Source organism: Gilliamella sp. BG2 (assembly GCF_046635645.1).
In the GTDB taxonomy this organism is placed as follows: Bacteria; Pseudomonadota; Gammaproteobacteria; order Enterobacterales; family Orbaceae; genus Gilliamella; species Gilliamella bombi.
Map to the genome: position 1 here is coordinate 57,672 of NZ_JBIDFF010000004.1, position 57,671 is coordinate 115,342.

At 34.8% G+C, this 57,671-nt stretch carries 48 protein-coding genes and 10 tRNA genes (2 of these 58 cut by a window edge); 42 read left to right on the forward strand and 16 right to left on the reverse strand.

The annotated features are described in order from the left end of the window. The 15 genes from proQ to recB all read left to right on the forward strand — a co-directional run. On the forward strand, positions 1-23 hold the 3' end of the coding sequence (gene proQ, locus ACGH6Q_RS02810) for an RNA chaperone ProQ (protein ID WP_065589543.1). 526 nt of this gene lie to the left of the window's left edge; 23 of the gene's 549 nt are visible here — the last part of the coding sequence; the start codon falls outside the window, past its left edge; it ends in the stop codon at positions 21-23. Between the two features lie 9 nt (positions 24-32). Further along, the gene (prc, locus tag ACGH6Q_RS02815) at positions 33-2,117 is read left to right on the forward strand and encodes a carboxy terminal-processing peptidase (RefSeq protein ID WP_085164444.1); all 2,085 of its coding nucleotides are present in this window, start codon (positions 33-35) and stop codon (positions 2,115-2,117) included. Positions 2,118-2,131: 14 nt separating this feature from the next. After that, complete coding sequence (locus tag ACGH6Q_RS02820; protein ID WP_141672672.1) at positions 2,132-2,221, forward strand: YnhF family membrane protein; 90 nt, start codon at positions 2,132-2,134, stop codon at positions 2,219-2,221. 68 nt (positions 2,222-2,289) lie between these two features. Further along, positions 2,290-2,377 (forward strand) — tRNA-Ser (locus ACGH6Q_RS02825). Positions 2,378-2,518: 141 nt separating this feature from the next. Beyond that, positions 2,519-3,412 carry a 50S ribosomal protein L3 N(5)-glutamine methyltransferase gene (gene prmB, locus ACGH6Q_RS02830; protein ID WP_411591749.1) on the forward strand — a complete coding sequence of 298 codons (894 nt, stop codon included), beginning with the start codon at positions 2,519-2,521 and terminating at the stop codon, positions 3,410-3,412. Positions 3,413-3,442: 30 nt separating this feature from the next. Further along, a complete protein-coding gene (gene aroC / locus ACGH6Q_RS02835) occupies positions 3,443-4,516 on the forward strand; it encodes a chorismate synthase (RefSeq protein ID WP_065589546.1) in 1,074 nt (357 codons plus the stop codon). Beyond that, on the forward strand, positions 4,513-5,265 hold the full coding sequence (locus ACGH6Q_RS02840; protein WP_411591751.1) for a TSUP family transporter: 753 nt from the start codon (positions 4,513-4,515) through the stop codon (positions 5,263-5,265). Before aroC ends, ACGH6Q_RS02840 begins: the two co-directional genes overlap by 4 nt. 242 nt (positions 5,266-5,507) lie before the next feature. Continuing rightward, positions 5,508-6,431, forward strand: a complete 924-nt coding sequence (locus ACGH6Q_RS02845) for a LysR family transcriptional regulator (protein ID WP_411591753.1) — start codon at positions 5,508-5,510, stop codon at positions 6,429-6,431. Positions 6,432-6,580: 149 nt separating this feature from the next. Beyond that, positions 6,581-6,850 (forward strand): 30S ribosomal protein S15, encoded by a 270-nt coding sequence (gene rpsO / locus ACGH6Q_RS02850; protein WP_034909676.1) that lies wholly within the window; start codon positions 6,581-6,583, stop codon positions 6,848-6,850. A gap of 307 nt (positions 6,851-7,157) precedes the next feature. Then, positions 7,158-9,272 (forward strand): polyribonucleotide nucleotidyltransferase, encoded by a 2,115-nt coding sequence (gene pnp / locus ACGH6Q_RS02855; RefSeq protein WP_411591755.1) that lies wholly within the window; start codon positions 7,158-7,160, stop codon positions 9,270-9,272. A 25-nt stretch (positions 9,273-9,297) separates the two neighbouring features. Beyond that, a complete protein-coding gene (gene nlpI, locus ACGH6Q_RS02860) occupies positions 9,298-10,158 on the forward strand; it encodes a lipoprotein NlpI (protein WP_411591757.1) in 861 nt (286 codons plus the stop codon). Positions 10,159-10,504: 346 nt separating this feature from the next. After that, the gene (locus ACGH6Q_RS02865; protein WP_411591759.1) at positions 10,505-12,271 is read left to right on the forward strand and encodes a DEAD/DEAH family ATP-dependent RNA helicase; all 1,767 of its coding nucleotides are present in this window, start codon (positions 10,505-10,507) and stop codon (positions 12,269-12,271) included. A gap of 181 nt (positions 12,272-12,452) precedes the next feature. Beyond that, entirely contained in the window at positions 12,453-12,749 is a 297-nt protein-coding gene (locus ACGH6Q_RS02870) for a YfcZ/YiiS family protein (RefSeq protein ID WP_034909671.1), read from the forward strand. A 10-nt stretch (positions 12,750-12,759) separates the two neighbouring features. After that, positions 12,760-13,218, forward strand: coding sequence for a phosphohistidine phosphatase SixA (gene sixA / locus ACGH6Q_RS02875; protein WP_065589551.1), 459 nt, complete (start codon positions 12,760-12,762; stop codon positions 13,216-13,218). Then, positions 13,197-16,673 (forward strand): exodeoxyribonuclease V subunit beta, encoded by a 3,477-nt coding sequence (gene recB / locus ACGH6Q_RS02880; RefSeq protein WP_411591762.1) that lies wholly within the window; start codon positions 13,197-13,199, stop codon positions 16,671-16,673. Before sixA ends, recB begins: the two co-directional genes overlap by 22 nt. 86 nt (positions 16,674-16,759) lie before the next feature. On the opposite strand, the gene ACGH6Q_RS02885 is transcribed toward recB, so the two are convergent. Next, positions 16,760-17,233: a hypothetical protein gene (locus ACGH6Q_RS02885; protein WP_296317607.1), complete on the reverse strand. Its 474-nt coding sequence runs from the start codon at positions 17,231-17,233 to the stop codon at positions 16,760-16,762. A 196-nt stretch (positions 17,234-17,429) separates the two neighbouring features. On the opposite strand from ACGH6Q_RS02885, the gene ACGH6Q_RS02890 reads away from it, so the two are divergent. After that, complete coding sequence (locus ACGH6Q_RS02890) at positions 17,430-19,148, forward strand: carbohydrate porin (RefSeq protein ID WP_411591764.1); 1,719 nt, start codon at positions 17,430-17,432, stop codon at positions 19,146-19,148. 101 nt (positions 19,149-19,249) lie between these two features. On the opposite strand, the gene ACGH6Q_RS02895 is transcribed toward ACGH6Q_RS02890, so the two are convergent. Both ACGH6Q_RS02895 and ACGH6Q_RS02900 read right to left on the reverse strand, forming a co-directional pair. Then, on the reverse strand, positions 19,250-20,257 hold the full coding sequence (locus tag ACGH6Q_RS02895) for a substrate-binding domain-containing protein (protein WP_411591765.1): 1,008 nt from the start codon (positions 20,255-20,257) through the stop codon (positions 19,250-19,252). Positions 20,258-20,592: 335 nt separating this feature from the next. Further along, positions 20,593-22,710, reverse strand: coding sequence for an alpha-galactosidase (locus tag ACGH6Q_RS02900; RefSeq protein ID WP_411591768.1), 2,118 nt, complete (start codon positions 22,708-22,710; stop codon positions 20,593-20,595). A 231-nt stretch (positions 22,711-22,941) separates the two neighbouring features. Here ACGH6Q_RS02900 and ACGH6Q_RS02905 point away from each other — a divergent pair, with 231 nt between their 5' ends. From ACGH6Q_RS02905 to ACGH6Q_RS02935, 7 genes are all read left to right on the forward strand, one after another. Continuing rightward, complete coding sequence (locus ACGH6Q_RS02905; RefSeq protein ID WP_296300754.1) at positions 22,942-23,556, forward strand: TIGR04211 family SH3 domain-containing protein; 615 nt, start codon at positions 22,942-22,944, stop codon at positions 23,554-23,556. Further along, entirely contained in the window at positions 23,557-24,654 is a 1,098-nt protein-coding gene (locus ACGH6Q_RS02910; RefSeq protein ID WP_411591769.1) for a multifunctional CCA addition/repair protein, read from the forward strand. Between the two features lie 116 nt (positions 24,655-24,770). Beyond that, positions 24,771-24,847 (forward strand) — tRNA-Met (locus tag ACGH6Q_RS02915). 37 nt (positions 24,848-24,884) lie between these two features. Beyond that, positions 24,885-24,969: transfer RNA gene (locus ACGH6Q_RS02920), tRNA-Leu, on the forward strand. A 25-nt stretch (positions 24,970-24,994) separates the two neighbouring features. Further along, positions 24,995-25,069, forward strand: a tRNA-Gln gene (locus tag ACGH6Q_RS02925). A gap of 77 nt (positions 25,070-25,146) precedes the next feature. Beyond that, positions 25,147-25,228: transfer RNA gene (locus ACGH6Q_RS02930), tRNA-Leu, on the forward strand. Positions 25,229-25,254: 26 nt separating this feature from the next. After that, positions 25,255-25,329: transfer RNA gene (locus ACGH6Q_RS02935), tRNA-Gln, on the forward strand. Between the two features lie 473 nt (positions 25,330-25,802). On the opposite strand, the gene cydC is transcribed toward ACGH6Q_RS02935, so the two are convergent. The 3 genes from cydC to trxB are packed head-to-tail and all read right to left on the reverse strand — an operon-like array spanning position 25,803 to position 30,112. Beyond that, positions 25,803-27,434: a heme ABC transporter ATP-binding protein/permease CydC gene (cydC, locus tag ACGH6Q_RS02940; protein WP_411591771.1), complete on the reverse strand. Its 1,632-nt coding sequence runs from the start codon at positions 27,432-27,434 to the stop codon at positions 25,803-25,805. Further along, on the reverse strand, positions 27,428-29,143 hold the full coding sequence (gene cydD / locus ACGH6Q_RS02945; RefSeq protein WP_411591774.1) for a heme ABC transporter permease/ATP-binding protein CydD: 1,716 nt from the start codon (positions 29,141-29,143) through the stop codon (positions 27,428-27,430). Before cydD ends, cydC begins: the two co-directional genes overlap by 7 nt. Positions 29,144-29,158: 15 nt before the next feature. Continuing rightward, a complete protein-coding gene (gene trxB / locus ACGH6Q_RS02950) occupies positions 29,159-30,112 on the reverse strand; it encodes a thioredoxin-disulfide reductase (RefSeq protein ID WP_085164663.1) in 954 nt (317 codons plus the stop codon). Between the two features lie 363 nt (positions 30,113-30,475). Here trxB and ACGH6Q_RS02955 point away from each other — a divergent pair, with 363 nt between their 5' ends. Beyond that, on the forward strand, positions 30,476-30,661 hold the full coding sequence (locus tag ACGH6Q_RS02955) for a hypothetical protein (RefSeq protein ID WP_034909658.1): 186 nt from the start codon (positions 30,476-30,478) through the stop codon (positions 30,659-30,661). A 64-nt stretch (positions 30,662-30,725) separates the two neighbouring features. Here the strand turns inward: ACGH6Q_RS02955 and ACGH6Q_RS02960 are convergent, their stop codons facing one another. Both ACGH6Q_RS02960 and ACGH6Q_RS02965 read right to left on the reverse strand, forming a co-directional pair. Further along, positions 30,726-31,397, reverse strand: a complete 672-nt coding sequence (locus tag ACGH6Q_RS02960) for an NAD(P)H-dependent oxidoreductase (RefSeq protein WP_296300758.1) — start codon at positions 31,395-31,397, stop codon at positions 30,726-30,728. Between the two features lie 8 nt (positions 31,398-31,405). Continuing rightward, positions 31,406-32,668: an AmpG family muropeptide MFS transporter gene (locus ACGH6Q_RS02965; RefSeq protein WP_411591778.1), complete on the reverse strand. Its 1,263-nt coding sequence runs from the start codon at positions 32,666-32,668 to the stop codon at positions 31,406-31,408. A 282-nt stretch (positions 32,669-32,950) separates the two neighbouring features. On the opposite strand from ACGH6Q_RS02965, the gene ACGH6Q_RS02970 reads away from it, so the two are divergent. The 5 genes from ACGH6Q_RS02970 to ACGH6Q_RS02990 all read left to right on the forward strand — a co-directional run bounded on the left by ACGH6Q_RS02970 (position 32,951) and on the right by ACGH6Q_RS02990 (position 38,235). Then, positions 32,951-33,940, forward strand: a complete 990-nt coding sequence (locus ACGH6Q_RS02970) for a 2-hydroxyacid dehydrogenase (RefSeq protein ID WP_065589583.1) — start codon at positions 32,951-32,953, stop codon at positions 33,938-33,940. A gap of 55 nt (positions 33,941-33,995) precedes the next feature. Continuing rightward, positions 33,996-35,069: a lytic murein transglycosylase B gene (gene mltB, locus ACGH6Q_RS02975; RefSeq protein ID WP_065589563.1), complete on the forward strand. Its 1,074-nt coding sequence runs from the start codon at positions 33,996-33,998 to the stop codon at positions 35,067-35,069. Positions 35,070-35,644: 575 nt separating this feature from the next. Further along, the gene (locus ACGH6Q_RS02980) at positions 35,645-36,064 is read left to right on the forward strand and encodes an OsmC family protein (RefSeq protein ID WP_411591781.1); all 420 of its coding nucleotides are present in this window, start codon (positions 35,645-35,647) and stop codon (positions 36,062-36,064) included. Positions 36,065-36,175: 111 nt separating this feature from the next. Then, positions 36,176-37,525 (forward strand): APC family permease, encoded by a 1,350-nt coding sequence (locus ACGH6Q_RS02985; RefSeq protein ID WP_411591784.1) that lies wholly within the window; start codon positions 36,176-36,178, stop codon positions 37,523-37,525. Between the two features lie 83 nt (positions 37,526-37,608). Beyond that, entirely contained in the window at positions 37,609-38,235 is a 627-nt protein-coding gene (locus tag ACGH6Q_RS02990; RefSeq protein ID WP_411591786.1) for a LysE/ArgO family amino acid transporter, read from the forward strand. 162 nt (positions 38,236-38,397) lie between these two features. On the opposite strand, the gene ACGH6Q_RS02995 is transcribed toward ACGH6Q_RS02990, so the two are convergent. The 5 genes from ACGH6Q_RS02995 to ACGH6Q_RS03015 form a co-directional block, all read right to left on the reverse strand. Continuing rightward, entirely contained in the window at positions 38,398-39,351 is a 954-nt protein-coding gene (locus ACGH6Q_RS02995) for a tetratricopeptide repeat protein (RefSeq protein WP_411591788.1), read from the reverse strand. A gap of 160 nt (positions 39,352-39,511) precedes the next feature. Next, positions 39,512-40,117 (reverse strand): tetratricopeptide repeat protein, encoded by a 606-nt coding sequence (locus ACGH6Q_RS03000; protein ID WP_411591790.1) that lies wholly within the window; start codon positions 40,115-40,117, stop codon positions 39,512-39,514. Between the two features lie 273 nt (positions 40,118-40,390). Then, a tRNA-Lys gene (locus ACGH6Q_RS03005) sits at positions 40,391-40,466 on the reverse strand. 10 nt (positions 40,467-40,476) lie between these two features. Next, positions 40,477-40,552 (reverse strand) — tRNA-Val (locus ACGH6Q_RS03010). A 35-nt stretch (positions 40,553-40,587) separates the two neighbouring features. Continuing rightward, a tRNA-Val gene (locus ACGH6Q_RS03015) sits at positions 40,588-40,663 on the reverse strand. Between the two features lie 203 nt (positions 40,664-40,866). On the opposite strand from ACGH6Q_RS03015, the gene ACGH6Q_RS03020 reads away from it, so the two are divergent. From ACGH6Q_RS03020 to tusA, 6 genes are all read left to right on the forward strand, one after another. Continuing rightward, positions 40,867-41,817, forward strand: coding sequence for a PilN domain-containing protein (locus ACGH6Q_RS03020; RefSeq protein WP_411591792.1), 951 nt, complete (start codon positions 40,867-40,869; stop codon positions 41,815-41,817). After that, on the forward strand, positions 41,807-42,274 hold the full coding sequence (locus tag ACGH6Q_RS03025; protein ID WP_174799472.1) for a hypothetical protein: 468 nt from the start codon (positions 41,807-41,809) through the stop codon (positions 42,272-42,274). The genes ACGH6Q_RS03020 and ACGH6Q_RS03025 overlap by 11 nt, the downstream gene beginning before the upstream one ends. A gap of 1 nt (position 42,275) precedes the next feature. Beyond that, positions 42,276-42,647, forward strand: coding sequence for a hypothetical protein (locus tag ACGH6Q_RS03030; RefSeq protein WP_411591795.1), 372 nt, complete (start codon positions 42,276-42,278; stop codon positions 42,645-42,647). A 133-nt stretch (positions 42,648-42,780) separates the two neighbouring features. After that, positions 42,781-43,977 (forward strand): secretin N-terminal domain-containing protein, encoded by a 1,197-nt coding sequence (locus tag ACGH6Q_RS03035; protein ID WP_411591798.1) that lies wholly within the window; start codon positions 42,781-42,783, stop codon positions 43,975-43,977. Between the two features lie 108 nt (positions 43,978-44,085). Beyond that, complete coding sequence (locus ACGH6Q_RS03040) at positions 44,086-44,892, forward strand: Cof-type HAD-IIB family hydrolase (RefSeq protein WP_065589572.1); 807 nt, start codon at positions 44,086-44,088, stop codon at positions 44,890-44,892. 9 nt (positions 44,893-44,901) lie between these two features. Continuing rightward, positions 44,902-45,138: a sulfurtransferase TusA gene (gene tusA, locus ACGH6Q_RS03045; protein WP_065589573.1), complete on the forward strand. Its 237-nt coding sequence runs from the start codon at positions 44,902-44,904 to the stop codon at positions 45,136-45,138. 47 nt (positions 45,139-45,185) lie between these two features. On the opposite strand, the gene ACGH6Q_RS03050 is transcribed toward tusA, so the two are convergent. Continuing rightward, positions 45,186-45,590 carry a protein YgfX gene (locus ACGH6Q_RS03050; RefSeq protein WP_366940510.1) on the reverse strand — a complete coding sequence of 135 codons (405 nt, stop codon included), beginning with the start codon at positions 45,588-45,590 and terminating at the stop codon, positions 45,186-45,188. 248 nt (positions 45,591-45,838) lie between these two features. On the opposite strand from ACGH6Q_RS03050, the gene ACGH6Q_RS03055 reads away from it, so the two are divergent. The 7 genes from ACGH6Q_RS03055 to rlmB all read left to right on the forward strand — a co-directional run bounded on the left by ACGH6Q_RS03055 (position 45,839) and on the right by rlmB (position 54,913). Continuing rightward, positions 45,839-48,379: a penicillin-binding protein 1A gene (locus ACGH6Q_RS03055; RefSeq protein ID WP_411591800.1), complete on the forward strand. Its 2,541-nt coding sequence runs from the start codon at positions 45,839-45,841 to the stop codon at positions 48,377-48,379. A 13-nt stretch (positions 48,380-48,392) separates the two neighbouring features. Then, entirely contained in the window at positions 48,393-48,956 is a 564-nt protein-coding gene (gene rsmD, locus ACGH6Q_RS03060) for a 16S rRNA (guanine(966)-N(2))-methyltransferase RsmD (protein WP_085164687.1), read from the forward strand. Further along, the gene (locus ACGH6Q_RS03065; protein ID WP_034915035.1) at positions 48,956-49,213 is read left to right on the forward strand and encodes a DUF1145 domain-containing protein; all 258 of its coding nucleotides are present in this window, start codon (positions 48,956-48,958) and stop codon (positions 49,211-49,213) included. Before rsmD ends, ACGH6Q_RS03065 begins: the two co-directional genes overlap by 1 nt. A gap of 72 nt (positions 49,214-49,285) precedes the next feature. Further along, positions 49,286-49,361 (forward strand) — tRNA-Gly (locus ACGH6Q_RS03070). Between the two features lie 953 nt (positions 49,362-50,314). Beyond that, positions 50,315-51,235, forward strand: a complete 921-nt coding sequence (locus ACGH6Q_RS03075; RefSeq protein ID WP_411591803.1) for a hypothetical protein — start codon at positions 50,315-50,317, stop codon at positions 51,233-51,235. Positions 51,236-51,664: 429 nt separating this feature from the next. Next, a complete protein-coding gene (rnr, locus tag ACGH6Q_RS03080) occupies positions 51,665-54,124 on the forward strand; it encodes a ribonuclease R (RefSeq protein ID WP_411591806.1) in 2,460 nt (819 codons plus the stop codon). A 27-nt stretch (positions 54,125-54,151) separates the two neighbouring features. Then, positions 54,152-54,913 carry a 23S rRNA (guanosine(2251)-2'-O)-methyltransferase RlmB gene (rlmB, locus tag ACGH6Q_RS03085; RefSeq protein WP_411591808.1) on the forward strand — a complete coding sequence of 254 codons (762 nt, stop codon included), beginning with the start codon at positions 54,152-54,154 and terminating at the stop codon, positions 54,911-54,913. Positions 54,914-55,863: 950 nt separating this feature from the next. Here the strand turns inward: rlmB and ACGH6Q_RS03090 are convergent. Both ACGH6Q_RS03090 and ACGH6Q_RS03095 read right to left on the reverse strand, forming a co-directional pair. Next, the gene (locus ACGH6Q_RS03090; protein ID WP_411591810.1) at positions 55,864-57,324 is read right to left on the reverse strand and encodes a catalase; all 1,461 of its coding nucleotides are present in this window, start codon (positions 57,322-57,324) and stop codon (positions 55,864-55,866) included. Between the two features lie 294 nt (positions 57,325-57,618). Next, on the reverse strand, positions 57,619-57,671 hold the final stretch of the coding sequence (locus ACGH6Q_RS03095; protein WP_411591813.1) for a 5-formyltetrahydrofolate cyclo-ligase. Its footprint extends 493 nt past the window's final position; the window shows 53 of its 546 coding nt (coding positions 494-546); its start codon lies beyond the right edge, outside the window — the gene reads right to left on this strand; its stop codon occupies positions 57,619-57,621.

Here is a 57,671-nt window from a genome sequence, read left to right on the forward strand (position 1 = left end):
CTGAACATATTATCAATAAGTAGAGAGTTTGAATGAATAAATTACTCAATGGTATTATTACACTTAGCCTTATTTTGGGTATTTTTAGCCAAAATGTTCAGGCAAAACCGCAAGCTAATGAACAAATACCAGTTCTAAAGCAAGATGATATCCACCAAGTTGTTGCTAAGCGTGTAACGAATTTTTTTACTCAATCACATTATCGTAATTTTTCCTTGGATGGTGCTTTTTCAGCTCAGATTTTTGATCGCTATTTCAAATTATTGGATGGTAGTAAATCCATTTTTATTCAAAGTGATGTTGATGGTTTTCGAAATAGACAAGAGTCTTTAGGTCAAGAATTAATCGATGGTAATTTAAAGACGGCTTATGATATTTACAATCTTTTTTTGAAAAAACGTTATGACCGTTATCAATATGCTCTTGAAGTTTTACAACGGCCTATGGATTTTTCTGCCAATGATGAAATTGATTTTAATCGTGAAGAAATTGCTTGGCCGACTTCAGAAAACGAACTTAATGTTTATTGGGATAAGCGTGTTAAATATGATGAATTGAGTTTATCCTTATCGGGAAAAAATGAAAAAGAGATCCGTAAAGTTTTAAGTAAACGTTACAATCGCGTTTTAAAAACGATAATGCAATCAAATAATGAAGATGCCTTTCAAGTATTTATGAATGCATTTGCCAGAGAAATTGATCCTCACACTAGTTATTTGGCACCACGTAAAAAACGAGATTTTGATTCCGAAATGAGTTTATCATTTGAAGGTATCGGTGCAACATTGAGCCAGCAAGATGACTATACGGTGATTATGTCTTTTGTAACAGGCGGACCTGCTGAAAAGAGTAAGTTACTTACCATCGGGGATAGGATTATTGGAGTAGGTCAAAGTAATTCAGCGATTGAAGATGTTATTGGGTGGCGCTTGGATGATATTGTCGATAAAATTCGTGGACCTAAAGGTACTGTTGTAAGATTGGAAATTTTACCTGCTGGTAATAATAGTAAGGCAAAAGTAATTGAGCTCACTCGTGATAAGATTCATTTTGAAGATAGAGAAGCGAAATTAAATATTATCGATAATCCACGTGGTAAAGTTGGCGTTATTGAAATACCAAGTTTCTATATGGGATTAACGGAAAAAGTTGAAGGACTCTTATCAAAAGCAAATAAAGAAAATTTGCAAGGTTTAGTTATTGATTTACGTGATAATGGCGGTGGTTCGTTAACCGAAGTTATCAATTTAACTGGCTTATTCATTGATACTGGACCAGTTGTTCAAGTACGTGATAATTTACAAAAAGTCATCACTTACAATGATAAGAATAAAGGTATCGAATACACCGGGCCACTTGTTGTTATGATTAATCGTTATAGTGCATCAGCATCAGAAATATTTTCTGCGGCTATGCAAGATTATGGGCGAGCATTAATAGTTGGTGAAACCACTTATGGTAAGGGAACCGTCCAAACTTCTCGTAACATCTCTTATCCAGTTGATGCAAGACTACATCCAAGTTGGCCTGAACTTGGCGGGGCTCAATATACTATTCAGAAGTTTTATCGTATCAATGGTGGTAGCACACAATTAAAAGGCGTTGAGCCAGATATTGAAATGAATAAAGTTAAGTATGTTGATGAAACGGGAGAACGTTTTTTAGATAACGCACTACCGTGGGATAAAATACCATCAGCTGATTATTTGACTCTTGCCAATATTAAGCCATTGTTGCCTGATTTAGAATCACAACATTTAGCCAGAATTTCACATAATCCTGAATTTATGTATATTGATGAAGATATCAAACGATTTAATGATAAAAAAGATCGTCAATATATTGTTTCACTTAATAAGAAAAAACGAGAAGTAGAACAAAAAAATAATGAGGAACGTGATTTAAAAAGAACTAATGCACGTTTAAATAAGGTAGGTTTACCATCAATTACTAAATTAGATGATTTACCAAAAAATTATAAAAAACCTGATCCTTACTTAGATGAATCTATCGAGATACTTCTTGATTTTGCACCTAAGTATCCCAAAATCAAAGGCAATAACCCTATTAAAGAGGTTATTACGTTTGATTTACCAATCGAGAAAGCTAATAAATAATTGGAGATAACATAATGGATTCAAATTTAAAATATGCTTTAATCACAACTATTGCTGTGTTAGCTGTTTTGGCAACATTTGGTTTTATTGTTTGTATGAATTAAAAAGCTTGATTAATTAGTTGGTGATCATTATAGTATGCAACCTGCTTTTGAAAAGCGGGTTCTAATGAGGTGAGGTGTCCGAGTGGTTGAAGGAGCACGCCTGGAAAGTGTGTATACGGCAACGTATCAAGGGTTCGAATCCCTTCCTCACCGCCATATTGAGTCATTAAAAGATGGAATCATTAGTTCATAACGCTATAAAACTAGCTATCTAGATTATTTTAATAGTTCGTAGTTTATAGTTGTTATTTAAAATGACAAACAATACCTTCCTCTCCTAAATCATTTGGAGTTATTATGGAAAACTTACGCACAGTTCAAGACTTTATACGTTGGACAGCATCACAACTTAGTCTATCAGATGTCTTTTTAGGTCATGGTACAGATAATCCTATTGATGAGTCTAAACAATTAATTTTAGCAACGTTAGGATTATCGTTGTTTATTCCTGAAGAATTTTATTCCGCTAATCTAACTAATGATGAAAAAAATCAAATTATTGACATTATTCAAAAGCGAATAAAAGATCGTGTACCAACCCCTTATTTAACTAACCAAGCTTGGTTTTGTGGACATGCTTTTTATGTGGATGAGCGTGTATTAATTCCTCGTTCTCCTATTGGTGAACTAATTGATAACCATTTTGAGCAAATAATATTAACTGAACCTAAAAATATTTTAGATCTATGTACTGGTAGTGGCTGTATAGGGATTGCTTGCGCTTATGAGTTTGCTGATGCTCAAGTTGATATAACTGATATTTCATTAGAAGCATTAGATATCGCCCAAACAAATATTGAGATGCACGAAATGGATTTTCAAGTTACTCCTATTTTGTCAGATCTATTTGATGATGTGCCTGAAAAACAATACGATCTGATTGTCACTAATCCGCCTTATGTTGATAGTGAAGATATGAGTGATTTGCCAGATGAGTTTTTATATGAACCTAAATTAGCATTAGAAGCGGGCTTTGATGGTTTAGATCTGGTAAAAAAAATTTTACGAGATGCGATAAATTATTTAACACCAGCAGGTGTATTAGTTTGTGAAGTCGGCAATAGTTGGGCTAGCTTACAACAACAATATCCCGATGTCCCTTTTAATTGGATAGAATTTGAACGTGGTGGGTTGGGTGTATTTTCTATCACACGTGAAGAACTGATTCAATATCATTACTGTTTTAAATAAACTGTTATTAATCATTGGAATAAATTAATTATGGCTGGAAACTCAATCGGAAAATTATTCAAAGTAACCACATTTGGTGAATCGCACGGTGTAGCATTAGGGTGTGTTGTCGATGGTGTTCCTCCTGGACTTGCGTTAACAGAATCAGACATGCAAAATGATCTTGATCGTCGTAGACCTGGCTCATCTCGTTATACAACTCAACGCCGAGAAGCAGATCAAGTCAAAATTTTGTCAGGCGTATTTGAAGGTGTTACAACTGGAACGAGTATTGGTTTACTTATTGAAAATACCGATCAACGTTCTCAAGATTATAGTAAAATTAAAGATATCTTCAGACCAAGCCATGCAGATTACACTTATCAAAATAAATATGGCATACGAGATTATCGTGGTGGCGGTCGCTCCTCTGCTCGTGAAACGGCTATGAGAGTTGCTGCCGGCGCTATTGCAAAAAAATATCTACAAGAAAAGCTTGGCATTACTATTCGTGGTTATTTGGCTCAGATGGGTGATGTAAAATGTGAATTGAAAGACTGGCAACAAGTTGAACACAATCCATTTTTTTGCGCAGATGAGAGTAAATTAGATGCACTTGAACAGCTGCTTCGGTCATTAAAAAAAGAGGGTGACTCAATAGGTGCGAAAGTTTGCATTGTTGCTGAAAATATTCCAGTAGGACTTGGCGAACCTGTATTTGATAAACTAGATGCTGATCTTGCGCATGCACTAATGAGTATTAATGCCGTGAAAGGTGTAGAAATTGGCGATGGTTTTGCTGTTGTGAATAAACGTGGTAGCGAAAATCGTGATGAAATAACACCTAAAGGCTTTTTATCTAATCATGCCGGTGGGATTTTAGGTGGTATTAGTTCAGGACAAACCATATCAGCCAGCATAGCACTTAAACCCACGCCTAGTATAGAAATTCCAGGTAAATCAGTTAATATTTTGGGTGAAAGCGTTGAAGTATCTACACATGGTCGACATGATCCATGTGTTGGCATTCGAGCTGTACCAATTGCTGAAGCAATGGTTGCTATTGTGCTAATGGATCACTACCTTCGTTATCGGGCTCAATGTGGTGATGTAAATAAATTATGAGTTATGATCTGCTTATTTTACTTTTTTTGGTTGCTTCTTTGGCCGGTTTTATTGATTCTATTGCTGGCGGAGGTGGTTTATTAACTGTCCCTGCATTACTTGCTGTTGGACTGCCACCAGCTAGTGCATTGGCAACCAATAAATTGCAAAGTTGCGGTGGTTCGTTTTCTGCTAGCCTATATTTTATCCGACAGCATATGGTGGATTTGAAACAACAAAAATGGGCAATCGTTTTTGCTTTTGTTGGTTCAGCAATTGGAACATTATCTGTGATGCGTATCCAAGCTGATTTTTTAAAATTATTATTACCAATTTTAACTATTAGCGTTGGGCTCTATTTTTTACTTTCTCCAACTATTGGAGAAAACGACCGTAACAGTCGCCTTTCACTTATTCAATTCGCATTAATTCCTGCCTTTGGTATAGGTTTTTATGATGGATTTTTTGGCCCTGGTGCTGGTTCATTTTATGCGTTAGCTTATATCACGTTAGCTGGTTTTAATTTAACCAAAGCGACTGCACATACCAAAGTACTAAACTTCACCTCAAATTTGGCCGGCTTGCTGTTTTTTATTATAGGGGGAGAAGTAATCTGGTCAATTGGATTGGTTATGTTAGTTGGTCAATTTATAGGAGCAAGGCTTGGTGCTAAAATGGTCATCGCCAAAGGTCGTAAATTAATTCGACCAATGTTAATTACAGTTTCGATTCTTATGAGTATAAAATTAATTTACGAAAACTTTTTTTAATTACTTATAAGTTAAGTAATTTACATTTTCTCTACCTAAAATATCTAAAGTAATTTTATTATCAATTTTACTGCTTCTCATTTTTACCTTTCATAATTCATTTATATTAAAATTTTTGTCAAAAACTTTCAGGTAACTATATGTTTGAGTATAAAATAGCAACAAGTATTTATTTCACTTAAATATTATTTAGTATATATTTGTGTTATATAAGATAGTTTGTGTTAACACGTCCCAATATTATGAAACTTCAACAATTACGCTATATTATAGAAATAGCACGTTCTGGCTCAATAAATGAAGCCGCTAAGAATTTATATATTACTCAGCCAAGCTTATCAACAGCGGTGAAAGATCTAGAAGCTGAATTTGGTATTGAGATTTTTGTTCGCAGTTCTAAAGGAGTTTCACTTTCACCTGATGGTGTTGAGTTTTTAGGTTATGCCAAACAAGTTTTAGATCAAGCTGAACTATTGGAACAGCACTACTCCAAAAAAGAACCCTCTAAGCAGTTATGCAGCATATCTACTCAGCATTATGCTTTTGCGGTTAATGCCTTTGTTAACTTAATTAAAAAAAATCAAACAGATGAGTATGAGTTTACGCTTAGGGAAACAAAAACATATGATATTATCACCGATGTAGCTAATTTACGTAGTGAAGTTGGTATTCTGTATTTGAATGATTTTAATCAAAAAGTGATTTTACGGTTACTGAAAGAACATAGATTAACCTTTAATACACTTTTTGAAGCTAATCCTCATGTATTTATTAGTACTCATCATCCATTATCATCCATGAAGTTATTAACTTTAGATGATTTAGAGGATTACCCTTATCTCTCTTTTGAGCAGGGCGAATATAACTCATTTTATTTTTCTGAAGAAATTTTGAGTACGGTTTATCATAAAAAGAGTATACACGTCAGTGATAGAGCAACCTTATTTAACTTATTGCATGGACTCAATGGTTATACCATTAGCACAGGGGTTTTAAGTACTGACTTAAACGGATCTGATATTTTATCAATACCGCTAGATGTAGAAGAAAAAATCCTAATTGGCTGGATCACATCACAAAAGGCTCAACTAAGCTTATCAGCTCAAAATTATATTGAGGCGCTAAAAAAACTAATTCAAGAAGAGTATGGTTTCGAGCTTAAGTAAATACTGCTGTTAACTAAATAAATCAAATTGCTATTTTTATAGATTTCAGTATAATTACGTAACTCATATATTCACTATATGGATACCGAGGAATGTCTGAATTAGAGATCGGTCATTCCATTTTTTATATTTATTTTAAGAGGTTTATTATGTCTCTAACTGTAGAAGCTAAAGCGAAAATCGTTGCCGAATATGGTCGTGGCACTAACGACACTGGTTCAACAGAGGTTCAAGTTGCTCTTTTAACTGCACGTATTAATGATTTACAAGGTCATTTTTCTGAGCATAAAAAAGATCACCACAGTCGTCGCGGTCTATTACGTATGGTGTCTAGCCGTCGTAAATTATTAGATTATTTACGTCGTAAAGATATTGAACGTTATAACCAATTGATTAAAAAATTAGGTTTACGTCGCTAATTGACAATCTACTTGAAAAGAGGCTTAGGCCTCTTTTTCGTTGTGAAAAATCGGTGCTCTGATATAATATCGGGCGTTAAAAATTATTATTTTATGTAAGCCAACAAAGTAAAGGTTATATCTCATGTTTCGCGCGACTAATGAGAGCTCTATAATTTATAGATTTGTCATTAGTCGTGACAGTGAAATAATCTTTTTGTTGTATATATCCCCACATTGTTGAAGAGAGTATCAATAAGCGTAGCGTAATGTTGCGTCCTGTCGAAATATCAAACTTCAACATAACAAATAACAAGAGGACACTATTTTGTTTAATCCGACATGTCAAAAATTTCAATATGGTCGTCATACCGTGACTTTAGAAACTGGTATTATGGCTCGTCAAGCAACCGCAGCTGTTATGGTTAATATGGATGATACTGCTGTATTTGTCACGGTTGTTGCAAATAAAAAAGTAAAAGAAGGTCAAGACTTCTTCCCATTAACAGTTAATTACCAAGAACGTACCTATGCTGCAGGGCGTATTCCTGGTGGATTTTTTAAACGTGAAGGTCGTCCAAGTGAAGGTGAAACTCTAATTGCACGTTTAATCGACCGCCCGCTTCGTCCATTATTTCCTGAAGGATTTGTTAATGAAATCCAAATTATTGCAACAGTTGTTTCGGTTAATCCCGAGGTGAGCCCTGACCTAGTTGCAATGATTGGTGCTTCTGCTGCACTTTGCTTATCTGGTGTTCCATTCCACGGCCCTATTGGTGCTGCACGTGTTGGCTTTATTAATGATGAATTTGTATTAAATCCATCAGTAAAAGAGCTTGCAGCTAGTCGTCTAGATTTAGTTGTTGCGGGTACAAAAAGTGCAGTATTAATGGTTGAATCTGAAGCTGATTTACTCACTGAAGATCAAATGTTAGCAGCGGTAGTATTTGGTCATGAACAACAACAAGTTGTTATTGATAATATTAACGAATTTGTAGAAAAAGCCAATTATGAAAAATGGGATTGGGTAGCACCAGCTAAAAATGAGGTGCTATATAACGCCATTGTTGAACTAGCTAAAGATCGTTTGGGCGAAGCTTATCGTATTACTGAAAAACAAGCACGTTATGCTCAAATTGATTCAATTAAAGAAGAAGTTTTAGCTGTACTAAAAGAACAAAATGACGAACTCGATGAAAACGAAGTGATTAATATTATTGTTGAGTTGGAAAGTCAAATTGTTCGTAAGCGTGTTATTGCTGGTGAACCGCGTATTGATGGTCGTGAAAAAGATATGATTCGTGCACTTGATATCCGTACTAATGTCTTACCAAGAACTCATGGTAGTGCACTGTTTACACGTGGTGAAACTCAGGCACTAGTTACTGCAACATTAGGTACAGAGCGTGACGCACAAATCATTGATGAGTTAACTGGTGAATATACTGAACGGTTCTTACTTCATTACAATTTTCCTCCATACTCTGTTGGCGAAACAGGTATGGTTGGCTCACCAAAACGCCGAGAAATTGGTCATGGTCGCCTAGCTAAACGAGGTGTTGCGGCTGTAATGCCAAGCCGTGAAGAATTTCCATATACTGTTCGAGTAGTGTCTGAAATTACTGAGTCAAATGGTTCATCTTCAATGGCTTCTGTTTGTGGTGCTTCACTTGCTCTTATGGATGCAGGGGTACCAATCAAATCATCTGTTGCTGGTATTGCAATGGGATTAGTAAAAGAAGGTGATCAGTTTGTCGTATTATCAGATATTCTTGGTGACGAAGACCACCTTGGTGATATGGACTTTAAAGTAGCAGGTACACGCGAAGGTGTAAGTGCATTGCAAATGGATATCAAAATTGAAGGTATAACCAAAGAAATTATGCAAGTAGCACTTAATCAAGCTAAAGGTGCTCGTTTACACATTTTAAGTGTAATGGAAAAAGCAATTAATAAGCCTCGCCAAGAAATTTCAGAGTTTGCACCACGTATTTATACAATGAATGTAAATCCTGACAAAATTCGCGATATTATCGGTAAAGGTGGCGCAACAATTCGGGCTTTAACTGAAGAAACAGGAACAACTATTGAAATCACTGATGATGGTACCGTTAAGATTGCCGCTTCAGATGGTAATAAAGCCAAAGATGCCATGGCACGTATTACTAACTTAGTTGCTGATGTCGAAATTGGTAAAATTTATACAGGTAAAGTAACAAGAATCGTTGATTTTGGTGCTTTTGTATCGGTTATTGGTGGTAAAGAGGGACTTGTTCATGTATCTCAAATTGCCGATCATCGAGTAGAAAAAGTGGCTGATTATCTAAAAGTTGGTCAAGAAGTGAATGTTAAAGTGCTAGAAATTGACCGCCAAGGCAGAATCCGTTTGAGTATGAAAGATGCTGTCGAACCGACAGCAGACGTTGTTTCAACAGCAGAATAAAATTATTATTCATTAGGGGATAAAAATGGGATTATTCAACCTGAGAACTGTATGCTGCATTTTGCTAGCTGTTATTCTTTTGTCAGGTTGTTCTAATTCTCAACCTTTGTTAGCTGTTCCTGAGCAAGTTTCATATGATGATGAGTTAAAAATTGCTCAGCTCAGCCAACAGCTATCTCAAAAAGGCCTTGATACTGGAACGCGAATGCAACTCATATTTGAGCGAGGTATTGCCTATGATTCATTGGGTTTTAAAGCCTTTGCTCAAAGCGATTTTTCCTATTTGTTGAGCTTAAATCCTGAAGTTCCTGACATTTACAACTTTTTAGGAACTTATGCATTAAGAGATGGCGATTTTGATACAGCTTTGATGTCGTTTAATACTACATTAGAGCTTGATCCCACTTATACTTATGCATATTTAAATCGTGCTATTACTTTGTATCGGACAGGCCATTATCAAGCTGCAGAGCGTGATGCATTAAGGTTTTATCAATATGATGTGAATGAACCTATTAGAATTCTATGGCTTTATTTGATTGAAAAGGAAAATGATAATAAAGCCGCCAAAATTGAGCTACAAAAACGTTATGATCTGATTAATGATAAAACGAGTTATAGTGGCAATATTATTGCATTTTATTTAGGTAAAATTAGTGAATCTAAATTAATGCAGAACCTTCAACAAGGTGTAGAGAATAATCGACAATTAGCCGAACGCCTTTGTGAAGCCTACTTTTACTTAGGTAAATATTATCAAAGTAAAGGTGACAACGAACGTGCCAAAATGTTATTTAAATATGCTTTAGCCAATAATATTTATAACTATGTTGAACATCAACAGGCACTTTATGAAATGAAGTTACTTGAAGAAAAAGAAGAGTAACAAGGGTCATGCCAGTTTTAAAAGTGAAAATATTGTTATAGCGTAGTTCTGATTTGCCAAATAATATGTTCTCAACATTAGATAATGTGGTTAGCTTTATCTTAGATATATCAATATCAATCAACCTTAGTTTATTTTTTAGATTCGATTTGTTGAGTTAACATAGGCAGTTAGTTATTGGGGTGAGTTGTAAATTTTCAATTTAGTGAGCTGGCATAAATTTATATCTGCTTTCTTTATTTGGTTTAAAAAAATAAGATAAAACTTATATGATATTAGTTAATAATTATCAGGATTTTTACTAAATAAGTAAGTTTATATATTCAAAATTTATAAGCGAGTTTACATGACAAAAGAAGTTTCTTTTATTGATCTTGGTTTATCCGAGGATATTCTTAACGCATTAAATGATCTTGGTTTTAGCAAACCATCACCAATCCAATCTGAATGTATTCCTCTATTATTAGAGGGTAATGATGTATTGGGTATGGCACAGACAGGTAGTGGCAAAACCGCTGCATTTTCAATTCCTTTCTTAATGAATATTGACGCAAACTTAAAAGCACCACAACTTTTAGTATTAGCTCCTACACGGGAATTGGCTATACAAGTTGCTGATGCTTGCTCTGAATATTCAAAATATATGAAAGGGGTAAAAGTACTCGCTTTATATGGTGGACAGCGTTATGACGTTCAATTACGAGCCTTAAAACAAGGTCCTCAAATTGTAGTTGGTACACCAGGACGTTTGCTAGATCACTTAAATCGTAAAACCTTAGATCTCTCTAATCTTAAGGGATTAGTACTTGATGAAGCAGATGAAATGTTAAGAATGGGCTTTATTGATGATGTTGAAAGCATTATGACAACGATTCCAGATGATCATCAAACAGCTTTATTTTCGGCAACAATGCCAGCACCAATTCGTCGTATTACTAAACGATTTATGCAAAATCCTAAAGAAGTTCAGATCAAAGGTACCAATCAAACTGCCCCTGATATTGACCAAAGTTATTGGCTTGTTAGAGGTATGCGTAAAAACGAAGCTATCGTTCGCTTTCTAGAAGCAGAAGATTTTGATGCGGCTATTATTTTTGTTCGAACAAAATCAGCTACTTTAGATGTGGCGGAAGTGCTTGAAAAGCACGGTTATAGTTGTGCTGCATTAAATGGTGATATGACACAACAATTGCGTGAACAAACATTAGATCGTTTACGTAATGGTCGTTTAGATATATTAATTGCAACTGATGTTGCTGCTCGTGGTTTAGATGTTGAGCGTATTAGCTTAGTTATAAATTATGATATCACGTTAGATTCTGAATCTTATGTTCACCGTATTGGACGAACTGGTCGTGCTGGACGTGCTGGCCGTGCTATTTTATTTGTTGATAGCCGTGAACGTCGTTTACTTAAGAATATCGAGCAAACTATCAAAAAACCAATTCCAGAAGTTGGGTTGCCATCAAAAGAGCTACTTGAACAGCGTCGTTTAGCTAAATTTACTGCGCAAGTCCAGAAACAACTTGAGAGTAGTGATTTAGATGAGTACCAAAAGTTATTAGCAAAAATACAAGCGGATAGTGGAACCGATCTTGAAACGATTGCAACCGCTTTATTAAAATTAGCACAAGGGGAACGCCCTTTAATTTTACCACCAGACCCAGTGTTTAAACCATCGCGTGAAATGCGAGATCGGGATAATCGTGGCGGTGAACGCCGTTTACGAGGTGATAATCGTGAATCCCCAAAACGTCGAGAACGACGCGATGTTGGTGATATGGATATGTATCGTATTGAAGTTGGTAAAGAGAACGGTATTGAAGTTCGTCATATTGTGGGGGCAATTGCTAATGAAGCTGATATTAGCAGTCGTTACATTGGTAATATCAAGCTTTATGATACTTATTCGACAGTTGAATTACCAAAAGGTATGCCAAAAGACATATTAAAACATTTTGAAAAAGTAAGAGTACTTAATCAACCAATGAAAATGAGCTTAATCAGTGGAGCAGCGTCTGATACTAAACGAGCTCGTAAAAACAGTAAATCAGATACATCTGATAAACCGTTTGCAAAAAAGCGTGGTCGCCCAACAGCACCTAAATTCTAATGTATTGACCTCTGTCATTTGGCAGAGGTATCTTTAATTCTTTTATCTCAACTAATAACACAGTTTAGTAGTCATATACTGCATTATATTCAGATAGAAAACAAAACAGAGTTAGCGCTTTGCCCTAAGTTATGATTAAGAGTATACTAATACAAATATTAACAGTTAATTAGAGGTAAGCATGGCAGATTCTTTAAACAAATGCAAAGCAAACGAAACTCCAGCATGTTGTTGTGTGGATGTTGGTACAATAATTGATAACGAAGACTGTAGCGCTGAGTATGAACACATCTTTGCGACAGAATCAGAAGCTCAAGCTAAATTAGCATCTTTAACCCAAGCAGCAAATGATGTCGCAACAGAGCCGTGTGAAATTAATAGCAATATTGATAAAATAAGCGATGGCTTTAAATTATCAGCAAAATTTACCTTTTGTTGTGGTGCAGAATGCATGATTTTCCAATTAAAATTACGTTAATTGAATATTGATGAAAGTTTGTATTATGAGACATGGTGAAGCAGGGTTTTCTGCTTCATCGGATTCCAGTAGAATCTTAACAAATTATGGCATTAATCAGTCAAATCAAGCTGGCAAATGGCTTAAACAGCAAAATTTTCAATTTGAAATTGGTTTGGTTAGCCCTTATTTGCGAGCTAAACAAACATTAACAGAATTATCATCACACGTTAGTGTTGCAAAAGTTGAAACTAATCAATTTTTAGTGCCTGGTGGTAGCCCATCTCATATTGCTGACGTATTAGCAATATTGTTAAATGATGGGGTTGAAAATGTGATTATTGTATCTCATTTGCCATTGGTGGGATATTTAGTTAATGAACTATGTCCGCAAGTTGCTCCTCCTATGTTTTCTACTGCCGCAATTGCTTGTATTAGTTTATTACCAAACTCTGCAGGAAATCTTGAATGGTTTCATCAAGCGGAGTAAAAAAACTTAATCTTTTTGATTTACCTCTAACTGGTCGAACTTTAATTGAAGCATCGGCTGGAACTGGTAAAACTTATTCTCTTGCCTTTATTTACTTAAGATTATTATTGGGCATTGGTCAAAATAGTTACCCAAGGCCTTTAAATGTTAACGAAATTCTGGTTGTGACTTTTACCAAAGCGGCAACTCAAGAACTTCGATCGAGGATAAGGCAAAATATTCAAGAACTGCGAATAGGGCTATTACAAGGACATCATAAAGATCCTATTTATCAACAACTAATTGAATTAATTGATGATAGAAAATTTGCAGTACAGCAACTTACTATTGCTCAACAGTCAATGGATGATGCGGCTATTTATACTATACATAGTTTTTGCCAACGAATACTAACTAGCCATGCATTTGAATCGGGTGTTTTATTTGAGCAAAAGCTAATCTCTGATGAATATGAGTTAAAATTAAGAGTAACCCAAGATTTTTGGCGTCACTATTTTACACAGCTTGATAAACCACTTGCTTATTTAGTGCTTGCTACATGGCAAGATCCAACGGCATTGCTAAAAGACATCACCCCTTATTTAGGGTTAGATTTCAACAATGCTGGCAAGGTAAACCTAGATATAAGTACAACAATAAAGTTGTTTTACCAACAAAGTTATGAAAAAATTGAAAATATTAAAAAATCTTGGTTAGCTTTGTCTGAAAAATTAGTTGAAATCATTATACAATCAGGTGTCAGCAAACAATCATATAGTAGTCGAAATCTACCCAATTGGGTAATTAAAGTATCGGCATGGGCTAACAGCAAAACTCGAACATTTGAATTACCCAACGAACTTGAAAAATTTAAGCAATCAGTTTTAATCGAAAAGACGAAAGAAGGAAAAAGTGTTCCATGTCATTCGTTTTTTGAACAAATTGACGATCTATATAAACAACCTTTTGATCTACGAAGCCAAATCTTAATGGATATTGTCAGTGTAATTCAGAAAGGGATCTATAACGAAAAACTCAAAAATAGCGAGATGAGCTTTGACGATCTTATTTGGCAACTAAATCGTGCATTAAAAGCAAAAGCAGGTGATCGATTGGCGCAAAGTATAGCCTCAAAATATTGTGTTGCTTTAATTGATGAGTTTCAGGATACTGATCCTGCTCAGTATCAAATTTTTGATCGTATTTATGACAGGAACAAGTTAGATCGAGGTCTATTATTTATTGGTGATCCAAAACAAGCAATTTACAGCTTTCGAGGTGCAGATATATTCACTTACTTAAAAGCTAAACAATCGACAGGGGAAAATTCTTTTACCATGGATGTAAACCATCGTTCATCTGCTTCGATGGTCAAAGCTGTTAACCAATTATTTTCTAATTGCGATAATCCATTTATATTTAATGATATTCCTTTTTTACCCATGGAAGCGGCAAAACGGAATCAGCAAAAGTCTTTGCAAGTTAACAACCAAGAAGTATCGGCATTAACTGCTTACTTACTGCCTGATGATATTGCAACCAATTCAGATTATCAAGAACACATGGCTAGTTGTTGTGCTACCCAAATAGTGACTTTACTGTCTAATTCGTCAATGTTAATTGATAGCGAAAACGAACAACGTCCAGTGACTACAGCTGACATTGCAATCTTAGTGCGTAATGGACGTGAGGCCAAAGTTATCCAACAAAAATTGACTCATTGCGGTGTTAAGAGTGTCTACTTGTCAAACAATAGTAGTGTGTTTTCTTCAAATGAAGCAAAAGATGTATTGAGCCTATTGCAAGCTGTTTTAATGCCAGAAAACGAAACAATGCTCAAGCTAGCATTAATGACATCGCTATTAGGTCAAACCATGACAGACCTTGAACAAATCACTGACGATCAAGATAAATGGGAAAGTTTGGTCGAAGAATTCAAACAATATCAAGCAATTTGGCAATATTATGGTGTATTGGTTATGTTACGCCGAATGATGAAAAAACGGCATCTAGCTGAAAACATCTTAGCTCGCCAAGGTGGTGAACGAACATTAACTAACTTAATGCATTTAGGTGAATTACTTCAAGAAACATCAAATGAGTTAGATGGTCCACACGCCTTAATTCGGTGGTTGACAAAACAAATTGTTAACCCAGATCCAAATTTAGAAAATCATCAACAACGCCTTGAAAGTGATGAAAACCTTGTCAAGATTATTACTATTCATAAATCAAAGGGATTAGAGTTTCCAATTGTTTGGTTACCATTTATTTCAATATATCGTGCATCCGATAGCCAATTTTATCATGATAAAGATAATGACTATCAGCCAACTTATGCATGGTTACTGTCTGATGAGATTAAAGAGCAGATAGAAAAAGAGCGACTTGCTGAAGATTTGCGGCTATTATATGTTGCAATGACTCGCTCGGTTTATCATTGTAGTATTGGACTTGCTTCATTGAAAAAAAGCCAATCGGCTATTAATCATTTATTAAAAAGTGAATTAAGATCAATTGCCAATATAGCTAATTTAATTGATGTCCAATTACCAATAGAGAGCGAACAGTATATTCCGGCAATTTTGCCAGACCAATCATTATCGGCTAACGTATTTTCGCGTAATATTTCAAACAGTTGGCGGGTTACAAGTTATACTGAATTACAAAGGCATAATCATAATGTATTGGCTTATAAGCCTGATCTTATTAATGACTGGGACGAATCCCCATACGAATCCGATAGAGTACAATCAAACGACACATTATATGATATCCACCATTTTCCTAAAGGAGCATATGTTGGTACATTAATGCACAGCATTATGGAAGATATCACATCAGATAATCTTGTTGAATTATGTAATCAGATGGTAAAAAAGCTCAATTTAGAAACAGAGTGGAATAGCGTAGTAACAAATTGGATGCAACAGATATTGACTACAAAACTGCATGATCCAAATTTAATATTATCGCAAGTGTTAATGGGGCAACATATTAACGAATTGCAATTCTATCTCCCTATACGCAAAACAGTCACTAGTCAGCAATTAGATAGTTTGTGTAAACAATATGATCATTTATCAAGATTATGTCCCGAATTAGATTTTGAGTCGGTACAAGGTATGCTAAGAGGCTTTATCGATTTAGTCTTCAAATTTGAAGGGAAATATTATGTGGTTGATTATAAATCTAATTGGTTAGGTGAATGTGTTGATGCTTATAGCCAAGAAGCACTTGAAAAAGTGATGTGCGATCATCGCTATGACCTACAATATCAACTTTACTGTTTAGCATTGCATCGTTTTTTAAAAGGACGTTTGTCTAATTACCAATACCAAACGCATTTTGGAGGGGTATATTATCTCTTTTTACGAGGAATGCCCGAGCAAGGCATCTTTTATCACCTACCTCAGCAAGAATTTATCGAAGAACTTGATAAGCTGTTTGATGGTGAAATGTTAAATGGAATATAACAATTATTAAGAAATAACCATATCGAAAAATACAATTGAATAAAAATAAGGCACCCAAAACGGTGCCTTATTTTTAGATGGCTTATTTAACATTTAAACATAAGCTGATAGCTATAGTGTTTATCTGTCAGTAAAAATTTATGATGTACATTTGGTGTCCAAGAATCATCTCCACCAATTCCCATATGATAAGCATCAATACTTATATAAGCGCATGACCTAGGTTCCAATAAATGACGATGAGTTTTTTCTATTAATTGCTCTGTCCCATATTGATTAACGTTAAATTTAAACTGATGTCCAGTTATGATCATCTCATTAAGTTGCAATCTTTTAACCTCGCAACGCAATCCATTTTCACATGGATAAATATAAGGTGTATAAAGTTCTGCAAAAGGTAACGACCAATCACCAAAAATAGCTGATGTTTTTCGATCAGGATAATTTTCATGAGGTCCTAAGCCAAGCCATTTTACTTTTTTAGGAATCTGTTTCATTTGATAACATAAACCGATTAATACTGTATATAAAATGATAATTTTTAATGTGATATCTATCACAATATTAGTGTTTAGTTTTTGAATAGTCGCTCTTATTGGTTATATTTAAACTACCTAATAAAAGGTATTGGATTGTTACCGATTTATAGCGGGCAAAACCTAAAGAATAGTTATGACTATTTTTTAGGTTTTTTTTTGTCTCAAATTTAAAAGATTTTTAAATATTTTTTAATAATAAGTTTAGGGGAGGGGAGAAATGAAATTTTCAAAAAAAATAGTATATAAAATCAAACCAAAACGAGTTGTTTTAATGACTATGCTAGGTTTGTGTTATTTACCCAATGCGATGGCAGCAACTCAAGATGAGCTAGAAGCAAGAATTGCGTTATTAGAGCAAAAGTTATTAGTTCTTAGTCAAGAGTCTAATGATTTGAAAAAGCAAGTGATTGATTCTAATAAGCAACTTGCTAAATTAAATAATAATCTTCAAAAACAACAAATTATTATAAATAATCAGAAAAAAGCGCTTAAAAATAGTCAAAATGTAGCAATTACAAAGCAACAGCCTCCAGTTAATCCTGTACAAGCAAATAATAATCAAATTTTACTAGTTAGTACACCAAAAACCGATACTATGCAAGACAGCAATCATCCAGAAAAGACTTCATTTACTTTAGCTGAATTTAAAGATTATATTAAAGAAGAAATAGGATTTTCTTATAATGGTTACTTCCGTGGTGGTTGGTCAACTTCAAGCAATGGTAAACCTAAAAATTATGCTGAAGGTGCATTAGGTCGATTTGGTAATGAATATGGTGGTTGGTATGATCTTATCTTTAAGCAAAAAGTCTATGATCAAGATGGAAGGCGAGTTGATGCAATTGTTATGATTGATGGAAACGTGGCAACAAATAAAGCTGCGGGTTTATTTAATACGCAAGATGACAATATTATGCAATTTTCAGATATATATTTAGAAACAAAAGGATTTGTGCCACGTTTCCCTGATGCGAAATTATGGGTGGGTAAACATTCTTTGCCTTACAATGAAATACAAATGCTTGATTGGAAAACACAAAAAACGCCAGCAGGTGGAGGTATTGGTATTGAAAATCTTAAAGTCGGTGTCGGTGCTCTTGATTTATCATTAGTTAGAGCAGATGTAAATGTGAAAAATAAAAAAGAAATAATTAGTACTGATGATAGTAAAGTAAATAAAATTGATCAATACAAAAAGGAAGAAGTTGATTTAAACGAACTAGAAATTCGCTATCGTGATATCCCATTATGGCAAAATGCAACGCTTGGTTTAAATGCTCGTTATTCAGCACCAAATAAATCTAAAATTCAAAATAGTATATCTGTTAAAAATGCTTGGCTTGGTAGCCTTGTTTTGCGTCAAAATGAATTTTTTGGCGGATTTAATCAGTTTACATTACAGACAGCAACCAATTCTGTTGCATCACAGTTGGCTAACATTAATACTAATAACCCAGAGTTTGCCAGTAATTCGGATAATGACTATATAGGTACACATACTGGTGGTAAAGCTTATCGTTTTGTATCGGAAGGTGAAGCTTATTTAAGCGATAATATCATTGTTGCCCATGCTTTGGCTTTAACTTCAGGAAATGATGTTTATTCTTATGATCTTAATCTTCCACATACCGATTTTACAAGTTTTAAATCAGCAATAAGACCAGCTTATATCTGGGATACTTATAATCAAAGCGGTGTTGAACTAGGTTACTTTCGTCAGAAAGACAAAGTTAAAAGTAAAACTTATATCGAAGAAGGATATAAAACAACACTTTACCATTCATTTAAAGTCGGAAAAAGTATTTTATCTTCACGACCTGATATTCGTTTTTATGTTTCTTATATAGAAGCACTACAAAATGATATTAGTAAATTTGATTTTAATGGTAAAGATCATCAAATTAGTTTTGGTGTACAAACAGAAGTTTGGTTCTAAGTGATATAAAATAAGACTTATCATCTGAACTATATTATAGATGTAAAATATATGGTTCAGATGAAAAATGGATACTTTGTTGATGTATAACTACTTTATTTTTAACTATTAATAAAAGCTACTGAATAACGCTTAGTTAAGGTTGGTATATAGACGTTAATCAAATTTGTTGGAATACTTTCTCCTTTTGCAAGCTTTAGTGCTAATTCAGCAGCTTGTTCAGCCATTGTCTGTAAAGGATAACGAATGGTAGTTAATTTAGGATGTAAATAACGTGATAAAACAAGATCATCAAAACCAATGATCGAAATATCGTTTGGAATTTTAATATCATTATCATAAAGCACAGACATTGCACCGGCGGCCATTGAATCGTTATAACAAGCAATTGCGGTGATATGGCAGTTACGCTCAAGTAATGACATCATTGCTTGTTCGCCACCTATTTCATTTGGTAAACCAATCGCAATCAGATTCTCATTAACATTAATACCATGTTCTAACAATGCGTCTTTATATCCTTGTAAACGATCAGATGAGTCAGAAATATTATGATTTGAACATAAATAACCAATTCTATTATGCCCATGTTGAATTAAATGTTTGACTGCAAGATAAGATCCGTAACGATCATCAAGAGCAATACAGCGTTTTTCAAATCCTTTTACAATACGATTAATTAAAACCATACCGGGTACTTGTTGCATCAATTTTTCTAGATCGCTATCAGAGAGCATTTTGGCATGTACAACTAACGACGAACAGCGATGCTCAATTAATTGAGTAATTGCATTATATTCTTGTTGCTCATTATGATATCCATTACCGATTAACAAAAAATGACCTGTTCGTGAGGCAACTTTTTCAACTGTACTAACCATGGCACCAAAAAATGGATCCGATACATCAGCTACAACAATACCAATAGTATTCGAATTTTGTTGTGATAAAGCGCGTGCATTAGCATCAGGATAGTAGTTTAATTTTTCCATAGCTTCTTTTACGATATCTCTAGTATTATCTCGAACGTTATTTGCGTTATTAATTACGCGAGATACGGTTGCAACTGAAACTTTTGCTAAACGCGCAACATCTTTTATTGTCGCCATAAAAAACCTTTTAATTACTATCCATAAAATATCGATAATTATAATATTTAATGCTTATCAATATAGAGTTCTGTAGATTAACAATAATATAAGACAAAAAGTACTGAAAGTGAAAGGGTTATCTTTTTTACTGTCTTGAAGTTAATTCATTTAGCAATACTCTTGATATATGACTGAATTAACTTATCATAATAAGGTAAAATAAAAACTTTGCCAATGAAATCATTGGCGAATTAAAAACTAGAATTGTTCATTAAAAATTAAATATTAAGGGGACATCGATTAGCAAATCCCCTGATAGTGGCTAACTAATTAATTTAAAAGTATTAATAACATTATTTAGTAGTTACTTTTATTAATATAGCTGTTGCTGGATCAAGTACTGGTAAAGGTAAACCGACATTCATTAACCAATCACCAGATAACGTTGTTGTGTCCTTCATCCATTGAGGTAATTCTTTCATAACATGACCATTTATTTTAGGATCGATATTATCAGGCATATCTAGCACTTCAATTTGGTATTGTTTATCGGCCAACAAGCCTGTCAATCGTAAATTACCGCTTAACGCGTAAGTTGGTAATGTTAGTTGAGCGATAATAAACACAGCTTCTTTTTGGTCTTGGCTAACAACACCATAACTTTGCATAGCTGGGTTATCATCAACATCTAATCTTACAGAGTTACCGCTATGTAACAAAGGACGGAGTTGTTTATGTAAATTAATATAATATGCAAAACCTTTCTGTTCTTGCTCAGATACTTTTACTGGATCAAGTTCAACTCCCATATGACCAAATAAAGCAGTTAGACCGCGTAAATTCATATGTAGCTCACGGAATGTAGTATGACATAATGCACCGCCAATATGAGCACCCATCACTTCAGGAGGGAAGAAATAACTCATTCCGCGTTGAATTATTTGTCTATCTAATGCATCGTTAGAATCTGAAGTCCAAAAACGTTGTGTACGCTTTAAAATCTCATAATCAATTCGACCTCCACCTGATGAACAAGATTCTATTTCAACGGTAGGGAATTTTTCTTGCAAAATATCAAGCAATCGGTAAAGCGCTTTAGTTTGACCAACAATAGCAGGATTACCTTCATGACCAGGTTGAACAATTTCACGATTCATATCCCATTTTATATAATCAACGTCATAACTACTGAGTAACCAAGTTAGTCTTTCAAGTAGATATTCAAAAACAGCTGGGTTTTGTAAATCCAGTAAATACTGATGGCGACCTTCTGGTTGTTGATAACCAGGTAGTTCAAGTAACCAATCTGGATGGGCACGATAAAGATCTGAGTTTTTATTAATCATTTCTGGCTCAACCCAAATACCAAACTCCATACCAAGATCTTTAACATGTTTAATAACTGGTTCTAAACCATTGGGATATTTTCGCTCATCTAAATACCAATCACCTAATCCTTGGTAATCATCATCACGTTTACCAAACCAACCGTCATCAATGATAAAGCGTTCAACACCAATTTGAGCCGCCTTAGTCGCCATTTTCATAATGTAATCAGGGTTATGGTCAAAAAAGATACCTTCCCATGTATTAAGATGAACAGGACGAGCTTTATTTTTGGCGAATTTAATAATATTACTGCGTAGAAACTGGTGGAAATGTTGACTCATTTTATTTAAGCCTTCATCGCTATAGGTAGCATATAACCAAGGCGTACTTAAAGATTCACCTTTAGCTAGTGATATTTCTCCTGCATAATACAGAGCTTCAGCTTGAATAAAACGTTTACCGTTACTTTTAACTGCAACTTGAATGCGATGATTACCACTCCATCCCAAGTGGATCCCCCAAACTTCGCCAGTTTGTTCTTTAAAACCTTCGGTACCAACCATCATCCCAGGGAAATATTCGTGTGATGTTCGTCCTCGTCGATTTTCTTGTAAATAACCACAATGTGATATTTTAGTTCGATGAGGGAAAAATTCTTTAATCCAACGACCACTAAAAGCCATTAATTCTTGTGCCCGTTCAGGAATAGGTAACGTAATAGAAAAACGATTAACTTGATATGGTTCATCACCTAAATTGGTTAAAGTATTTTGACACTGCAATACACCACTTTTATCTAAAATAAAAAAACTGGTTAAACGAAGTTTAGCAATGTTATCTTCACTAATAATGGTAATGCTATTGTCAGTTTTATTAACTTCTTTAGTTGTAAAAACGGGAGACCAATCTTTACTATTTCGGTGTCCTTCAAGTCCTGGTGTACTAAAATTACCTAAACCTTCCTCTGGACATAGAGTAAATGGAACGTTGACATCTATACGGGAATTTGGTACAGCAGGGTAAAGCATGTCAATCATTTCAGGTTGAAAGTTTTGTAATCGTTTACCAAAATAACACAATTCGGCATACGGTTCAGTGCGAAAAAGGATATCTATATTGTTGTTGCTAAGACGATAATTCATAATGGCTCCAAATTTGTAATATTTCACTTATATAAAATAATAGCTATTTATATAAAATAATATTTTTAATTTCATATTTTGTGATTAAGATCTCATTAAAAATGTAAACGATTTCATTATTGAAGATCATATTTATTTTAGTTTTTAAAACTATTTATTATAAAATGAATATGCGACTTGCTATTATTTTATGTTATCATGAAACTATTTATAGATGCTTATTGGAAATATATGAAAAAACAGAATATTATTGCACTACTTTCGTTTTTTGCGATTTCTTTTAATGGTTACGCTATAGACAAATATGTGACTGATAATGTCGATATTTATTTGCGTAGAGGTCCTGGTTCGCAATATGCGTTTTCTAATGCAGTTAAAGCTGGAGCAAAAGTTGTTGAGCTTGAAAAAAGCGCAGATGGCAAATTTACTCGCATTCAACTTAATAATGGTAGCACCGCTTGGATTGAAACAAGCAAACTAAATGAACAACCTAGTTATAAAGAACGCTTTCCAGCGCTAGAAGCAAAACTAGCAGAATATCAAGATAAAGTTGATAATGCTGAGGCAAATCAACAAAAATTGTTAAGTGACTATATCCAAAAGTTGCAGACGGCTGAAAAATCTATAGAAACACTTCAAAATAAAAATGAAGCACTAGAACAACAAGTTAAGGAGCAAAATTCACGAATTGAATCAATGCTAAATCAAGTTGATGATAAACGCCGTGACCTTATTGTAACTTGGTTTACCTATGGTGGTCTTGTTGCTGGAGGCGGTCTTATTTTAGGGCTTATATTACCAAGAATTATACCAAGTCGACGCAAAAAAGATCGTTGGATGAGATAGATGAGTAAAATCTATCTTGTAGGAGGGAGTGTGCGCGATAAATTGTTGCACCAACCTGTTGCTGATCATGACTGGGTTGTTGTTGGCGCTACGCCAGACGAGCTTTTAGCATTAGGTTATCAACAAGTCGGTAAAGACTTTCCAGTTTTTTTACACCCTCATACGAAAGAAGAATATGCGTTGGCTCGCACTGAGCGTAAATCCGGTAGAGGTTATACTGGATTTATCTGTGATTTTGGTAAAGAGATTACATTAGAACAAGATCTGATTCGCCGTGATTTAACCATTAACGCCATTGCAATGGACGAAGATGGCAATATAATTGATCCATATCATGGCGTTGATGACATCAAACATAAAATCTTACGCCATGTATCGCCAGCCTTCCGAGAAGATCCTCTACGTATTTTGCGCGTAGCTCGTTTTGCAGCTCGTTTTCATCAATTCGGTTTTACTGTAGCTCCTCAAACTCTAGATCTAATGAAACAAATGGTATTAGCCGGTGAGGTTAGTTACTTAACACCAGAACGTGTGTGGAAAGAAACTGAAAAAGCATTGTTGACATCAAATCCACAGATCTATTTTCAAGTACTAGAACAATGTGGAGCGCTTCCATTATTATTTTCATCATTAGACTTAACAGACAATATTAGTGATGCACTAAAAAAATCTGCTATATTAACTGATGATTTAACAATCCGTTTTGCTGTACTGTGTGCACAGTTATCTAATAAATTAGCGGTCGAAGCATTATGTGCAAAAATTAAAGTACCTAACAACTATATTAAAGTTGCCGTCATGGTTCAGCAGAATCGAAATAATCTTGAACAAGTGCAAACCCTGACAGCTGAACAAATTATTTCTTTGCTAAATAGCATTGATGTATGGCGCAACCCTTCGCACCTTGAACAATTAATTATTGCAAGCCAAGCTTTTACTAAAACAACATCGTTTTCACAAGCAAATTATATAAAAGAAGCTTATAAAATTGCTAATGACGTTAATGTGCAGCAAATTATTTCTGAAGGTTATACAGGAAAACAAATCCATTTTGAGTTACAAAAAAGGCGAATCGAAGCGTTATTAAACTGGATTTGATTGTATCTTAATCAATCGTCATTTTTTTTCAAAATATCTTAAAAAAATAGTTGACGATTTGGCGTAACCCTAGCATAATGCGCCTCGCAGTGTTGGTTACGACGTTGCGAATGAATGGCTACGTAGCTCAGCTGGTTAGAGCACATCACTCATAATGATGGGGTCACAGGTTCGAATCCCGTCGTAGCCACCATTAGGATTAGGTAGTACTTTTACCGAAAGTGTTCAGTGCGGGTGTGGCGAAATTGGTAGACGCACCAGATTTAGGTTCTGGCGCCGCAAGGCGTGTGAGTTCAAGTCTCTCCACCCGCACCATTTAATCTTAATATCTATCCTTTATTGGGGTATAGCCAAGCGGTAAGGCAGCGGGTTTTGATCCCGCCACGCCCAGGTTCGAATCCTGGTACCCCAGCCATTCCAATATGCATAACTTTGGTATTTCATTCTTGATTTATATCAATGTTTGATGTGTTAATTATTCACTATTTTCATGTGAGCATAATGGAATTGGTAGATGTGCTAGATTCAAGGTCTAGCTTGGAAATATGTGCGAGTTCAAATCTCACTGCTCGTATCAAAAGTGATTTTCACTTTCTATAGTGGGGTATAGCCAAGCGGTAAGGCAGCGGGTTTTGATCCCGCCACGCCCAGGTTCGAATCCTGGTACCCCAGCCAATAAAATAAAACAATTAATTATGATTTAAAACTATTTGAAGATATCCCTTGTTATTAGCTTGATGGCGGTAGAATAGTAGTTCATCTTATAAATAGTTCAGCTCTGTGTTTTCCTACTTGTAATGAGTACTAAAGTAGATTTAAACAAGAAAAATTGAGCTATTTACTATATTGAAATACTATTTTTTAAGTCAATTTAAATAGCTAGATTTAAAAAGGAAAAATTTTGATTGTCTTTTTAATAGATTACTCGAATTTTGGGAAGGTTTCGTGTAACTACTTTAAATATCATAACTTAACCCCAAAAAGAGACCACATTCAAACCACTTTCTTATAACTATCTAATTTAAAAACAAATAAAATCAATAGTCTATCTGAACGTTTTTATAAGCAAAACTTTCGAATTTTTACAATTACGGAAAGCTAATATTGCCCTTTATCAGCAATGAATGACATATAAATTAAACCATTAATCAAAGTGAAATAATTCGATCAAACAGCGGATTATCAGTCAAACGATGCGTAACCATGATTAGTGTTTTGCCTTTACATGTCTGCTTTATCAATTGGATAATTTGTTGTTCTGTTCGTTGATCAAGGCTTTCTGTTGGTTCGTCCATTAAAATTAAAGGGGAATTATGCAGTAATGCTCTTGCAATGCCTATACGACGAATTTCACCGCCAGATAAAGTACGTCCACCTTGTCCAATTAGCATATTTAAACCTTGTTCTGTAGTTAGTAATTTGTCCAATTCAACTTGATGTAGAACCTCAATAAGCTGTTGATCAGTTGCATTAGGATTACCAATGAGTAAATTTTGCCGTAAAGTCTCACTAAAAATAGTAATAACTTGCGGAACCATTGCAATGGCTTGTCGCAAAGTTTTTTCATCCAGTTGATTTATTGGGGTATCATTAAAATAAATATTGCCGGAGCTTACCTCCCAAGTCCGATTTACTAGGCTTAATAAAGTTGATTTACCACAACCTGTTTTACCAATTATTCCAATATGTTCACCTTGTTCAACCGTTAAGGAAAAATCAGTTAATATCGCAAAAGGTTGATTTGGGTAGCTGAAATTAATTTGTTCAAATTTTAATTTTGCTGTAGTTAAATCTATTGCTTTACCTTTAGAAACAAATTGAATGTCGGGCGTTTGATTAAAAATAGCCGTTGTGCGTGTGGCAGAAGTAAGTACTTGCCCTAAAAAAATAAATGCGCCAGGAATTGGCATGAGTATTTCAGCACTTGCAAGACTAACAAATACAAATAGTGCCACTAAAGGGGATAGGGTGTATTGGGTAATTAGCCACAGAACAAGCAACGTTAAAAAACCAGCAATCAGCACAATCAATGCGCTTGATAGTGCCATTAATGTTGATTGACGTTGCTGGTTATAAAGCCAGTTTGATTCAAGCTCATCAAGTTTAGCACGATAGCGTGGTTGTGCATTAAATAGGATAAGTTCAGCTTGTCCTTGTAGATAATTAATTAATAATAAACGATATTCACTTTGTTGTTTAGCTAGTGTTTTGCCGAGTTGTTTTCCTGCTTGATAAAAAATGACCGGAACCACAAGTAAGGTGGCTGTAAGGATAATAGTAATAATTAACGCAATAGGTAAGTTTATATTTGCTAACCCAACAAACAAAACAACAATGGTAACAAGTGCGGTTACAATAGGTGAAAAAAGTTTTAGGTATAAGTGATCAAGTGCGTCAATATCGACAATAAAGCGATTAAGCAAGTCAGCCCGTTGGTAGTGGGCTAATTGATTGGCACTTAAGGGCAAAATCTTACGAAAAGCTAACGTTCTTAAATAAGCTAAGATTTTAAATGTAGTATTATGATCAACTAAACGCTCCATATAGCGAGCGGCGGTTCGAATAATTGCCGCAGCACGAACACCAGCAGCAGGCAACATATAATTGAAAGTATACAAACCTGCAACGCCAACAAAAGCGGTAGAAGCCAAAAACCACCCTGATAATGACAGCAAAAATACGCTGGCAAATAGGGTAAGAATTGACAAAAATAATCCCAATAAAATTTGCCCAAAATAGTGTTTATATAGTGCGATATAAGGGCGTAATATAGCTAGCATAAATACCCCTTGATATCACAGTGTAGCTTACCATTAGCCAATTGCCAGATTTGTTTAAAATCTTCCATGTTATCTGTTTGATGAGTAATTGTAATGCTATTCGGGGCAATGTGCTGCTGTTCCAAATTTTGGATGGTTTGTTTATCTAAACTAGCAGTTGGTTCATCGAGAATCAATAATTGACAGGGTTTTAGCATTGCTCTGGCTAAGGCGATCCGCTGTGCTTGTCCAACTGATAAACGTACCGCATCTTCGCCAACTTGGGTTTTAATGCCTTGTGGTAATTTAGCAATAACTTCGGTCAATAGGGTTTTGGCTATCACGTTATCCAGTTCATGGTTGGTTGCATTTTGTTTACCCAATAAAATATTTTCACGGATAGTACCATTAATCAAGTAAGGATTTTGACCAATCCAGCTTACTTGCAGTTGCCAATCATTAATATCTAATTGATTAAATTCAATACCATTAATCTTTAGTGAGCCTTGATAAGGTAAAAAACCGAGTAGTACTTGCATTAACGAAGTTTTTCCCTCGCCGCTAGTTCCTATTAGAGCTAATTTAAATGGTGCTTGCAAACTAAACGATAATGGACCAACGATAGGTTGTTGTTCGTTAGATAATACAATTAAATTATCTGCTTCAATTGTTTTTAATGGTTCAGTCAATTTTATGTTTGTTATATTATCATTGACTTGTTTTGGTGCGATTTTTTTACTTAAAAAACTTTCGATATTATCTGCTGCTGCGATTGCTTCAGCTTTGGCATGATAGTAAGTGCCCAAATCACGTAAAGGTTGAAAGTATTCAGGGGCTAACACTAGCGCAAAAAAACCAGCAAATAAAGTAACAGTTCCATTATATGCACCAAAATCGAATTCGCCTAAATACGAAAATCCAAAATAAACCGCCACAATGGCGATTGAAATAGAAGTAAAAAACTCCAATACGGCTGAAGATAAAAAGGCTATTTTGAGCACTTGCATAGTTTTAATACGAAAATCTTCAGAGGCAATGGCTATTTCGTTAGTTTGTTTTTCGCCTTGGTTGAATAATCGAATGGTATTGAGTCCTTTTAAGCGATCTAAAAAATGACCGCTTAAATATGCGAGCGCTTTAAAATGACGACGATTAATATCAGCGGCTCCCATTCCCACTAAAATCATAAAAATAGGAATCAGGGGGGCGGTGCAAAGCAAAATTGTAGCAGCAGCCCAGTTAAATGGGAAGATAGCAATACAGATTAAAATCGGTGCCATGCCTGCCAATCGCATTTGAGGAAGATAACGGGCAAAAAAGTCATGCAATTTATCAACTTGTTCAATAAGCAACGTACTCCATGCGCCGATCGTGCTTTGATTTAAATAAGCAGGCCCATGCAACTCAAGTTGATCAATTAATTGCTGTCGAATTTGCTGACGAACTTTTTTGCCTATGGCAAAGTTGATCTTTTCGCGTAGATAAATTAAGCCTGCTCGACCAAGTAACACTGCAATTAGTGCGCCAAAAAAAGGCAGAATATCCACAAAATAGTGTTGTTCAATAATAATTTTTTGCAAAATTACAGCGAGTAATGCAGATTGAATAATAACTAATATAGTTAAAACCAAGCCGGTTAAAATTGAAGCACGCAAATTAGTTTTATGCATTTTTGCTTGCTGTTTTAACCAGCCAAGTAGATAGGTCTGGCGTTTTTTATCTAATGACATAAAGATCTTTACTGCTTATTTTAAATTATCCAAATAATGTTCTGCATCTAAAGCAGCCATACAGCCTGTACCTGCTGAAGTGATTGCTTGACGATAGACATGATCCATTACATCACCAGCAGCAAAAATCCCTTCGACACTGGTTTGAGTAGCGTTGCCTTGCGTGCCTGATTGTACTTTGATATAACCGCCATTTAGTTCAAGTTGACCTTCAAATATAGCGGTGTTTGGTTTGTGGCCAATAGCGATAAACACGCCTAAAACCGATAACTCTTCGGTAATATTAGGATCTTGTGAGCTACGGATTCTAACTCCAGTTACTCCCATGTTATCCCCTAAAATTTCATCAACTACACGATGAGTATGTAAGATAACTTTGCCTTCTTTAATTTTTTGATCTAAACGATCCATTAAGATTTTTTCTGCTCTAAAGGTATCTCGACGGTGAATTAAATGTACTTCACTTGCGATATTGGCTAAATAAAGCGTTTCTTCAACCGCGGTATTGCCACCACCCACTACAGCAACTTTTTGGTTGCGATAGAAAAATCCATCACAGGTAGCACAAGCCGACACACCTTTACTTTTGAATGCTTCTTCTGACGGTAAACCAAGGTATTGCGCTGATGCGCCAGTTGCAATAATAAGCGCATCACAACTGTATTGCGTTTCGCTACCATAAAGCTTAAATGGCTTTGTGCTAAAATCAACGCGATCAATTTGATCTAAAATAATTTCAGTATTAAATCTTTCTGCATGTTCTTTCATCTTAAGCATTAATTCTGGTCCTGTTAAATCAGGAGCACCGGCTGGCCAGTTTTCAAGATCGGTTGTGGTAGTTAGTTGCCCACCTTCTTGCATTCCTGTAATTAACACGGGGGAAAGGTTAGCTCGTGCGGCATAAACAGCAGCAGTGTAACCGGCAGGACCAGAGCCAAGTATTAATAAACGAGCATGTTTGGTTTTCATTTTAAATCCTTACTTATTTTAAAATTTTGACAATTTTAGGCAAAATTAACGCAATTTATTGCCAATAAGTCTAACATTATCAATCGTTATAATGTAAAAGAATTGTTTATTATAGCAATAGGTAATCATAATAGGCTTTTTTGTATTGCGCCAATTTTTATTAAACTAAAAGTTTATCTTTTTATTTTCAATTATTTTAAATACATTTATTCTTTATTTAAACTACATTAATTTTTGTTTTTGCTTTTACTGTTTAGAATATGCGATTTTCTTATTCTTATATCCGTTATCTCAAATTTTTTATTATTTAATAAGATATTTTTGATTATTGGTTTAGTTAACATCCTAACAGTAGGAGAGAAGATGAGTAATCCTTCAAAAGAAAGTGTCGAAGCTGTACTTACAAAAATTAATTGGGCTCAAGAGATTTTAAATTCAGTACAACAAAATATTACAGATCCTCAGATTGGTAATATTTTATCTGGAATTGCCTTTATTATGGATTCAGCTTCATCTGAAGCCGAAGCGCTTTATCAATCAATTGAATAATAATAAGTTATCTATTTTTATTAACACCTTCAATTACCTTTTTGTGATTGAAGGTGCCTATTGGTTAATTCGTTTCGCTGTTATCAGTTAGATATGTAGTTAAGTCTGAAAGTGGCCAACGAATATGCGCTGTTGGTTCATTAATTCGATAACCAAAAGCTAAGCAAAGTCCTATCCCGAATGAGTCGCCACCAAATTGTGGAATATATTTTTCTAGAATCTTGATGACTTTATCATGATCGAATCCACCAATAGCACATGAATCAATACCACGAAATGCCGCTGCAGTCATCATATTGGCACTAGCGATATAGTCTTGCATTTCTGACCAGTGGTTGATGGTTAAACCGTCGGCTAAGCCTTGTTCGCAAAAATTGATAAATCCTTGACAGGCAATATCAATATCGGTTTGATTATTGGGATCAGGTAAGGTGCGTGCAATTGTTTGTCGTAAATAATCGCTCTGTAACGTAAAATTATTGGCTTTGCGGTAAAGTACAATGACAAAATGTGAACAGCTGGTAACTTGTTCTTGGTTATAGCAAACATTACGTAATTCAACTTTTATCTTGTGACTATCAACAACCACAAAATGCCATGGCTCCATGCCAAATGATGAAGGAGATTGACGACCCGCTTCTAAAATATATTTAATATCATCATCACTAATTTTTTTGGTATTATCAAATTTTTTACATGCATGTCTAAAGTCGAATGCTTGGGTTAGTTTGTCCATATTTTCTCCTAAGATTGGCTATTCCACGGGGCAACTTTTAACAATAATAACATACCGGGAAAGGCAAGAATAAAACATAACCAAAAAAAGTTTGTCCATCCTAAGTGTTCAACCATAAAACCGGTAGATGCATTAATTAGAGTTCTTGGCACTGAAGCAATGCTGGTAAATAAAGCAAATTGTGTAGCGGTATAAAGTGGATTAGTTGTTTTAGCAATAAACGCTACAAAAGCAGCCGAACCAAGACCGACACCAAGTGATTCAATCCCTATCACTATGGCTAATAACGTTTTTTGAAATATTCCTATTGTAGTAAAAGGTCCTTCTATCGAAAGCCAAATAAATCCTAAAATTGATATAACTTGGACAACACCAAAAGACCATAATGCTCGGTTTATACCTATTTTGATCATCAAAATGCCACCCATTAATGCTCCAAACACACTTGGCCATAAAGAAGCATTTTTGGCAATCCAACCAATGTCGGGGCGACTATAGCCCATTTGTAAGTAGAAAGGCGTGGCTAAGGATGTAGCCATGCTATCGCCTAATTTATATAAAAAGATAAATGTTAAAATCCATATGGCTGTTTTAAGTCCATTTCGAGTAATAAATTCACTAAATGGCTTAATGATGATATCTTCAAAAGTATGATTTTGGGGCGATTGGTTAATTGGTTCTTTTACTAGTAACGTCATAATGATAGCAGGCAGCATAAATAATGCAGTGATGATAAAAACACTATTCCAAGGCAAGGTATTTGATAATATTAGTGATAATGAACCTGGCACTAAACCTGCAATGCGATAAGCATTGGTATGAATACTATTACCAAGTCCTAATTCTTTATCAAGCAATAACTCTCGTCTAAAGGCATCAAGAGCAATATCTTGTGTAGCTGAAAATAGTGCAATAATAAAGCAAATGGTTGCTATTAACCAAATATTCAATGAAGGTGAAAAAAATCCTAATATTGCGATAGAAAATATAAGTATTATTTGGGACCCAAGCATCCAACCACGTCGTCTCCCTAAATTAAAGAGCGAAATGTTATCCATCAATGGTGACCAGATAAATTTAAAAATATAGGGAATTTGCGTTAATGAAAAGGCTCCAATTGTTTTGATATTAATACCATCACTTTCTAACCATGCAGGTAACAGTTGTAATAATAAATAAAAAGGAAGACCAGAAGCAAAACCTGTAAAAATGCAGATTAGCATCTTGGTCGTAAAAATGGTTTTTAAAAGTGAATTCTGCGAGCTATTCATTATTTAACTTTATTGTTAGTTTTTGGCAAAGTGTTATCATAGCACACAACATATAAAAAATAATTCAGCAAGCCAAGATTGACCGTTTTATCCAAAGTCATGTTTTCAATATAAGAAAGTTATGCGCAATGACTTTTTGAAAGTTAGAGATTCATTATTTTAGCTATTTTTTGTTAAAAAGTTTCAGGTAACTATGTGTTTCAGTATAAAATTAATGTCAATAATTAATTAAGAGATTAACAAACTACCATTTAAAAGGGGTGTAGTAATATGAAAAGTTCAATTAAAGTGGCTGTTTTTAGTAGTAAACATTATGATAAAGAACATTTAGAAATCGCTAATAAAAAATATGGCTTTGATATCGAATATTATGAACATAAACTTAGCTGTAAAACAGTGGTTACCGCCCAAGGTTATGACGCAGTTTGTGCATTTGTTAATGACGAAGTAGATAGAAAAGTACTAAAAAAATTAGCAAGTTATGGCATTAAGATTTTAGCGCTTCGTTGCGCTGGGTTTGATAATGTTGATTTAACTGAAGCTGAAAAGTTAGGTATCACGGTGGTTCGTGTGCCAGCTTATTCACCAGAAGCAGTTGCAGAACATGCAGTGGCTTTAATGATGACGTTAAATAGAAGAACGCATAAAGCCTATCAGCGTACTCGTGATGCTAACTTTTCGTTAGATGGATTAACTGGATTTAATATGCACAATCGTACTGCTGGTGTTATTGGTACGGGCAAAATTGGTCAAGCGATTATCCGCATTTTGAAAGGTTTTGGTATGCATATTCTTGCCTATGATCCTTATCCTAATGATGTTGCAGTTGAATTAGGAGCGCAATATGTTGAGTTAGATGAGTTATATGCAAAATCTGATGTGATTACGTTACATTGCCCTATGACCCCTGAAAATTATCATTTATTGAATAAAGATTCTTTCCAAAAAATGAAAGACGGCGTGATGATTATCAATACAAGTCGTGGCGCATTACTTGATGCAACCGCAGCTATTGATGCATTAAAGAAAACAAAAATTGGTGCTTTAGGCATGGATGTTTATGAAAACGAACGTGATCTCTTTTTTGAAGACAAATCTAATGATGTTATTTTAGATGATGTGTTCCGTCGTTTATCTTCCTGCCATAATGTTATTTTTACGGGGCACCAAGCCTTTTTAACACAAGAAGCATTGTTAAATATTTCTGATACGACGTTAAACAATATTAAACAAGTTTCGGCAGGAGAATCATGCCCAAATATTGTTAAATAACAATAAATATTTTATGATGTTGTCGATTTTTAATTACTTAAAATATGGATTTTTTATGCAGCGTATTGCCATTTTTATTAGTACAATTTTATTGCTTGTAGCTTGTAGTAGTAATAAATCTTCAACATCTCCCATGAAAGAACACCGTGGACATGCAAATGTTAAAGGCGGTGTCTATCTCGAAAAAGAGCACAATCAATCTAAAACCGCTAGTGCGTCACTAGACATAGATAAAGAAAAATTTATTGATAGAATGGTTAGTAAGCATGGTTTTAATCGTCAACAACTCCGTAATGTGCTTGCTCAAGCTAATAAGCTCGATTGGGTAATTAATTTAATGGATAAACAAGCACCAAAAGCAACCTCGCCAACGGCACCAAATGGTGCTTGGATTCGATATAAAAATAAATTTATTACACCAAGTAACCTTCCTCGTGGTGTTGAATTTTGGAATCAATACCAAAAAGAATTACAGCGTGCTTATAATGAATATGGTGTGCCACCCGAAATTATTGTTGGCATTATTGGCGTCGAAACAGGTTGGGGTAGAGTGATGGGAAAAACTAAAATCATTGATGCCTTGTCAACTCTTGCCTTTTACTATCCAAGACGTGCGAAATATTTTTCTGACGAATTAGAAGATTTTTTAGTTATGTGCCGAGATGAGGGGGTTGATCCCTTTGATTTGAGTGGATCATTTGCTGGTGCTATGGGATATGGTCAATTTATGCCATCAGCATTTAGACGTCACGCTGTTGATTTTAATCATGATGGGCATATTGATTTATGGGATCCTGTTGATGCTATTGGTAGTGTGGCAAGCTATTTTAAATCATACGGTTGGCAACGTGGTAAAAAAGTGGCTGTAATGGCTGATGGCCAAGCACTATCACTTGATACTGGTTTTAGTACTAAATACTCCATTGAAACATTAGCAAAAGCAGGGTTAAAACCACAAAGCTCATTAGAAGGACATACGCAGGTAAGTTTATTGCGTCTTGATATGGGCGATCGTTACCAATACTGGTATGGATTACCAAACTTTTATACTATCACCCGTTATAACCACAGCACTCATTATGCAATGGCCGTTTGGCAATTAGGACTTGCAGTTAAAGAAGCAAGATAGTCATTTAATGGTATTGCATCAAAACTGATAAGGTCGCTTTTGCGGCCTTTTTATTTATTAATGATGTTTAAAAAATGATTAATTTCGTTGCAAGCAATAATAAAATATACCAAAGAATTTAATTAATTTTTTAATCGATAATTTTTGTGCAAGTTGTGCACCTACTTTAGCCATCGAGATGCTTGCCAGCATAATAACTAATACGTCACCACCAAAATACTAGCTAATAATCTAGCCAAGGATCTTATCAAAAGGAAGATAATAAACTTAAAAATCATATTCAATCCTTAGAGTAGGGTAACCCAATCTATATAATTATTTGTTAAGCAAAAATTAAAATGAAAACATTGATTTTAATTACATATTGCTAATATTTTATTGCAAATAATACAGTGATTTTACCTGAATAATTTAAAAGATCTTAATGATTCTCTTAGTAAAAAGTTCACTAACATTGTCATATTTGATCAATAAAGTAATAATCAAAATGATGACAGCGTGGTTAAAAACGATTATGTTATTTAATAAATTTGTAACTAATAAGAAGGTTAAAGATAAATTTAAAGGAGATAATTATGAAAGATCGTTTAAAGTGGATTGATGAATTTGGTTTTTTAGGTGAAACTGCAAGTGGGCATTCGCTAGTGATGGATGGCGGTATTGAACATGGCGGGCGTAATCGTGGAGCTCGCCCTATGGAGCTTTTGTTGCATGGTGCAGCTGGTTGTATGGCTTATGATATTATTGCAATTTTAAAAAATAAAAAAAAAGATGTTCGTGATCTTTGGATAGATATTGATAAAACTCAAGCAGAATCCTCCCCTAAAGTGTATACGTCAATTAATTTTCATATTGTCATTACGGGTATTAATATCGATAACGAAGCAGTTGAAACGGCAATAAAACTTGCGTCAGAAAAATATTGCAGTGCCTCTATCATGCTTGGTAAAACAGCGAAAATGTCTTATACCTATGAGGTTAAAGAATATCACTAAAGTATGTTCTTATAACAAATAATTATAACCTAATAACAAGCTGATCTTAGCACGTTGCGGATTAATCATTTAATATTTCATCATTACTGATAATTGCGCTAGAGAATGATTATGCAACAGTTAAATAAAAATATGCGATTCCGGGATTTGGTTATTCTGGGATTGCTTTTTATTGGTCCAGCAGCACCTGTAGGATTATTTGGTGTTTTAGATGCGATAAGTGATGGTGCAGTTGCTTTGGTTTATATCATAGCAACTTTTGTAATGGCATTTACCGCGCTTTCTTATGCCAGAATGGCAAACGCTTTACCGCATGCGGGAGCTGTTTATGCTTATTGTTCTATTGGCATTCATCCTAGTGCTGGATTCTTAGTAGGCTGGTTGTTGTTACTTGATTATATGTTTATCCCTGCGGTTGCGTACTTATTTAGCGGTATATCGTTCAATGCATTGATTCCCGAAGTACCAATATGGGTATGGACATGTTTAGCTGTTATATTAACTACTACGCTGAATTTAGTTGGGGTTAGAAAATCGACTAAAATTACGTTAATCATCTTGATATTTGAAATTATTATATTACTTGCTGTGTTATCTGTTGGTATTTGGATAATAGCCACTAATGGTAGTAACAGAGATTGGTTACAACCTTTTATTGGTGGTGATTTATTCAGTTGGAGTAATCTATTTAATGCAGTGTCTATTGCTGTACTATCTTATTTGGGATTTGACGCTATTGCTACTTTTTCAGAAGAAAATGGCGGACCTCATAATTTAGTTAGTAAAGCGATTATATGTTGTTTAATTTTAGCTGGGTGTTTATTTGTGCTACAAATTTATGTCGGTAGCTTACTTAACCCTTATAACCCTGAATATTTGCGTAGTCATCCAGAACTACAAGGTAAAGTTTACTATCATATTGTTAATCAAGAAATTAATCTGTGGTTAGGGTGGGCACTAGGTTTAATGAAAGCTATTGGTGCATCATTTGCAGCAATGGTTGGACAAGCCGCAGCAAGTCGTCTTTTATTCAGTATGGGGCGTGACAAACGTTTACCTTCATTTTTTGCAAAAGTAGGAAAAAAAAGTGGTGTACCGACAATGGCTATTATATTTGCAGCGCTATTTAATTTATGTTTAGTTGTTATTGCTGCTAATAATGCTAAAGGGTTGCCAACTTTAGTTTCATTTGTTGATATTGGAGCATTAACTGCATTTATCATGTTACATTTATCTGTAATTGGCTATTTTAAGTTTAAAAAAGGCTCAAAAGGATGGTTTTCGTGGTTTCTAGACGTCTTTATGCCTATTATAGGTATTGTAGTGCTATTACCTGTATTATTACATATTGATAACGATGCAAAAATGGTCGGTATTATTTGGTTAGCTATTGGAATGATCATTCTCTATTTAAACAAAAATAAAACCAAACTATTGTGGTTAGAGAAAAATAACAAATAACAAATTCAATACGTTTGTTATAAACTTATAGCATTTAGATTATATAATAAATTTTCTTATCTTTATTCTGGTGTTATAACTAAATGCTATTAGAAATATTACGTGGTGCTTTCATTTCGGCTAGTCTAATTATTGCTATTGGTGCTCAAAATTTATTTGTACTCAAGCAAGGATTATTAAAAAATCATATCTTTTATGTGTCGGCAATTTGTTTTATTTGTGATTTTGCTTTAATGTCAATAGGGATTTTTGGGGTAGGTACTTTTATTCGTAGCAATTCTTTAATTACTAATATTTTAGCAATCTCTGGGGCGATTTTTTTAATTTGGTATGGTTTTTGTGCGTTTAAAAGTGCAATTAAAGGCACAAGTAGCATACAAATAGAATCTCAATCTCTTAACAATAACAACTTATTAGAAGTTGTACTGGCAACTTTGGCTGTTACTTTACTCAATCCTCATGTCTATTTGGATACTGTTGTTATTGTGGGTGGAATTGCTGGCACGTTAACTAATGAACAAAAATTTGCATTTTTGGTTGGTGCCGTCAGTGTTTCATTCATATGGTTTTTTAGTCTTGGTTACGGAGCAAAATTACTCATACCGCTATTTAGAAAGAAAAGAATGTGGGTAATATTGGACTGTATAGTTGGTGCTGTAATGTTCTATATTGCCTATTGTTTAGTTATGTATGTATTTGATGTGCATTAAGCACATACATAACCAAAACGTTGAGCTAATAATTATTATTTGGGAATTGTGTTAGGTTATTCTTGACAAGCTTGATATATATTATTTAAAAGTAATGCTTAGCAGTTTGAATACCTTTTATAGTGCCATTTAGTTATTTCCCATTGCCAATATTATATTTTATTAAAGAAGTTTCTTGACATGTTTACATGCCTCTTGATGGTTGTTTTGGCAAGCTTGTTGAAAGTAATATTTTGCAGTATGGGTATTTATTGCCACTCCCAATCCTTGTTGATAGATAATACCTAAATTGTATTGTGCATCGGCATGATTTTGTTCAGCGGCAAACTGAAACCATCTTCTAGCTTCTGTATAATTTTTTTCAAACCATGAGCCATTATAATATAACCAACCTAAGCTATATTGTGCTTCAGGATTTCCTCTTTGTGCAGATTGAGTGTCTAATTCTACACCTTTGGCAAAATCTTTTTTTAATCCACCTAATCCATTGTAATACATATTTGCTAAATTATGCAGAGCATATATATTGCCTTGCTTAGCTGCTTGTTCATATAGTTCTCTAGCTTTGGTATAGTTCTTTTTGACAACAATTCCAATATAATAAAATCTACCCAGATTGTTTTGAGCCTCTTTGTTGCCTAGTTGTACAGCTTTTTCGTAAAAATATTTTGCCTTAACATAGTCTTGGCTAATAGTATTATTATCTGAATTTTGTTCAATTCCTTTTCGATAATGTTTTTTTTCTGCAAATTCGTAAAGTGCCCCTAGATTAAATAGACCTAAAGCATAACCGCTTGAGGCTGCTTTTGCATAAAACTGCTTTGCTTTAAGCAAATTTTTCTTCACGCCGAGACCATAATTGTACATGTAGCCTAAACTTACTTGTGCATCGGCGTAATTTTGATTAGCCGATTTTTGGTACCATTCAATAGCTTTAGCATAATCTTGTTTAACGTTAAGACCGTACTGGTACATATAACCTAACCGGTTTTGTGCTTCGGCACTATTTTGTTCTGTTGCTTTTTTATATTCAACATCAAAGTTATATTCTATATTTTGTGTTGCAAAAATAGGCGTATTTACAAATAAGTATATTATTAATAGTATTTTTTTCATTTAACTGCCTCTTTATTTTGGGCCCAAATTTCTTATTAAAGAATGTTTTTAACTTGTTGGCAAACCTATTTGTGCTTATTTTGATAAGTCTATTGAAAGCAATGATTTAATGTATAGATATCTTTTGATATTTTTCCATTTTGGTGTAACAGATTAATTATTAACAACCGCAATCGTTATTACTAGCTTGCTTTTTCTTGGCCTGTTGTTTGGCTACAATGGCATTAACCTTTTTTGTTACAACATTTAAGTGATCTTTAGCATCGGAATAGTTTTGTTCAGCGGCCTTAGCAAACCATTGTTTAGCTTTAAAATAGTTCTTTTTAACCCCTGTACCATTGTAATAGAGTGTTGCTAATGTATATTGAGCAACGGCATCTCCTTTTTTAGCTGCTTTTGTATCCCACTCAATTCCCTTAGAATAGTTTTGTTTTGTTCCTTGTCCATTATAATACAATAAGGCTAAACTGTGTTGAGCTGCGATATGACCTTGATTGGCAGCCTTTTCAAACCACTCTTTTGCTTTAATATAATCAGGTTTTGCTTTTAATTGCTCATCAAAACCATATTCGAAACCTTTAAATTGCCGTTTTTTAGTATATGAGCCATCAGCGTACATAAGACCTACATGGTATTGCGCCTCTGCATCTTTTTGTTCTGTTGCTTTTTGATATTCTTCATTAAAATCAAATAATGTTTGTTGATCAGCATTAACAGCAATACTAAAACATAAAACTAATGATAGTTTTGCAAAAAACTTTAGCATACAACTTCCTTATAAATTAAATAACTTAATTATTCTATCGTATTTATCTGTTTAGTATAGCGTAATTAAATAAGTTGTTTATTAATTAAATATTGATGTCATGAAATGGTGGGTCGTGAGCAATTATTCGGCACATCGTGTGCCTCACCCCTTCGGGCCAACACTGCATGTTGTTCAAATTTGTTCCAGAAAAATTTGTCGAACGCTATCGTTCTCATCGCTTTTTTTACTTAATTAGATTGATTGGACTTATTCAGAAATTGTTTAATAAAATGGTGGGTCGTGAGCGATTCGAACGCTCGACCAACGGATTAAAAGTCCGCTGCTCTACCGACTGAGCTAACGACCCATCTTAAAGATGGTGGGTGATACCGGGTTCGAACCAGTGACCCCCTCCTTGTAAGGGAGGTGCTCTCCCAACTGAGCTAATCACCCCAAGTGTTTCATTACTGAAACATCACGGTAAAGATTGGTGGGTGATACCGGGTTCGAACCAGTGACCCCCTCCTTGTAAGGGAGGTGCTCTCCCAACTGAGCTAATCACCCTTACCGTGTGGATGTGCATTATAAGGCACGACTTATTTCAGTCAACCTTTTTTTTTAAAATTCTCTAAAATCTACTTCGTTCGATTTAATTTTAAACATTTTTTGGGTGATAGTTCGCAAAAATCGCTTTTGTCAGTTTTTATTTAGGAAAAGATGATTATGATTAAGTGATGCTATTATCAGAAACAAGAAGATAATCCATCATGATTTTTAATAAAAGTAGCGTCATTATTTATGTCGAACCTACAATTTTACGCTATAGGATTGAAAATTCAGTTAAGCGAAATGCTACAACAGCCACTAGCGAAGATCTGATTGTATTTAATTATCAAAATGAAAATGATATAGATATTTTTATTGATGAGTTACTAAAAAAAATTTCTGAGCGTGCGGTATTTGAACTTAATTTGGATATCAATTTAATTCAAATACAACAATTAACCTTACCTGATGTAAAGCTAAATTTAAATGAATTGAGTTTATATGTTGAAGCTAACATTTATAAATTATTCCAAGTGTCGGCTAAAAGTGTATTTTTTGATTTTGTTTATTCAACTGAACATACAAAACAAATTACAGTGATGATAGTTGAACGTCATTATATTGAAAATTGGATCAATCTTTTTAAAAAGCATCAACGACTATTAACTTTTGTAGGTTGTCGATTTGAAAATAATAAAGTTAATTTTTTACCTTGGCGGCAAGAGAAACAAACAAAACATCAACGACAATTGACAGGCGTGGTTATTGGATTTATGGGCATAATAAGTTGTTTACTCTGTTATTTGTGGATACAAGCTCGAAATGATTTAAAAACTTATGATGAAAAATTATTACACCAGCAAAAGATAGTACAAAAATTAACTGAAGAATTAGTTAATTATTTGCCTAATCCATCATTAAGCCAAAAACAAATTCAGCAATCCTTATTATTGCTTTCAGAACAGTTACCTTCAGTAATTTGGCTTGATTCTTTCTATTATGAACCTAAAAAAGTAGCAATAGAAGGGCAAAGCTTTAGTTATGTCGAACTTACTCATTTTAACCAAAATTTGTTAATGCTAAAAAATATCGCTAAAAGTCAAATAAATACCGTATCGACCAATAAGAATAATTTATTTTTTGAAATGGAAATGGAACTTAATGAACAGTGATTTTTTCTATCGCCCAGTTTGGCAACAGTACGCATTGTGTATTTTATGTTGTTTAGCATTTTTTGTTATTGTTTATCAACTTTTTATTAAAGAAGGCCAGCAACAAGCTGAGCTAAAGGCCGAGTTATATCAGCAAAAGATTACTGAAATTGAATTGTTACAGGCAAAAGTAAGGCGTTATCAGGCAAGTAAAAATAGTTTATATAGTTTGATATCTGAAAAAGAATTAGCGTTGGCTATTGAACAAAATCATCTAACACTAAGTTCCTTTAAACATTATCAAACTGACAATACGGTTAATTGGGATATTGAATTAGAAGGGCAATTTTTTGATTTTATGGCTTTAATTTCATCATTAACGGATGATTTTTATTATCTTGATTTTCAGAATCTAAAAATCAGCAAGCAAGAACAGCAGTTACAGATCATGTTTACGCTCTTATTTAAAAAGGCATAAAGTGAAACGTTATATCTATCAATTTATTAGTTTATTAATTGTTATCTGTTTTGAACTAAAGGCCGATGTGTCTTTAGGACGAGATCCTTTTCAACAAAATTACTCAGTTTCTTGTAGTGAGCAAACGACGTTACTGCTTGAACAAATTCAAGTTTGGCATTTTAGGGGAAGCATGAATCAAATTGATCAGAATTATCAGCAAATTTGGTTAACATCTGAAAATCAATGGCTAGCAATAACCGATGATGTGGTGCCTAACGTTTTGTTTCCTTGGCGTTTGCAATCTTTATTAAACGATAAAATAACGTGGCAGGCCGATTTACCTGATTATTGCCATAGTACTGTATCATGGACAATGTCGCTAAATGAATAATAACAATAGTAAGAATCAAAAGCATCAATGGCTAGAACAATGTATTTGCAGATTGATTAAAGCAATAATAAGTTTGTTAGCTGTAATAATTTTTATATTTGTAACAATGATCATAAATACAACTTACGCAAATATGAAGCAATCAGTAAATGTCGATTCGCAACAAAATATCTCAATGACATTCTACCAAACCGACATTGCAATTATCTTACAAGCTTTAGCCGATAATCAGCAGATGAATTTAGTCATGACCGAAGATATACCAATTAAGCAATCCATTAAACTCAACAACGTTGATTGGCACAAAGCGCTAAAGATCATATTAGATTCGGCAAATTTACAAGCCGAAATTGACGATAATATTTTGTTCGTATCTAAAGCGATAGAACCAGAAGTTTTATTGAAAAAACAGCAATCTGAACAAAGAGAAAAAGAATTAAACCAACCACTTAATTCTTTGCCTATAGCTGTTAATCATGCAGACCCAGCCACCTTAATTGAAACAATTCAACAACAAGGATTATTATCAGAACGGGGCAAGATTACGCTCGATAAGCGGACAAATTCGCTTATCATTACCGATTTAGCTAAACAATTTGCTAATATCCAAAAATTAGTTAAAACACTGGATAAACCAATGCCTCAAGTTCATATTTCAGCGCATATTGTTACTATGAATGAGGAGAGCATGTCAGAGCTGGGTATAAAATGGGGATATTCAGGAAAATCATCGCAATTATTAGATAAGTTCGATGTGGGGCTTGGAGCTAGTTATCCCACCACAACTGTAGGTTTTAATTTGGCTAAAATATCTGGTCATTTACTTAATTTAGAGTTATCAGCGCTCGAATCTGAAAATCAACTTGAAATTATAGCCAGCCCAAATTTGTTAACAGCCAATCAAAATATGGCGTCGATAAAACAAGGTACTGAAATTCCTTACGAGGTTTCTAGTGGTAGTAATGGTGCAACATCTATTGAATTTAAGCCTGCGGTGTTAGGGCTAGAGGTCACACCGAAAGTACTAACAGATGATAGGATGATTTTAGACTTATACATTACGCAAAATACGACTGGTCGCTCAATAAAACGTAGTGATGGTGGTGAGGCGATAGCTATTGATACACAAGAGATCAAAACACAAGTTCAAATAAAGAATGGCGAAACAGTAGTTTTAGGTGGTATTTTTCAACAGCTTAACACCAATGGGCAACAAAAAGTACCTGGTGCGGGCGATGTGCCCATTATTGGAAATATATTTAAATATAATAGAAAAAAACAGCAAAAACGAGAGTTGGTTATTTTTATTACACCGCAATTGGTTGAGTAAATGTTAACGGAGTTGTATCATACTTTAACTTGTTTTAGCAGTTGCTTTGATAAGTAAATATTGTTTTAAAGTATATTATTATTACCATTAATTATAAAAGTAGAGAATATTATGCATGTTGTTGCTTCTGATTTAGACGGTACTTTATTAACTCCTGAACATAGCTTATCACCTTATACCAAGCAAGTCCTTCAAGCGTTACGTAAAAAAGGCATTCACTTTGTTTTTGCAACTGGCAGACACCACATTGATGTCGCTCAAATGCGTGAAAACATGGAAATTGACGCCTTTATGATAACAGCAAATGGTGCTAGGGTGCATGATAGCGAAGGTAATCTAGTTTTTAGCCAAAGTATTTCCCCATCGCTTGCTAGTGAAATAGCTAAAATGAGTATGGATGATCCTTTAATTTATACTCATGTATATCGTGGTGATCATTGGTTAATTAATAAAGAAGATACATATTCATTAGAATTCTTTCGAGACACAGATTTTACTTATCAATTATTTAATCCACTTAATTTTGACACTAGCGATGTTGCTAAAATTTATTTTACGACAACGGATAATGCACTTTACCCGCATTTAGTCCAATTAAAGAATCGACTTGATGCAAAATTTGGTGACAAACTTAGCATTGCTTTTTCAACCCTAAATTGCCTTGAAGTGATGGCCGAAAATGTGTCTAAGGGTAGTGCACTAAAAAAAGTGGTAGAAAAATTAGGTTACAGTTTAAAAGATAGTATCGCTTTTGGTGATGGCATGAATGACTACGAAATGCTAAAAGCCGCAGGTAAAGGTTGTATAATGCAAAACGGAAGCTCGGAATTAAAATCATTATTGCCTGAGTTAGAGGTTATTGGCTCTAACGCTCAAGATGCTGTACCGCATTATCTAAGTAAACTGTTTTTATAATTATTAAATATGAATATAACTATTGACAAAGAACTCAACACGCTTGGATTGCGTTGTCCTGAACCTATTATGTTAATTAGAAAAGCGATCCGAGAACTATCTATAGGACAAGTTCTTTATGTGATCGCTGATGATTTTGCAACTACTCGTGATGTACCTAGCTTTTGTCGCCATATGGATCATCAATTACTGTCATTGCAAATAGAATCTCAACCTTATCAGTATTGGATCAAAAAATCCCATTAGTGTAACGATTTTTATGGCAAAAAGTTTCAGGAAAGTAGGTGTTTGTGTCAATTTAATTCGATTTGCTTTAAGTAAAAACGTAATGTACGCCAATCATTAGGTTGAAGATTATCAACCATTAATAATAGCGTACAGCGTTTGCCATTATGTCGTGATTTTAAGTTTAAAATAATGATATAACGAAATATCAACGGTCTATGCATTAAGTACCAACGTTGTTTGTGCCAGTATATTTGATTGATACAGTGAAATAGCGCAAATTCGTCTTTAATAGTTTTGAAGTAACACAGACTGTGCCACCATTCTATTATTAATAATAGAATAATAACAAAGGTATAACAATTTAAGTATGTGTTAGCAAACATAACTAAACAAAGTGCGATTAACACTGAGTAAAAAAGAGTTGAAATCAATAATTGTATCTTTGATATGCTAAGTTTTATGCTCCACATAATTTATTCTTTACTTTAGTTAAATTAGGATTATTTCATTCTTTTGCAAAAAATTACTTAAAATAAAGACAAATATGGGAGATAATGCGCATAATTTTTGTGTGTTTTAATAAACGAGCGATCAACCATAGACATTTTTTTTAATGTCAATGTGAAGATCCAGAACTGAAGATAGTGTTACTAAATTTGGCGCAGAGAGAACTCTCGTGCCATTATTTTTGCCTTAAAATTTAGAATAGGAAAGATTTGTGATATTAATTAGAGTGTTAAAAATTATTCTAAAATTATTCGTTGGCTTATTTCTTTGTGGCTTAATTATTGGTATTGCAGGTTATGCTCATTATTCAAAGGATCTTCCTGATGTCACTACATTAAAAGATGTTCGACTTCAAACACCAATGCAAGTATTAAGCAAAGATGGTGAATTAATTGCCATTTTTGGTGAACGGCGTAGAACCCCTCTGAAATATGATGAAATTCCTCCAATAGTTATTAATGCGGTCATTGCAACTGAAGATGCTCGTTTTTATGAACATTTTGGCATCGATCCAGTTGGTATTGCTCGAGCGATGTATATTGGTTTAAAGCAGAAAGGATTTTCTCAAGGTGGCAGTACAATTACGCAACAAGTCGCTAAGAACTTTTTCTTAACACCTGAAAAAAGTATAGCGCGTAAAGTCAAAGAAATGATTTTGGCTATCCGTATGGAAAAAGAGTTATCAAAAGAAGAAATCATGGCACTATACCTTAACATGATTAACTTCGGATCGAGGGCATATGGTGTTGCTGCTGCATCTTATACTTTTTTTGGTAAAACACCTGAACAGTTAACTGTTGATGAAGCGGCTTTATTAGCTGGTTTACCAAATGCACCATCAGCTTACAACCCAATTTCACATCCAGAACGAGCATTGACTAGACGCAATTGGGTACTAGGACGAATGCTAGATCAATCCTATATTACTCAAGCAGAATATGACGAAGCGATTAAAAAACCGTTAGGCGCTAGCTACCACTCACCACAAATTGAGTTTTCGGCGCCTTATGTTGCCGAAATGGCACGTCAATTTATGTACGACAAATTTGGCGAAAATGCCTACACAGATGGCTATAAAGTCTATACAACTATCTCAAAAACCGATCAAATAGCTGCAACAGAAACAGTGCAAAAGCATATTATTGAGTATGATACCAGACATGGTTATCGTGGTGCTGAAAAAATATTATGGCAACCAGACGAAGCACCATGGAATTCTGAACAAATCCAGCAAACTCTTAATAAATACATGTGCTATGGCGGAATATGCCCAGCGGTGGTCATGACATCTTCAGATAAAGAAGCAACAGCGGTATTATCTGATAAAAGTAATATTACTATTGCATATCAAAACATGAAATGGGCGCGTCCATTTATTAGCGATACAAGACAAGGCGCTTACCCAAGAAAAGTCTCTGACACCATCAAGGCAGGACAGTTAATTTGGGTCAAAAAAACTGATGATAATTGGGAATTATCACAAATTCCAGCTGTTAACGCTGCGCTAGTATCACTTGATTCAGACAATGGTGCAATCAAAGCGATTGTTGGTGGTTATGATTTTAATTTGAGTAAATTTAATCGAGCAACACAAGCACTAAGGCAATTAGGCTCGAATATTAAACCATTTATTTATACCTCAACATTAGAGCAAGGTTTAACAATGGCTACGCTTCTTAATGATGCACCAATTGTTCGTTCTGCGGGTAGTGCTACATGGCGTCCTAAAAACTCACCACCTACCTATGCAGGACCTTTACGTTTAAGAATTGGCCTAGGAATGTCTAAAAATGTAATGATGGTAAGAGCATTGCGTGCAGTTGGTATAGATTATGCTGCGACTTATTTAGAGCGTTTTGGATTTCCTAAAGAAAATATTTCTTATAATGAATCGTTAGCTTTAGGTTCGGCATCATTTACGCCATTGCAAGTGGCAAGAGCTTATTCGGTGATCACTAATGGCGGTTATTTAATATCACCATATTTAATTGAAAAAATTGAGGAAAATGATGGTAAAGGTCTAATTTATCAGCATCAACCTTTAATTGCTTGTCACAATTGTACTGACGATGACGTCATTGTAGGGGCCACACCAGTATCACTTGATAATGTTGAAAATGAATCAACCGAATTAGGTAATGAAGAGCCAGAGCAAGAAAATCTAAAAGCAGATGATAATATAATTTTACCTGATATTGATACTGAAAATAAAGTCACTGATGTAACACCAAAATACGCACCGCATACGGTAAATAGTGGTATTGCATTTATTATGAAAGATGGTCTTCGATCCATCGTATTTGGTGGTTCAGATTGGCAAGGTACTGCATGGCGTGTAAAAGCATTGGGTAGAAAAGATGTCGGTGGTAAAACTGGGACAACTAACTCATCTAAAGACGTTTGGTTTTCTGGATTTGGTGGCAATATTGTAACTACTGTTTGGATGGGATTTGATGATCATCGCCGTGACTTGGGGCGAACTGTCCGAGCTGAAGCAGGGGCTGTAACCGCAAACCCAATATGGGTTGATTATATGAAAGTTGCCCTAAAAGATGTACCAGTAATAGAAGATGTAAAACCTGCAAATGTTATTTCTGTTACTATTGATCAAAAAACAGGTCTATTACCTCAATCTGGATCTAAAACAATGTCAGAGTACTTTATAAAAGGTACCGAACCAACGACTTATGCGACCCAAGAGGTGGGCACGAAAGTAACAGATTCAGAAGGTAATACTTCAGAACTATTCTAATAAAGGATTTAGCATGAATGGTTCAATAAGAATTATTGGCGGAAAATGGCGTGGGCGTAAATTGTCGGTACTAGACAAACAAGGATTACGCCCAACCACCGATCGAATCAAAGAAACTCTATATAACTGGTTAATGCCAGTTATACATGATAGTGATTGTTTGGACTGCTTTTCGGGTAGTGGCTCATTAGGTTTTGAAGCAGTATCAAGAGGAGCCCAAAGTGTTACTTTGCTCGAAAAAGATAAACAAGTAGCACAGCTACTTAGCAAAAATAAACAGATTATTGCTAGCAACGCAATCGACATTTATCATACTGATACTTTACAATGGCTAAACAGGCCAGCAGTAAAACAGTTTGATATTGTATTTATCGATCCGCCATTTCATCAATCATTAGTCGCAAAAACGGTTAACGAACTTGAAAATAACAACTGGCTAAAACCGTTGGCTTATATTTATATTGAAACAGAAATACAGCATGATCTAACAACTTATATTCCAACTAACTGGCGCTTACATCGTGAAAAAATTGCAGGGCAAGTTCACAGCTATCTATTTATACGAGAAGATAATTAATGTTCATCTTTATTGGTAAAACTTTATACTCATTAATGTGGTTATTTTTATTATTTAACTTAATCCACCCATATCCAAAACCGGCAAATGTTGTTGCCAATATTGGCTTAATCGCCTTTACTGTTACTCATGGCTTACAAGCTTGGATGTTAAACTCAACCATGACCAAACAAGAAAAACAACAAGACAAATTTAAAGTGTTACGGTTATTTTTATTTGGTGTTTTTGAATCACTTAGTTGGAAAGACAAAAAATAATAATAAAAAGAGGTTGCGAGATACAAAAATTTTTGTATAATGCTCACCACTTCTTACGAAGCACCTCAATAAGCGGGAATAGCTCAGTTGGTAGAGCACGACCTTGCCAAGGTCGGGGTCGCGAGTTCGAACCTCGTTTCCCGCTCCAATAAAACATCTATTTAGTATAAAAGTAAATTTATATCCCATACGGTGTTAACTAACGAAAGTGATTAGTTGTGTGCAAGGCACAAAAAACACAGCAAAAACATTGTAATAAAAACAGAAATTAGCTAATAATTACTTAAATTAAGTAAAATAAAAAACTTCAATAAAATCAATGGTCTACCTGAGATATTTTAGAGAAAACACACAACACAGCAAGGTTAATTTACCTATCTTTTAACTGTGTCGGAGTGCTTTGCTGATAGACTGAGGGCAGCACGCCAAATAGGACTGTTTGGTGTGTTTGTGCTTTGTTAGGGATGCCAATTTATCAGGAACAACTTGGCACTTTTTAGCAAAGCAAATAGGCTTAAAAAAGGCGAATATCATAATGATTCGAGTAAATCATACCGATGGTTAAGAGCGAGAGCGTTGGGTACCGTAGTTCATATTTTGTATCTCATGTGAGTTGTAAGATGTTACGCTCAAAATTCTTAAATTAAACGTTACCACCAATATCAGTTATTCCGACAAAATTCAAAAGCTATAAAGCTAACAGCATATTTTAATTATAAAATTAACCTATCTATAAAGTCGAATTGTTTTATCTTTACATTTCTTTACAAAAAAGTCCGCCAAAAAACTAGCCAACCATTTTTTTAATGGCTATACTTTTATCGTTGTAGGAAAACAAGCTTATTAAATAAGCGAATAATTATAAAAATTCAAATAAAACAAAATATTACTTGACACGAGGAACGTAATGCATTATCATTTTAGACACCAGACACCAGACACCAGCACTGGCAAACCTATGTCTTAAATTTATCAAATAATCTTATTCGACGAGTTTTTACACTAAGCTCATTTATACTTTCCAAATTATCTCTCAAATTATTATCGAAATTATTGCTCAAATCACCTAAAACAGCTTTGCTAGTATTAGCACTGTTATTATTGTCATCGTCATGGAATGTTCAGGCGAATGGTAAAAAAGCTCAAGCGAGTAATCGCAGTGATGCAATAATGCTACAACCGTCGGCAGTTATCAATTATGTAAGGCCGTATCTATCTAATATTTATGATGACCGATATGCAGGCCCAGCTGACATATGGAATCCTAATAAGGGCTTTTTAGTTCAATCTACCAATCCTGAATCATACAGCCTAAATTTTCCGACTACAGGTGCGCATAATTTATATTTTGATTTACTCATAACAGGAATAGAACCAGAAGAATTGACATGGGAACCAGTCACGCATGAGGGAATTACTGCAACAGTGACAAATGTTGTACCTAATGATTACTGGATTCCTTATGAAGATGGGGGACAAGTTGTCGCCCGTGTTAAGCTAGCAGGTCCAGAGGCAAGAAATCAATGGGACAATCCTCATCCTAACCCAATTGCTAAGCCAAAGTTACCGCAGACGTTTGAGTTAGTGGGTAGAGATATTAATACCAATGATGAGGTAGTAAAATATGGATTTGTGTTGAGGCAGTGGTTCGTCAGTCGGGGGCATACATGGAGAGATTATAGTGACTATTCAGCATGGTGTGATAGTTTGGGTTACCGCATGCCGAGGGTAAGGGATTTAACCAATGCGAAGTGTGGTGTAAGAGGGGATATGGGTTTTTTCCCATGTATAAATGGCATAAATAGCGCCATGCCGTCGTCTGATTGGAATGGTTACAGGCGTCACATAGGCGCTGGATTTTTTACGGAGTGGGGTTCGGTGGGCATCTACGCTGATTCAGGTTTCTCCGAGAACAGCATGACGAGTGACGGCTCAGCTAGTAGCAAGCTCCATGTCAGCACGTACGATGGCGATGTTATACTCGGCGATGGACCCGCCTATGGTGTTTGCACCATACCTTAGCTTTTAGCGTTTGGTACTTAATCTTTAGATCTTGAGACGAAAGGGGGCTTATGGTGTAAATAACTGAGAGTTATGGCTTATTCTAACGTAGTGAGGTTTAGGACGTTTTATTTGGCAAAGACAAAACGCCCTAAACCAAACACCTCTATAACTATTTTCATAATATTGATTTAAAAATATCATTAATACAAAATATAAATCAACACAATATGATTTATGTAGTATTGTAAAATAATTATCTACTGAATTATGATTCTTTAGCAGTGCCATTAAGGCTCAATACGTTATTTTGATGCGGATTTAGATATTTTTTTATGTTTTTATAATTTATTTTATAGATTTTGATTCTTGGTTATAAATTGAATCTTCATTTTAAGTTATACGACTCTGTGTTATGCTACAGTTAATATTAGTCACAGGATATTCCTTATGATAAAAGATCCTTTTTTTGACCGCGAAGCAGAGAAGTATGATTCCCCAATTGCCAGTCGAGAGCTTATTTTAGATTACCTTAAACAAGAAGCAAAGCCTGCTAGTTTAGAAAAAATTGCTCAAGCTGTTGATATTAAAAATGAAGAGCAAAAAGTGGCATTGCATCGTCGTTTGCGCGCAATGGAGCGTGATGGACAAGTAGTTTTTACACGCCGTAAATGTTATGCCTTGCCTGAAAAATTTGATATGGTTAAAGGCAGTGTGATTGCGCATCGTGATGGATTCGGTTTTTTACGCGTTGAAGGAAGTCCTGAAGACTATTTTTTATCACCGGAGCAAATGAAAAAAGTTTTACAAGGCGATGTAATCTTAGCTCAGCCAATGGGAACTAAATATCGCGGAAAAATGGAAGCTCGTGTTGTGCGAATTTTAGAGCCACGCAATAATCAAATTGTTGGGCGGTATTTTATTGAGCAAGGGGTTGGTTTTGTTGTCCCTGATGATAGCCGTTTAAACTTTGATATTTTAATTGCGGGTAAACCTAGCCGCACGGTTCGTATGGGAACGGTGGTGGTGGTTGAGTTACAACAACGCCCTGAACGCCGTCAAAAAGCTGTTGGCATTATAAAAGAAGTGCTCGGTGAAATAATGGGGACTAATTTGGCGATTGATATTGCTCTGCGGAATCACGAAATCCCTTATGAATTGCCAAAGGCTGTTGAAAAAGAGGTAAGCAAGTTCACCGAACAAGTGCCAGAAAGTGCTAAAAAAGGGCGAAGAGATTTGCGACAATTACCTTTGGTAACAATTGATGGTGAAGATGCCCGTGATTTTGATGATGCGGTTTATTGCCAAAAAAATCGTGGTGGTGGCTATCGGTTATGGGTGGCTATTGCAGATGTGAGTTATTATGTTAGACCAGGTAAGGCGTTAGATAAAGAAGCTTGTTTACGAGGTACATCGGTTTACTTTCCTTCACGAGTTGTACCAATGCTTCCAGAAGCATTATCTAATGGGCTTTGTTCGTTAAATCCGCAAGTTGATCGCTTATGTTTAGTTTGCGAAATGACGGTGTCTAATCGTGGACGGTTGACGGGGTTTGAGTTTTATGAAGCGGTAATGAACTCGCATGCTCGGTTAACGTATACTAAAGTGGCTAAGATTTTAGATGGTGATGAAGAACTTCGTGAACACTATCATGAATTAGTCCCTCATCTTGAAAATCTTTATGGACTTTATAATGTGCTTGATAAAGCACGGGTTACCCGTGGTGCAATAGGATTTGAATCAGAAGAGCCTAAATTTGTTTTTAATGCCGATAAACGTATTGAAAGTATTGAACTGGCACAGCGAAATGTGGCACATAAAATTATTGAAGAGTGTATGATTTTAGCCAATGTTTCAGCGGCAAAATTAGTGATTGGTGCCCAAGTGCCATCATTATTCCGCGTACATGACAGACCCGATGAAGATCGAATGAGTAACTTGCGCAGTGTATTAAGTGAACTTGGTTTATCACTTGGTGGTGGTGCAAGTCCTAAACCTAAAGATATTGCCGAATTAATGAAAGTGGTTGAAACACGCCCTGATCATGATATGTTGCAAACCGTGATTTTACGCTCTATGAAACAAGCTATTTATGACCCAGAAAATCGAGGACATTTTGGTTTGGCACTTGAGGAGTATGCACATTTTACTTCGCCAATTCGCCGTTACCCTGATTTGCTTTTGCATCGTGCTATCAAATGGATTTTAGCTGATGAAAAACATAAAACCAGTAAAACAGGGGGGTATCGTTATGATACAAATGAAATGCTTTACTTTGGTGAACACTGTTCAATGACCGAACGGCGAGCTGATGAGGCCGTACGTGATGTCGTGGATTGGCTTAAGTGTGATTACATGCAAGATCATGTAGGTGAAGTATTTAACGGCTCTATTTCAAGCGTGGTTAATTTTGGTTTCTTTGTGAGGTTGGACGATCTATTTATCGATGGTTTAGTGCATGTGTCATCGCTTGAAAATGATTACTATTTTTTTGATGCCTCGCACAATCGCCTAGTTGGTGAAAATACACGTTTTACTTATCGTTTAGGCGATAAAGTGCAAGTGAAAGTCGATAATGTTAATCCAGAAGAACGTAAAATTGATTTTTCATTGGTTGGCAGTAATAATAAGCCAAAACGTCAGGGTAAAACGGCAAAAGATAAGTCCAAACAAGTCAAAAACGATCAAATTGCCGATTTACCAATAAAACGAAAAGGCAAAAAATCAACCAGTAAAAAAAGTAGCGTGAAGCCAAATACTAAGCAAAATACTAAACCAAGTACTAAATCAAGTACCCCAAAAAAGGCAAAATCAAGCGCTAAATCAAACATGAAAGCAAGTGCTAAAGTTGAAGTGAAAGCCAAAAGTAAAAAACGTAGTAAATCAAAATCAACCAATAAAACCAAATAGTTAATAAAATAAAAGAGTAACAAATAAATGAGTGAAACAGTTTATGGCCTACACGCCATTGAAGCATTATTAGCACGTTCGCCAGAAAGAATTATTGAAGTATTTATTATTAAAGGGCGTGAAGATAAACGCCTTCTTGCCGTTGTGCGTCAATTAGAGCAACTTGGTTTGCCAGTTAAAGTTGCTAATCGCCAATGGTTAGATGAAAAATCTAAAAATGGTGTACATCAAGGTATTTTAGCCATGGTTACGCCGAATCGAGGTTATCAAGAAAATGATATACCTTTGCTCATGGAACAACAGCCAAATCCAGTTATTTTAATTTTAGATGGTGTAACTGATCCGCATAATTTAGGTGCATGTATAAGAACTGCTGATGCTGCTGGTGTCGATTTTATTATTGTACCAAAGGATCGCTCCGCACCGCTCAATTCAACGGCACAAAAAGTTGCTTGTGGTGCAGCTGAAAGCGTGCCTGTGGTTAGGGTGACCAATTTGGCTCGTACAATGCGAATGCTGCAAGATGAGTACCAAGTTTGGATTGTGGGCACCGCTGGAGAAGCTGATAGAACGCTTTATCAAACAGACTTCTATAAAACATCAACACAGACCGCACTTGCATTGGTAATGGGTGCTGAAGGTGAAGGGATGCGTCGTTTAACCAAAGAACACTGTGATGAATTAGTCAGCATTCCAATGGCGGGTATTGTGTCATCACTAAATGTATCGGTTGCAACTGGTGTTTGTTTATTTGAAATTGTTCGGCAAAAATCAGCTATCAAAACCTAATTTAGATGGTTATAACCGTATTGGCTACCTAACTATTTAAGTTTCATACGGAATCAATAGATTAGTTGAACTTCAATACGGTTAATTAAAACAATCATAAAAATATATTAGCAAGCATTTTTTTTATTAGCATGAATTTTTCATTTGTCTTTAAAAAATTAAGTAAACAAATGAGTATAATTTTGTCAAAAAGTTTCAGGTAACCCTACGTTTCAGTAAAAAATATTGTTTTTTAGATCGTTAAATGCTTTTTAACAAGTTGCGATCTTATTTTTATTTATACTCGTGCGTACTGCCTAATATTTTATCTATGGGGAAACATCTATTATTGCTTGAAAATACATTTCTTATATATTTTTTCAATCCAAAAAATCGAGTAGTGACAGCACAATAAAATAGCTGGGTATATTATAAAATTAAGCGTGATCCATGCTGATATCAGCAAATCAATACCAATCGAATTGATTAAATAACGCTGATATAAATAAGGATATCGAATTAACCGAGGGATAATCATAAAAATAAGGCTAATTAAAATGCCAATAAGTAAACCACAAAAGACTAAACCTGACGGTTTTTTTATTTTGTTTAAAATGAAGATTGAAATAAGAATAAAACAGAAATAACACAATCCATAATACATTAAATAATAATATTCAGGTGTATGGTATTGTCTTTTGATAAAGCGATAACACCATTGATAACTTAGCAATCCTCCGACACAATTAAACAACAATATAACAATTAGATTAATGATTTTCATCGGATAATCCTTTTAACTTCAATAAGTTATATGATTTTACTGTAATTTATGCTAATAATATGTGACTTTGCTAAATTAATGAAGTGTTTTTATAAATTTTATAACGTGATCAATTTATATTTGTGTATTTAGTTACAGCCAATAATTAAAAATGCCGACTAAAATTGTCGGCATTTTATTTTAAGTACTAGCTTTTTATTAGGTCAATATCAATGCCTAATCCTTTGGCAATTCCAGTTCCATAGTCAGGGTGCACTTTATAGAAGTGTTCGAGCTGTCTGATTTGAATGTCTCGATTTACGTTTTTCATAGAGCCAACGATATTATCAATAAGCAGTTGTTTTTGCTCAGGCTGCATTAAATTAAATAATGCGCGTGGTTGTGAGTAATAGTCGTCATCAACACGATGATCGTGCCTGTCCATTGTGCCAGCTGGTACATGCATTGGCGGTTCGGCATATTGTGGTTGTTGTTTTGGTGCGCTATCGACGCTATTAGGCTCATAGTTAGGCGCATTATCTGGACTATAAAAGCGCATTGCGCCATCGCGTTGATAATTATGAACAGGGCATTTTGGCGCATTGATCGGCAATTGTTGATAATTAGTACCAATACGATAGCGGTGCGCATCGGCATAAGCAAAAATTCGACCTTGAAGCATTTTATCTGGTGATAAACCCGTTCCTGGTACTACATTACTTGGTTCAAATGCTGCTTGTTCAACTTCAGCAAAATAGTTTTCTGGATTACGATTCAGTTCCATTACGCCGACTTCGATTAATGGGAACTGTTTTTGTGACCAAACTTTAGTAACATCAAATGGGTTTTCAGGATGGTTGTTAGCTTGTTCTTCTGTCATTACTTGTATGTAAAGTCGCCATTTTGGATAATCTCCTCGCTCAATGGCTTTGAACAAATCTTCTTGTGCTGAATCTGGATTAGTTCCATCCATTTCTGCTGCTTTTTTAGGATGAATGTTTTTTATTCCTTGCTCAGTTCTGAAATGCCATTTAACCCAAGTGCGAACGCCATCTTTATTAATTAAGCTATAAGTATGGCTACCATAGCCGTGCATATGACGATAACCATCAGGAATACCACGATCAGAAAATAAAATAGTGACTTGGTGAAGTGATTCTGGTGATAAAGACCAAAAATCCCACATCATTTGTGGATCTTTTAAATTAGTTTTAGGGTCACGCTTTTGAGTGTGAATAAAATCAGGAAATTTGAGTGGATCACGAATAAAAAATACAGGGGTATTATTGCCGACGATATCCCAGTTACCTTGGTCTGTGTAAAATTTTACTGAAAATCCACGGGGATCACGTGCCGTATCTGATGAGCCTCGCTCGCCTCCTACTAACGAAAAACGAGCAAAAATTGGAGTTTGTTTACCAACATTGGCAAATAGGCTAGCGTAAGAATATTTGGAGATATCGTTGGTGACTGTAAAGGTGCCGTGTGCGCCGGAGCCTTTGGCGTGGACTCGTCTTTCAGGAATATTTTCACGGTTAAAATGGGCGAGTTTTTCGATAAGTTGAAAATCATCTATCAATATTGGACCTTGGGGACCTGCAGTTCGGGAATTTTGGTTATCGGCTATTGGTGCGCCGTTATTAGTGGTTAGTACTTTTTTGTCTGACATTGCAACACTCCTTTCTAGTATATTAAAGCGCTTTTGTAAATTAAAATAATCAATTAATTAATTTTTGAATTTAAAATTACTAAAACATATATATGGGACGGTAGTGCATAGTAAAAAGCTGGATATTGTGGGTTTTCAATACGTTAAAATATATTTAAACTCACAACATCTAATTTATATCTATAAATTTGTGTATTTCTAAATTTAAGGTTCTCAATGGAATAATACACTAAATCATTTATTTTTTGATAATTATGAAAATTTTGACAATTTTTTAAATTGTTATCAATAAATTCAAGCGTAAATAATTTCGGGCAATCGAATATCCCAGGGTTTGTTCTCAATAT

What these genes read in the sequence shown, in the direction of transcription:
- ACGH6Q_RS02840 (WP_411591751.1), top strand. Translation starts at nt 4,513, where the DNA reads ATGAGTTATGATCTGCTTATTTTACTTTTTTTGGTTGCTTCTTTGGCC.
- ACGH6Q_RS02995 (WP_411591788.1), bottom strand. Translation starts at nt 39,351, where the DNA reads ATGAAAAAAATACTATTAATAATATACTTATTTGTAAATACGCCTATT.
- trxB (WP_085164663.1), bottom strand. Translation starts at nt 30,112, where the DNA reads ATGAAAACCAAACATGCTCGTTTATTAATACTTGGCTCTGGTCCTGCC.
- tusA (WP_065589573.1), top strand. Translation starts at nt 44,902, where the DNA reads ATGAATATAACTATTGACAAAGAACTCAACACGCTTGGATTGCGTTGT.
- ACGH6Q_RS03090 (WP_411591810.1), bottom strand. Translation starts at nt 57,324, where the DNA reads ATGTCAGACAAAAAAGTACTAACCACTAATAACGGCGCACCAATAGCC.
- ACGH6Q_RS02845 (WP_411591753.1), top strand. Translation starts at nt 5,508, where the DNA reads ATGAAACTTCAACAATTACGCTATATTATAGAAATAGCACGTTCTGGC.
- ACGH6Q_RS03065 (WP_034915035.1), top strand. Translation starts at nt 48,956, where the DNA reads ATGTTCATCTTTATTGGTAAAACTTTATACTCATTAATGTGGTTATTT.
- ACGH6Q_RS02890 (WP_411591764.1), top strand. Translation starts at nt 17,430, where the DNA reads ATGAAATTTTCAAAAAAAATAGTATATAAAATCAAACCAAAACGAGTT.
- ACGH6Q_RS02960 (WP_296300758.1), bottom strand. Translation starts at nt 31,397, where the DNA reads ATGGACAAACTAACCCAAGCATTCGACTTTAGACATGCATGTAAAAAA.
- ACGH6Q_RS02980 (WP_411591781.1), top strand. Translation starts at nt 35,645, where the DNA reads ATGAAAGATCGTTTAAAGTGGATTGATGAATTTGGTTTTTTAGGTGAA.
- cydD (WP_411591774.1), bottom strand. Translation starts at nt 29,143, where the DNA reads ATGTCATTAGATAAAAAACGCCAGACCTATCTACTTGGCTGGTTAAAA.
- recB (WP_411591762.1), top strand. Translation starts at nt 13,197, where the DNA reads ATGGTTTCATCAAGCGGAGTAAAAAAACTTAATCTTTTTGATTTACCT.
- ACGH6Q_RS02965 (WP_411591778.1), bottom strand. Translation starts at nt 32,668, where the DNA reads ATGAATAGCTCGCAGAATTCACTTTTAAAAACCATTTTTACGACCAAG.
- ACGH6Q_RS03050 (WP_366940510.1), bottom strand. Translation starts at nt 45,590, where the DNA reads ATGTGGAGCATAAAACTTAGCATATCAAAGATACAATTATTGATTTCA.
- ACGH6Q_RS02865 (WP_411591759.1), top strand. Translation starts at nt 10,505, where the DNA reads ATGACAAAAGAAGTTTCTTTTATTGATCTTGGTTTATCCGAGGATATT.
- sixA (WP_065589551.1), top strand. Translation starts at nt 12,760, where the DNA reads ATGAAAGTTTGTATTATGAGACATGGTGAAGCAGGGTTTTCTGCTTCA.
- ACGH6Q_RS03000 (WP_411591790.1), bottom strand. Translation starts at nt 40,117, where the DNA reads ATGCTAAAGTTTTTTGCAAAACTATCATTAGTTTTATGTTTTAGTATT.
- ACGH6Q_RS03035 (WP_411591798.1), top strand. Translation starts at nt 42,781, where the DNA reads ATGAAGCAATCAGTAAATGTCGATTCGCAACAAAATATCTCAATGACA.
- ACGH6Q_RS02820 (WP_141672672.1), top strand. Translation starts at nt 2,132, where the DNA reads ATGGATTCAAATTTAAAATATGCTTTAATCACAACTATTGCTGTGTTA.
- nlpI (WP_411591757.1), top strand. Translation starts at nt 9,298, where the DNA reads ATGGGATTATTCAACCTGAGAACTGTATGCTGCATTTTGCTAGCTGTT.
- ACGH6Q_RS02895 (WP_411591765.1), bottom strand. Translation starts at nt 20,257, where the DNA reads ATGGCGACAATAAAAGATGTTGCGCGTTTAGCAAAAGTTTCAGTTGCA.
- aroC (WP_065589546.1), top strand. Translation starts at nt 3,443, where the DNA reads ATGGCTGGAAACTCAATCGGAAAATTATTCAAAGTAACCACATTTGGT.
- cydC (WP_411591771.1), bottom strand. Translation starts at nt 27,434, where the DNA reads ATGCTAGCTATATTACGCCCTTATATCGCACTATATAAACACTATTTT.
- ACGH6Q_RS02870 (WP_034909671.1), top strand. Translation starts at nt 12,453, where the DNA reads ATGGCAGATTCTTTAAACAAATGCAAAGCAAACGAAACTCCAGCATGT.
- rsmD (WP_085164687.1), top strand. Translation starts at nt 48,393, where the DNA reads ATGAATGGTTCAATAAGAATTATTGGCGGAAAATGGCGTGGGCGTAAA.
- ACGH6Q_RS03020 (WP_411591792.1), top strand. Translation starts at nt 40,867, where the DNA reads ATGATTTTTAATAAAAGTAGCGTCATTATTTATGTCGAACCTACAATT.
- rnr (WP_411591806.1), top strand. Translation starts at nt 51,665, where the DNA reads ATGATAAAAGATCCTTTTTTTGACCGCGAAGCAGAGAAGTATGATTCC.
- mltB (WP_065589563.1), top strand. Translation starts at nt 33,996, where the DNA reads ATGCAGCGTATTGCCATTTTTATTAGTACAATTTTATTGCTTGTAGCT.
- ACGH6Q_RS03025 (WP_174799472.1), top strand. Translation starts at nt 41,807, where the DNA reads ATGAACAGTGATTTTTTCTATCGCCCAGTTTGGCAACAGTACGCATTG.
- ACGH6Q_RS02910 (WP_411591769.1), top strand. Translation starts at nt 23,557, where the DNA reads ATGAGTAAAATCTATCTTGTAGGAGGGAGTGTGCGCGATAAATTGTTG.
- rlmB (WP_411591808.1), top strand. Translation starts at nt 54,152, where the DNA reads ATGAGTGAAACAGTTTATGGCCTACACGCCATTGAAGCATTATTAGCA.
- ACGH6Q_RS02985 (WP_411591784.1), top strand. Translation starts at nt 36,176, where the DNA reads ATGCAACAGTTAAATAAAAATATGCGATTCCGGGATTTGGTTATTCTG.
- rpsO (WP_034909676.1), top strand. Translation starts at nt 6,581, where the DNA reads ATGTCTCTAACTGTAGAAGCTAAAGCGAAAATCGTTGCCGAATATGGT.
- ACGH6Q_RS02900 (WP_411591768.1), bottom strand. Translation starts at nt 22,710, where the DNA reads ATGAATTATCGTCTTAGCAACAACAATATAGATATCCTTTTTCGCACT.
- ACGH6Q_RS02990 (WP_411591786.1), top strand. Translation starts at nt 37,609, where the DNA reads ATGCTATTAGAAATATTACGTGGTGCTTTCATTTCGGCTAGTCTAATT.
- ACGH6Q_RS02955 (WP_034909658.1), top strand. Translation starts at nt 30,476, where the DNA reads ATGAGTAATCCTTCAAAAGAAAGTGTCGAAGCTGTACTTACAAAAATT.
- ACGH6Q_RS02905 (WP_296300754.1), top strand. Translation starts at nt 22,942, where the DNA reads ATGAAAAAACAGAATATTATTGCACTACTTTCGTTTTTTGCGATTTCT.
- prc (WP_085164444.1), top strand. Translation starts at nt 33, where the DNA reads ATGAATAAATTACTCAATGGTATTATTACACTTAGCCTTATTTTGGGT.
- prmB (WP_411591749.1), top strand. Translation starts at nt 2,519, where the DNA reads ATGGAAAACTTACGCACAGTTCAAGACTTTATACGTTGGACAGCATCA.